Raw genomic sequence first — 56,373 nt, forward strand, 5'->3', positions numbered from 1 at the left:
AATTCGTACTGGCCTACGTCACGGGCGTGGAGATCGGCCGACTGGTCGTGTGCTCGGCAGCCTCGGACACACCGGGGCAGGTAATTCTGACGAACAAGCCGACGATCAGCACCGGGAACTTCGTGCTGCCTCAGTCCGGCGTGAGCTGGGCGGTGGACTGATGACACGGTATGACTTCGGCGCCAGCCTGGCGGACTACGTGGTCACTTCCTCCGACGGCATCTGGACCGTAGCCGCCAACGCGGTGGTCACCTTCTGGTCGGCAGCCACGGAGGGCACCCAGTACACCGACCTTCTCAGCGCGGCGGGCGCCCCGATCACCCAAGTCATCGCGAACGAGCACGGGTTCATCCCCACCTTCAAGGGGCCCGACGAGGTGACCGGGATGTGGGCGGACGCAGGCGGCAGCAGCCGGGCCTGGATCACCGCCCGCAACGCCGGCGGGGGCGGGGGCGGCACGGCCTACACCGCGATCACCCGCATCGTCGCCTCGGCCACCGCGCCCGCTGATGTACGGGCCGCCGCACAGTACGTGTGCGACGGCGTCGCCGACAACGTCCAGATCCTGCAAGCCGTCAACGACGCGCGTGACAACGGCGGCGGCGTGATCCAGCTGACTGTGGGCGATTTCAATCTGACCGAGCCGATCGTCATCGAGGGCACCGACGACGTCGATGTGGAGATCGGTATCTCCCTGCTTGGTCAGGGCGCGCGCGCCACCATGCTGAACACCGTCACGACCATGTCGTCGGCGATCCACCTTTCCAAGGTCGTCCGGGTCCACCTCGAGGATTTCGGCATCACTATCGACGGGCCCACCCATGGCATCACCTCGTCGACGACCAACGGCGCCAGCTCGGGGCACCGCTCCTTCTGGAACAGCACGTTCCGGAACCTACAGATCAACGGTCCGTGGGACGGCGGGCACAGCGGCTGGGCCCTCAACATGGGCAGCCCGTTCCGCAGCGTGTTCGAGAACATCGAGATCGGCGGCATCGGCGACGGGGTTCGCTTCTACAGCGAGCACGCCGACTTCAACCCCGGTGACTGCACGATCGAGCGGGTCTTCGTCGAGTCGGTCGGCAACAACAAGACGCTCTACAAGGTCGAGTCCACCACTGCGACTGGCGTTATGAACCAGCTGGAGTTCGAACTGTGCGAGGGCATCGCGGCGGGCACCGGCTGCACCGGCATCCACATCGCCGGCGTCGGCGGCTGGGGCACCTCCCACACCCACTGGCGCGGCATCAACCTCGAGCAGGTCGACCGACTGGTCAATGTGGAGTACGGCAGCAGCAACACCTTCCGCCTCAACCACGTCAACCTCCGCTCCGGCGCCAGCGGGCTTACCGCGATCACTTTCGGGGCGAACGCCTTCAACAACACCATCGAGCACGGCGGTCTGTTCTACGCGACGGACAGCTGCAAATTTTTCGCCGACGGCAACACGCTCGAGCCCAGCAGCCCGAACCGGCTCCTCAACAGCCGGGTCTACGGGGAGAGCGGCGTCAAGGTCACCAGCTCCGTCAACCCTGCGGGCACAACCGTACGCAGCGGCATCGTCGGCAACACCGCCGCGCGGACGCCGTCCGGTCTCGGCATCTACGTGCCGCCAGGCTGGGGCCGCTTCTGGGCGGCGAAGCGGGATGCGGCCGCGGCCGGGACGGCGCTCGCCCGGATCGTGACCGTGGGCGGCTCCGCAACGCAGGGCTTCTACTCCAGCAACCCCCGCACGAAGAGTTGGCCCGGAGTGGTGGCGTCCACCCTCCAAGGCCTGTACGGGGACGGTGGCTCGGGCTTCCAGCAGACCTCGCTGTCGGCGACGATCCTGGCTGGGGCGGATGCCACGGCGCTCGCCGCCTGGACGACGGCCGGTGCCGTCGTCACTCAGACCGGGACGTGGACGCAGGGCGGCAGTTCGTACGGGCCTGGCACGAACTACATCTACAGCGACGTCACGGGCGCGACGCTGACCTTCAAGGCCAGGGGCACGACCGTCCGGATCTACACGGTCGTCGGCTCAGGCACCCGGCCGAACATGCTGTACTCCATCGACGGCGCCGCCGATGTGTCCGTGGCCCAGCCTTCCGGGACGGCGGCCATCCAGGTCACCACCATCACCGGGCTCTCGAACATCGAGCACACGGTGGTGCTGAAGGTGGGCACAGCCAGCACGGGTCAGTTCCTCAGCGTGTGCGGCGTCTCCGGGGAGAAGGCCTCCGGCGTCATCGTCCACAACTTGGCGCTGGCCGGCGCGAGCAGCAGCCGCTACGCCAACCCCTCCACCACGGCGCTCAACGCCACGTGGAATGGAGGCCCCGACTTCCCATGTGACCTCGCTATTTTCACGGCCGGCCCCAACGATGCGGCAGCGAACGTCACGGGCGACACCTGGGCAGCGAACGTCGCCAAGTGGATCAAGGGGGTCAAGGACACCGGCACCGCGGTGGGCGACATGGACATCATCATCGCCCTGCCCCACCTCGGGAAGCATGACGTCACGAACTTCAAGTACCAGGACTACGCCGAGAGAGGCAGAGCCTTGGCCGACGCGTACGGCTGCGCGTTCGTCAACTGGTGGGCGCTCGGCCGGAACTCCTGGGAGTACTGGAACAGCCAGTCCTACTGGGGCACGAACGCCGGCACCGGCGCGGCCGGCACCGACTCGGTGCACATGAGCGACGCCGGTTTCCAGTTCATGGCCGACGCCCTACTGCCCCTGCTCACCAGCTGAGCACCACCCACCCGTGTCCCGCGCCACCTCCGGCCGGGGCCTTCGTCATGTCTGGAGACACCCATGCCCAGCACGCAGAAGCCGTCCGTCGGGCGCATCGTCCACGTGCCGATGCCACGCTCCGCGAACAACGGCGCCGGCACCGCGCCCGCGATCATCACCCAGGTCGACGAGGAAGCCGAGACGGTCAACGTCCGGATCTTCCCCGACGCACCGCCGTCCCCGCACGACTACCGCCGCGACCTTGCTTACAGCGAGGAAATCGACGACGACCCCACCACCCAGGAGTCTCTGTACTTCTGGACCTGGCCGCCGCGCTCGTGACCAGCGAGCAGCCGACCACGCCCGGCGCGCGGCCGCGGGTCGGGGACACCGTGCACTACGTCTCGCACGGCACCCCGCCCCGCGCCGACGGCAGTCAGGCCTTCACCTCGCAGTGCCGCGCCGCGATCGTCACCGCCGTCCTCGACGGCGCCCTGCCCCTGGCCGACACCGTCCAGACGGAGGCCTGGGACAGCAACGTCCTGGTCGCCGCCCTGGCCGTCCTCAACCCCGAGGGCGCCTTCTTCAACCGCGTCCCCCGGTCCGAGCACGACTACCGCGGCGGCACCTGGCACAGCCGGGACACCTGCCCCAACTGACCCACCCCAGCAACACCTTCAGCCCCGTGCCGTCCGGCACGGGGCCACCCGCATACCGGGAGGATCCATGGCCATACCCATGACCGCCCCCACGTTCGCGGACACACTCCGGGACGAGGGCCTGGTCGTCGTAGAGGTCGGCGACTGGGAGCACCACAACCGCAACCACATGGGCCCCTGGGGTCCCGTGCACGGGGTGATGATCCACCACACGGTCACCCGCGGCGCCGCCGCCACCGTCGACATCTGCCGCAAGGGACACAGCACCCTGCCAGGCCCGCTCTGCCACGGCGTCATCACCAAGGACGGCACCGTCCACCTCGTCGGCTACGGCCGCGCCAACCACGCCGGCCTCGGCGATGACGACGTCCTGCGCGCCGTCATCGCCGATAAGGCCCCACCTGTCGACAACGAGGCCGGCACCGACGGCAACCGCCACTTCTACGGCTTCGAGTGCGAGAACCTCGGAGACGGCCAAGACCCATGGCCCGCCGCGCAGCTGCTCGCCATCGAACGGGTCGCCGCGGGTATCTGCCGCCGCCACGGCTGGACGGAACGGTCCGTCATCGGCCACCTGGAGTGGCAGCCAGGGAAGGTCGACCCACGCGGCTTCACCATGGCGTCGATGCGTGAGCGCATCGCGAAGCGCCTCGGCCTCGAGCCCCAGCCCGCACCCCTGCCGACCCCCTCCAAGCCGAGCGTCAGCCTGTCGAAGCTGATCGCCGCGGCCCGGACCAACCCCGGGATGAAGGGCACGCCGTGCACCTACGCGGGCGTGCGGATCTGGGAGGCCGCCCTCGTCGACGAGGGCCTGCTCGCCAAACCGCGGCTCGATGGGCACTTCGGCTCGGACACCGTGACGGCCACCTCCAAGTGGCAGGAACGCCTGGGCTACCGGGGTCGCAAGCCGGGCCAGCCCGCCGACGGGATCCCCGGCCCCGACTCCGCCCGACGTTTGGGCACGAAGCACGGTTTCACCGTCGTCGCGTAGCCACATCACGGCGGCCGCGGCCGCTTTCCACCCTGCCTGACCTGAAAGGACATGCCATGCGACTCTCCAACATCGCGAAGTCGATCGTCGGCGGCCTGGCCGCCGGCGCCACCGCGGCGGTCACCGCCGTGCAGGACAACGTGCTGACGACGGGCGAGGGAGTGACCATCGTCCTGGCCGTCCTCGGCGCGTGGGGCATCGTCTACGCCGTGCCCAACCGGCCGAAGACGGAAGCCTGATGCGCGCGGCGGCTCGGCGGCTGACCAGGCGGCTGGGCCGCCGCGGCGCCCTGCTCACGTTGAAGGGAACCATCGTTACCCTTTTTGGGTTCGGCCAGCTGGCCGAACCTGCCCAGGACACGCGTGGCTTGAGACTGCTGCTGTCCCTCCGGCCGCTGGAGGTCTGGGGCTGGGCGTGGGTAGCGGCCGGGGTGACCGCGCTGGTCTGCGCGTGGCTGCCGCCGAGGAGGGACTGGCCTGGATTCCTGGCAGTGTGGGCGATCACCGCGCCCTGGTCCATGTCCTACCTGATGGCCTGGTGGCCACTCGAGGATCACCCCAGGGGCTGGGCTGGCGCCTTAATTTTCGGCGCTTTTGGCGCGGTCTGCCTGGTTGCAATCGGCTGGGACGAGCCTCCCGTACGGACGGAGCTACCGCGTGAGAGCTGAGATGCTGACCGCCGTCAGCGCGCTGGCTGTGGCCCTCGTCACGGCGGCCGGTGGCGTCATCACAACCGTTATCGGGCGGCGGCAGCCTCGGCGCCCGCCGGGGGCCGAGAGGCGTGACGACTTCACCGCCGTCACGGACAAGCTGGGCGAGCACATCGCACGCCTCGAGCGGGAGGCCGAGCAGGATCGGCAGCAGGCCGAGCAGGACAGAGCACGGATCGGCGCGCAAGACTTCGCCCTCCGCTACATCGCCGGGTGGGCCCGCTCACTGGTCACCTACATGCGCCAGGCCCAACTCGAGCCGCCCCCTCCGCCGCAGCCCATTCCCGACGAAGTCCGCCCCTACTTGCACGACATCGGATCATGACCTCGGCCCCGCTCTCCTTCGGGAGAGCGGGGCTCTTTGTCGTTCCTGGCCTCAGCCCAACCGAAGGTGCCGCAGCATCAGGAGCGCGGCCACCGCGTTGGCCGAACGGACCTCGCCCCGCGTGATCAACTCCGGCACCTTCTCCAGCGGCACCCACTCGCGGCGAGCCGACTCGAAGCCGTCACGCGGCTCACCGATCCGTTGGGCGCTGTCGGACCAGTACACGCGGTGGTGGCTAGTCGAGATGCCCGGCATGGGATCGACAGCGAGCAGCAGCCGCATAGGACCCGGGCGCCACCCCGTCTCCTCTTCGAACTCGCGCGCTGCCGCAACCGCTGGGGCCTCGCCCTCGCCGGTGCCACCGGAGGGGAGTTCCCATCCCCACGCGTCGGTGATGAACCGATGACGCCACAGCAGGAGCACCTCGTTGGCCTCGTTCACCACAGTCGCGACGGCCACCGGGCGCAGCCGGATGACGGTGTGGTCGAGGTGCCGGCCATCGGGCAGCTCCACGTCGGCCATGTTCACCGTGACCCACCGGTTTTCATACGCAGTGTGCTCGCCCAGATTCCGCCACACAGACACCGTCAGGCCTGCCTCTCGTCGGGTACCGCCCCCATCCCACCACGGCCTGGAGGTCAGAGTGGAATGCGTAGGGTGTCATCGATCCGGGTGACGACGTCGCTCGCCGATCTGCTGCGAGTAGCTGCCAGGTGCCGACGCACTACGGTGAGTCTGTCGTGCAGCCGATGCGACTCCATCCCCTGCACCGTGTCCAGCATCAGCACCGCGGTGCCAGCCGCACGGTCAACCTCACCGGCACGCAGCTCGCAGTCAGCCAGGGTGGCGAGACGATGCACGCGGCCGCGCGCATGGGTCTGCGTGGCGACGGCTTCAGCGGCGTACTCCTGAGCTGGCCCAGTATCGCCGAGCCGCATCAGCGTGTCAGCGAGGGCCGTCTCCAGCAGGCCAGGCTGCACATAGCCGGTCTCGGCCGGCTCCTCCTCGGCGCGGATCAGACCGGACGCGGTCTCGGCGGCGGTCATCGCGCGGTGCGCCGCCTCCTGGTCCCCCATCCGGGCGTACGCCTTGGCCTGCATGGCGTGCAGGTCGCAGGCGAGTGCCGGGCTGATCGCCTTCCCAGCGGTGCGCAAGCCGGCCTCGGCGAACGCGACGGCCTGGCGGTGCTCACCCATGAACAGCGAGTGGTTGACCAGCAGAGCTATGACGTACCCGCCGAACGCCCGGTCGCCGCTGGCCTTCGCGAGGCGGAGCGCCTGGTGGTAGTAGCGCTGCGCGAGGCCCTGGGCGTTCGAGTCGTACGCGCAGATACCCGCGATCGCCACCAGGCCGCCGACGGCGCGATGCAGGTGACGACCGGTCTGATCGGAGTAGCTGCCGCGCATGAGCGGGGCGGTGTCCTCCACCAGGAACCGCAGCACCCTACCTCGAGTCGCGACGCCGCCGGCCTTTCGGTACATCTGCTCGTAGTGGCTGCGCGCGGTACGTAGTTGCTCGACGTCGGGCGGGCCCACCCGGATCGTGCCCCGGCTGCTGACGTCTGCGTCGTCTGGTGGATTCTCCCACTCCCACACAGGGCCCACGGCTTGCAGACCAGTGATCACGGGGGCCTGCTGCACAGCGTCTCGCCGCTGGTGGTCACCCCGCCACAGGGCGGTCGCCTTACCGATGAAGCCGTCAAGCGGCGTGCCTGCGGGCTGTGGCGTGGAGCGGGACCCCATGCCGATGTCGTCGAGCGTGAGCCTCCGGCCGAGCCGGGCGCCGATTACCCCGGCGATGATCTCCGGTGTGCCATTGCGAGGGAGTTGGCCGTTGAGCCAGCGGATGACGGAGCTGTGGTCGTAACGCATAGCCTTCCCCTGTATCGCTCCCGCGGCGTTGACGCGCGCGGCGAGTCCCTTGCGCGACATTCCGGCCTCGTCAAGCAGTGCGTCAAGGAGTGTGTTCGGCTCCATCTGTGCCCCCACTTCACTCAGTGTGTGGAGCGTAATCCGACTCCGTTCACACAGTGTGTGAAGCGGGCAATGCCGCACACCGCCCGTACACACTCCCGCACTGCTGGTCAGGGCGACAGCATCGCCCCATGGAGAACGTGCACACCACACACGGCCCCGATACCGGCGTGCTCGTACACACCAGCGCCGACCGCCGACTGGCCATCGAGCACTGGCTACTCTCTACGCTTCCTGGCCCGGGCCGCGACCGGGCCCGCATGGAATGGCGAGAGCTCGGGGTGGCCATGCTCCCCCTGGGGGGACTCTTCTCCGCCGTCCGCCTCCCTGGCCGCCTCGTCCAAGCTCTAGCCGCGACTGCGGCACCAGCCGCGGTCGACGCATTCCTCGCAGATGCTCTCGACGACGGACCAGTCATCTGCGACCAGCACGGCGGCTCCCGCTACTACGCGCTCGTGCCCGGAAGCGTGCCACGGACGTGGCGCCAGGCATGCGAAGAGTGGCGCGCCCAGGACGTGGACGTGCTGGGACGGGAAACCATTCTCGGCGTACCAGCCATCAACGCCGTGGACCCGACAGCGCCCGAACTCGCGTCGTACTGGTCAGTGCCCATGCCGTCGGCCGCCATGCTGTGTCGACCGCTCCTGGTTGCGCGGCTGATCGCCGCCGGCCAGCACGCGCTGACCGAGGCATCACAGCCGTGAGGACCGTCTACCCGCAAACCTCTACCGCCTTCGGTACTGCTCATACCTGGAGGCCTGAGGCGGCCGCCCCACCCCTGAGGGGCAGTCGGCCCGCCGCCGGTTGGTTGGCACCTTCCCCGGCGGCGGGCTCATCTCACGAGGTCGTCGAGCGGAACTCCGATCGCGTCGGCGATACGGATGAGGGTGTCCAGCTTGGGCGAGGAGTGGCCCTGCTCGATGCGGGAGTACGTGGCGACATCCACGCCGCTGCGGCCGCACACGTCGAGCTGACTCAGGTTGGCCCGCTCGCGCACGTGCCGGATGCGCTCACCCACCTGGCGGCGGCGGGCTAGGACCCGGTCGTCGGGTGGCGTAGGGCGTGGCACGCGTCCACGCTCCCGACAGCATGATCAAAAATGATTAGGGTCGACCCTAATTTGTGTGATCTTGGAGTGGGCAGGGAATCCAAGCGGAGCACCCCCCTCCTTACACGGCCCCCGCTCGGTTCAGCTCCCCAGGCGGACGAGAGGGGCCGCGGCGCCCCCGCCATACGCGGGGGCGCCGTCATGTCTGCACAATCTCGGATAGGCCTTTTGCTACTCACCGCCCCTACGGCACGGCGGGTGCGGCGGGGGGTGTTCCCGTGGGAACAACCTCGGGTATTGATCTACATTGAGTGTCATCGAGCGACATCGAAGGGACATGCTTTGTCCGGGTTTTGGGCATCGCCGCAGGTCACGGTATGTTCAAAAATCTGGTTCGAGTCCCGTCACTCACCCTGAGCAATCAGCCGGTGACCTCGGTACAGAGGTCACCGGCTGATTCGTTTGTCACCGGGATCCGGGAGCCCATGTGCACGCCGAACCGATCCGCACGGCCCGCCTCGACCTCCTCCCCCTGCGCGTGGACCACGCCGAGGAGATGTCGGTCGTCCTGTCCGACCCGGCCCTGCACACGTACATCGGCGGCGCCCCCCTCACGACCGAGGAACTGCGCGCCCGTTACGCCCGCCTGGTGGCCGGCTCCCCCGACCCGGGCGTGTCCTGGCTCAACTGGGTCCTGCGCCTGCACACCGACCCCGCGCTGATCGGCACGGTCCAGGCCACGGTCACGGGGCGCCACCAGGCCGAGATCGCCTGGATCGTCGGCACCCCCTGGCAGGGCCGCGGCCTCGCCTCCGAGGCGGCGCGCTCCCTGGTCGCCTGGCTCGTCCGCCACTACGTCCGCACCGTCACCGCCCACATCCACCCCGCCCACACGGCCTCGGCGGCGGTCGCCACGGCGGCGGGCCTGAGCCCGACGGACGAGGAACACGACGGGGAGAGGGTCTGGCGGTTGTCGTTGAGCGCGTGAGGGCCAACTGCGCGGTCAGGGGGCCGAGTCGGGGCGTACCGGACTCGGGGGACCGCCCGCCGGCCGGCTCAGGAGGACGTTCGCTCCACCAACTCCGTCGCCACCACGACCTGGCGCCGCTCCAGGCCCCGGGACGCCGCCGGACGCCGGTCCGCGATCTCGGTGAGGAGCAGGTCGATCATGTGGCGGCCCATCTCGGCGATGGGCTGGCGGACGCTGGTCAGGGGCGGGTCCATGTGGCGGGCGATGGCGGAGTCGTCGTAGCCGACGAGGGCGACGTCGTCGGGGATGCGGCGGCCCGCCTCGCGCAGCGCCTGGCGGGCGCCGGCCGCCGTGACGTCCGAGGCGGCGAAGACCGCGTCGACGTCGGGCGCGCGGGCGAGCAGCTCCGCCATCGCCCGGGTGCCGCTCTCCTCCGTGAAGTCGCCCGCCTCGATCAGCGCCTCGTCCGCCGGGAGCCCCGCGTCCCGCAGCGCGTCCCGGTAACCGTCGATACGGCGCTGGGCGCCGTACACGTCGAGGCGGCCGGTGATGTGCGCTATGCGGGTGCGACCGCGGGAGAGCAGATGCTCCACCGCCTGGCGGGCCCCGCCGTAGTTGTCCGAGTCCACCGAAGGGAGCGTCTCCCCCGCCGAGCGCGGGCCGCTGATGACCGCCGGTATCTCCAGCTGGGAGAGGAGGTCCGGCAGCGGGTCGTCGGCGTGCACCGAGACCAGCAGCACGCCGTCGACGCGGTGGGCCGCCAGGTACTGGGCCAGTCGCTGCCTTTCCCGGTCGTTGCCCGCGAAAATCAGCAGCAGCTGCATCTCCGTCTCGGAGAGCTCGGCCGCGACCCCCTTGAGCATGTCCGAGAAGTACGGCTCCGAGAAGAAGCGGTCCTCCGGCTCGGGGACCACCAGCGCGATCGCGTCCGTACGGTTCGCCGCGAGGGCCCGCGCCGCCGTGTTCGGGACGTAGCCGAGCTCGGCGACCGCGGCCTCCACCGCCGCGCGCGTGGCGTCGCTGACCCGGGGCGAGCCATTGATCACCCGGGAGACCGTGCCGCGACCGACTCCGGCACGCGCGGCCACCTCTTCGAGGGTCGGTCGGCCACCGCTCCGGCCCCGCGCTCCGTGGCTTGCCATGGGCTCCGCCTTCCCGCCGTCATCTTCACGCTGGCCTGGAATGTAACAGCCCCGACCGGCACACTGGGCACCCCCGGGGACTGCCGGCCCCGGACCCCCGCCCCGGCCCGCGGGACCTGGTCCCGCGTCCTGGAGGGGGCTGAAAGCCATCGGCCGGGTTCCGACCCTCGGAGTTAGTTAACAGCCCGATAACCGAAGACATATCTCCGTGCCGACTCCCTTGACACCCCCGCCCAGACCGGCGAGTCTTCAACTCATCACTGGTGGGAGCGCTCCCACGGTACCTGACACATACACATCCCGCACGTTCCCCGCCCGAGCCGCCGCGAGAACTAACGGGCCCAACCATGCAGTTGGCCGGGGGGTCGGCACGTCAGGGCAACAGGAGGACTCAATGCGAGCACGTACCCGAACCACCCGTCGCAGGGTGGTGGTCCTCGCGGCCGTCGCGTCACTGGGCGCCGGGCTGCTGGCCGGCTGTGCCGACGACGGCAAGAGCGACGAGGGTGGCTCTTCGTCCGAGGGTGGCGGTGGCAAGACCAAGATCACGCTCGGCCTCTTCGGCACCGCCGGCTTCGAGGAGTCCGGCCTGTACAAGGAGTACGAGAAGCTCCACCCGGACATCGACATCCAGCAGACGGTCGTCGAGCGCAACGAGAACTACTACCCCGCGCTGATCAACCACCTCACCACCAACAGTGGTCTGCAGGACATCCAGATGGTCGAGGTCGGCAACATCGCCGAGATCGTCCAGACCCAGTCCGACAAGCTGCTCGACCTGTCGAAGTACGGCAAGAAGAGCGACTACCTGGAATGGAAGTGGGAGCAGGCCACCACCAAGGACGGCCAGACCATCGGCGTCGGCACCGACATCGGCCCGATGGCGATCTGCTACCGCACGGACCTGTTCAAGGCGGCCGGTCTGCCCACCGAGCGCGAGGAAGTCGGCAAGCTGTGGGCCGGCAGCTGGGACAAGTTCGTCGACGTCGGCAAGCAGTTCCAGGAGAAGGCGCCCAAGGGCACCACCTTCCTGGACTCCCCCGGCGGTCTGATCCAGGCGATCCTCAGCGGTGAGAAGGACCGGTTCTACGACTCCTCCGGCAAGGTCATCTACAAGACCAACCCGGCCGTGAAGTCCGCCTTCGACCTCACCGCGCAGGCCGCCGAGGACGGACTGGTCGGCAACCAGACCCAGTTCCAGCCCGCCTGGGACACGACCATCGCCAACAGCAAGTTCGCCGCGATGTCCTGCCCGCCGTGGATGCTCGGCTACATCAAGGGCAAGTCCAAGCCCGACGCGGCCGGCAAGTGGGACATCGCCCAGGCGCCGAAGTCCGGCAACTGGGGCGGCTCCTTCCTGACCGTGCCGAAGTCCGGCAAGAACACCGAGGAGGCCGCGAAGCTGGCCGCCTGGCTGACCGCGCCGGAGCAGCAGGCCAAGCTGTTCGGCGTGCAGGGCAGCTTCCCGAGCACCCCGGCCGCCTACGACTCGGACGCGGTCAAGAGCGCGAAGAACGACATGACCGGTGACGCGCCGATCGGCCCGATCTTCGCCGAGGCCGCCAAGAACATCCCGGTGCAGACGATCGGCCCGAAGGACCAGATCATCCAGCAGGGCCTGACCGACAACGGCGTCATCCTGGTGACCCAGGGCAAGTCCGCCAAGGACGCCTGGAACAACGCCGTGAAGACCATCGACAACAACCTGGACCAGTGACCCGTATGACCACTGGGCACGAAACCGCTGCCGCGCCCCCCACCAAGGAGGGGGGCGCGGCCCCGGCCCGCCCGCCCGCGGGGCCCTCCGACGACGAGCGCCGCCGCGCCCGGCTGTCCCGCCGCTGGCAGCGGGACATGCGCTGGAGCCCGTACGCCTTCGTCTCGCCGTTCTTCCTGCTGTTCCTCGCGTTCGGCCTGTTCCCGCTGATCTACACCGGCTGGGCCTCGCTGCACCAGGTGGAGCTGACCGCGCCCACCGACATGAACTGGGTGGGCTTCCGCAACTACACGCGGATCTTCGACGACGACTTCTTCTGGAACGCGGCGAAGAACACGCTGACCATCGGGATCATCTCGACGGTGCCGCAGCTGCTGATGGCGATGGGCCTCGCGCACATCCTCAACTACAAGCTGCGCGCCTCGACCTTCTACCGGGTCGCGATGCTCGCCCCGTACGCGACGTCGATCGCCGCCGCCTCGCTCGTCTTCGTCCTGCTCTTCGGCCGTGACTACGGCATGATCAACTGGGCGTTGAACTCCGTCGGCATCGACAACATCGACTGGCAGAACGACAAGTGGGCCTCGCAGATCGCCGTCTCGACCATCGTCGTGTGGCGGTGGACCGGATACAACGCGCTGATCTACCTGGCAGCCATGCAGGCGATCCCGCAGGACCTGTACGAGTCCGCGGCGCTGGACGGGGCCAACCGCTGGCGGCAGTTCTTCCATGTGACGCTGCCGTCGCTGCGGCCGACCATCCTGTTCACCGTGGTCGTCTCGACCATCGGCGCCTCCCAGCTCTTCGGTGAGCCCCTGCTGTTCGACGCCAACAAGGGCGCCTCCGGCGGAGCCCAGCACCAGTTCCAGACGCTCGGCCTGTATCTGTACGAGCAGGGCTGGGTCAACCAGCACCTCGGCCGTGCCTCCGCGATCGCCTGGACGATGTTCCTGATCCTCATCGTCATCGGGATCGTCAACTACGTCATCTCGCGCCGGCTGCGCGCCAGCAGTTAGGAGAACCGGCCGTGACGACGACACTGACCCCGCCCTCGGACACTCCCTCGAAGGAGCCGAAGCGGACCCGGCGCCCCAGGGCCGCCCGGGCCGGCGGCACCCTGCACGCCGGGCCGATCGCGTATGTGATCCTCGCCCTGTTCACCATCGGCTCGCTGTTCCCCCTGGTGTGGACGGCGATCGCCGCCTCGCGCGACAACCAGCGGCTCGCGCAGGACCCGCCGCCGTTCTGGTTCGGTTCCGGACTCTTCGACAAGCTCGAGATCGCCTGGACCGACGCCAACCTGGGCGAGGCGTTCATCAACACCACGTTCGTGGCCGGGGTTTCGGCGCTCACCATCGTCTTCCTGTCCACGATCGCCGGGTTCGCCTTCGCCAAGCTGCGCTTCAAGGGCCGCAACGCCATGATGCTGATCGTGATCGGCACGATGATGGTGCCGCCGCAGCTGAGCGTGATCCCTCTGTACATGATGGTCGCCAAGCTCGACTGGTCCGACCAGTTGCAGGCGGTGATCCTGCCCTCGCTGGTCAGCGCGTTCGGCGTGTTCTTCATGCGCCAGTACCTCATCCAGGCGCTGCCCGACGAGATCATCGAGGCGGCCCGGGTGGACGGCGCGAGCAGCTGGCGGGTGATCTGGCACGTGGTGTTCCCGGCCGCGCGCCCCGCGATGGCCGTGCTCGGCATGCTGATGTTCGTGCAGACGTGGAACGACTTCCTGTGGCCGTTCCTGGTCCTGACCCAGAACGGCAACCCGACCGTGCAGGTCGCGGTGGCGGGTCTGGGCCGCGGCTACACCCCCGACCAGTCCCTGATCATGGCCGGCGCGCTGCTCGGCACGCTGCCCCTGCTGATCGTCTTCGCGATCTTCGGCAAGCAGATCGTGGGCGGCATCATGCAGGGCGCCGTCAAGGGCTGATCCCTCTTCCCAGGGGCCGGGTCACCGCCGCCCCGGCCCCTTCCCTCCCCCCATCTACCCGTCGGTCTCCACGACCTCCAATGGGAGCGTTTCCATGCCTGAACCCGCAACGCCGGCGACCCCGGTGACCTTTCCCCCCGCCTTCCTCTGGGGCGCCGCGACCTCGGCGTACCAGATCGAGGGCGCGGTGCGGGAGGGCGGCCGTACGCCCTCGATCTGGGACACCTTCAGCCATACGCCCGGCAAGACCGCGGGCGGCGAGCACGGTGACATCGCTGTCGACCACTACCACCGCTACCGCGACGACGTGGCGATGATGGCCGACCTCGGCCTGAACGCGTACCGCTTCTCGATCTCCTGGTCCCGGGTGCAGCCGACCGGCCGGGGCCCGGCGGTCCAGGTCGGACTGGACTTCTACCGGCGCCTGGTGGACGAGCTCCTCGACAAGGGCATCAAGCCGGCCGTCACCCTCTACCACTGGGACCTGCCGCAGGAGCTGGAGGACGCGGGCGGCTGGCCGGAGCGCGACACGGCCTACCGTTTCGCCGAGTACGCGCAGATCGTCGGCGAGGCGCTCGGCGACCGCGTGGAGCAGTGGATCACGCTCAACGAGCCCTGGTGCAGTGCCTTCCTGGGCTACGCGTCCGGCGTGCACGCACCCGGCCGCACGGACCCGGCGGCCTCCCTGAAGGCCGCGCATCACCTGAACCTCGCCCACGGTCTGGGCACTTCGGCGCTGCGCTCGGCGATGCCGGCCCGCAACTCGGTGGCGCTGAGCCTCAACTCCTCGGTGGTGCGCCCCGTTTCGCAGGACCCGGCGGACCTGGCCGCGGCCCGGAAGATCGACGACCTGGCCAACGGCGTCTTCCACGGCCCGATCCTGCACGGGGCCTACCCGGAGTCGCTGTTCGCGGCGACGGAACTGCTCACCGACTGGTCCTACGTCCAGGACGGCGACCTGCGGGCGATCCACCGGCCGCTGGACGCGCTGGGCCTCAACTACTACACGCCCGCGCTGGTCTCGGCGGCCGACAGCGACGTGGCGGGCCCGCGCGCGGACGGCCACGGGTCGAGCGACTCCTCCCCCTGGCCGGGCGCGGACGACGTGGCGTTCCACCAGACTCCGGGCGAGCGCACCGAGATGGGCTGGACGATCGACCCGACGGGCCTGCACGAGCTGATCATGCGCTACACGCGTGAGGCCCCGGGTCTGCCGCTCTACATCACCGAGAACGGCGCGGCCTACGACGACAAGCCCGACCCCGACGGCAAGGTCCACGACCCGGAGCGCATCGCCTACCTCCACGGCCACCTCGCCGCGGTCCGCCGCGCGGTCGCGGACGGCGCCGACGTCCGCGGCTACTACCTGTGGTCCCTGATGGACAACTTCGAGTGGGCGTACGGCTACGAGAAGCGCTTCGGCGCGGTCTACGTCGACTACGCGACGCTGGAGCGCACGCCGAAGTCCAGTGCCCTCTGGTACGGCCAGGCGGCCCGCACGGGGACTCTGCCTCCCCTGGCCGAGGTCTAGAGCCACGGCGGGACGGGGGGAGGGGCGCGGCATCCGAGGGGGATGCCGCGCCCCGGCCCGTGGGGGGCGCCGGTCGCGGGCGGCTACTTGTAGGCCGCGAACGCCTTCGAGAACGCGTGCGGGGCCTGGACGATCGAGCTGCACGTGGCGTCGGCGTAGTTCTTCGCGCCGCCCGAGCACTGCTTGTCGCGGGTGGCCGACCACATGGACAGCCATCCGAGGCCCTTGGACCGGGCGAAGTCCACCAGCTGGGTGGCGTCCTGGACCGTGAAGACCTCGCTGGTGACGTCGTTGACGCCGATCATCGGGGTGACCGCGACCGCCTTCCAGGCGGCGCCGTCGGACAGGCCGAGCACGCTCTTGACCTGCGCCTGGGTGGCCGTCGCGGCCTGTTCGGCGTAGGTGCCCATGTCGCCGCTGTAGGCCGGCCCGTAGTCCATCGCCATGATGTTGACCGTGGCGATGGAGACCCCGTTCTTCTTGGCGTCGGCGAGCAGGTCGACGCCGGCCTGGGTCAGGCCCTCCGGCATCACCGGGAGGGTGAAGGAGACGTCCAGGCCCGCGTGCCGCTTCTGGAGCTTGGCTATCGCCTGGGCCCGGCGGGTGTTGGCCGCGGTGTCGGGCAGCGCGCCGCCCTCGACGTCGAAGTCGACCTTGGTGAGGTCGTAGGCGGCCACGACCTTCTCGTAGGCCGCCGTCAGCGCGTCCGCCGACGCGCAGGTCGTCGCCAGTTCCGAGCCCGCCGCGCCGCCGAACGACACCCGCACGTCGCCGCCCTTGGCGCGCAGTGCGCCGATCTGTGCGGCCACGGCGTCGCTCGCGAGGTCGCTGACGCCGCCCCACTTGGGGGTGCAGCCGCCGCCGTCGGTGACGAAGGCGAGGTGGTAGTCCTTCACGCCGGTGGCCGCGGCGGCGCCGACCAGGTCGAAGGCCGGGTAGAGGGAGGTGTCGACATACGGGGCGAAGCCGGCGCTGGTCGTGGTGCCGGTGCCCGGGTCGGCGGTGGCGGTCGCGGTCGGGGCGGCGCTGGCCGTCGCGGTGGGGGTGGCCGTGGCCGTCGGGGTCGAGGTCGGCGGGGCGGTGGGTGTGGGGGTGGCGGTCTGGGTCGGGCGGCCGGTCGGTTCGGGCGTGGCCGTGGCGTCGGCGGAGCAGCGGGCGCCGTCGATGAGGCAGCCGCGCGGGTCGCCGCCGCCGTTGACGACGAAGCCGACGGTGACCGACTCCCCGGCGGCGAGGCCGTCGCGGTCCCACTTCGGGGGCGTGACGGTGACGTGCTGCCCGCTGACGGCCGACTCGGCGTTCCACAGGGAGCTGAGTCTCGCGCCCGCGGGCAGGTCGAACTCCAGCTTCCAGTCGGCGTCCCGCGCGCCGCTGTTGTTCGTCACGACGTACTGGGCGGTGTACCCCGTCGACCAGTCGCTGGTCCTGGTGTACGCCGCCGCGATCCCGGCCGCCTGGGCGGTGCCGGTGAGGAGGATCGCGCCCCCGCCGGCCACGGCCGCGGCGACGGCCCCGGCGATCACCTTGTTCCTGCCGCTGACCTTGCGCCGGTGGGTGCTCATCACGTGCCTGCCTTCATGGTTCGGGGTGGGTGCGGCAGCACGCTAGCGAGCCAGAATCGGGCAAATGGCCTGTTCAGGGCGGGGGTTGAGGATCTTAGGGCGGGCTTAAGGATGGGATCGGGGACGGTTAAAGGTCGAGACCAATCTGCCCGTACGGCGGCGGCGCACCCGGTGTCCCCGGCGCTCGGGCGCCCGCCCGTCCAGCTGGATCCAGATCCGCACCTCGGTACCGCCCAGCACCGACGAGCCGATCCGCACGTCCCCGCCGGTCTCCTCCGCCAGCCGGCGCACGATGTCCAGGCCCAGCCCGGTCGACCCGGCGCTGCCGGACCCCCGCCCCCGGGCCATCGCCGCCTCGGGGTCGGGTATGCCTGGCCCCGCGTCCGAGACCAGCACGATCACCGCGTCCTCCCCGTTGTGCACGTCGACCGCGAAGGCGGTGCCCTCCGGGGTGTGCCGGAACACGTTGCCGAGCAGCGCGTCCAGGGCGGCCACGAGGTCGGCGCGGGCCACGGGTATGCGCACCGGCCGCTCCACCCCGGCCACCCGCACCTTGCGGCCCTCGTCCTCGGCGAGCGCCGACCAGAACGCCATCCGCTCCCGGACCACCTCGGCGGCGTCGCACCCGGCGCCGGGCCCGGCGGCCGCGGTCTGCGGCTTGGCCTCCCGCGCGGTACGGATGATGGTGTCGACCTCGCGCTCCAGCTGGGCCACCGCGGCCCGGGTCTGCTCGGCGGCGGGCCCCTCGCCCAGCGAGGCCGCGTTGAGCCGCAGCACGGTCAGCGGGGTGCGCAGCCGGTGGGACAGGTCGGCCGCCAGCTCCCGCTCGTTCGCCAGCAGTTGGACGACCTGGTCGGCCATGGAGTTGAACGCCACCGCCGCCAGCCGGAGTTCGGTCGGCCCCTCCTCCGGCACCCGCGAGCCGAGCTTGCCCTCGCCCAGTTCGTGCGCGCCCTCGACCAGCCGCTGGGCGGGCTGCACCATCCGCACCCCGAGCCGGTCGGCGACCGCGACGGAGCCGACGATCAGCGCGACCCCGACCCCGGCGAGCACCGCCCACGCGGTGGCGACGCCGTTGCTGACCTCGGACTCCGGGACGTAGACCTCGACGACCGCGATCTCCCCGGAGCTCAGGGCGACGGGCTGGAGCAGGGTGGAGCCGCCGCCGACCTCGGAGGTGGAGGCCCGGCCCAGCTTCCGCACGGTCGCGATGTCGGCGCCGGCGGCCCGCTGCCGCCCGATGTCGACGGCCGCGGCGCCCCCGGCCGCCGGTATGTGCACGGCCATCTCCGCCTCCGACCCGGCGGAGGCGACGACCCGCTCCAGTTGGTCCCGGTCGGTGGTGATGGACAGGGCGGGGGCGACGGCGGCGGCCTCCCGTTCGGCGTTGGAGAAGGCGCGGTCCCGGGCCATCTCCTTGATGACGAGACCGAGCGGGATCGCGAAGGCGACCACGACCATGGTGGTGACCGCGAGACAGACCTTGACCAGTGCCCATCTCATCGCGCCGGCTCCGATCCCGGCGAGAGGGGCGGCTCCAGCTTCACGCCGACGCCCCGAAGGGTGTGCAGATAGCGCGGCCGCGCGGCGGTCTCCCCCAGCTTCCTGCGCAGCCAGGACAGATGGACGTCGATGGTCTGGTCGTCGCCGTAGGCCTGCTGCCACACCTCGGCGAGGAGTTCCTTGCGGGCGACGACGACACCCGGGCGGGCGGCGAGGAAGGCGAGCAGGTCGAACTCGCGGCGGGTGAGGTCCAGGCGGACACCGTCCAGTTCGGCCTGGCGGCGCAGCGGGTCGACGGTGAGGCCGCCGACGCGGAGCACGGACTCGGGCGCCGCCTCGCCGACGGCGGCCCGGGACCGTCGTAGGACGGCGGCCATCCGCGCGGAGAGGTGCTCGACCGAGAAGGGCTTGGTCAGGTAGTCGTCGGCGCCCGCGTTCAGCAGCCGGACGACCTCCGCCTCGTCGTCCCGGGCGGTGGCGATGATCACGGGGACGTCGGTGATGCCGCGCAGCATCTTCAGCGCCTCGGAGCCGTCCAGATCGGGCAGTCCGAGGTCGAGGATGACCACGTCGAAACGGAAATGGGCGACCTCGCGCAGCGCCTCCAGCGCCGTGCCCACGCTGCGCACGGTGTGGGCGGCGTCGGTGAGATGCCGGATCAGCGCCGAGCGGACGAACTGGTCGTCCTCGACCACGAGCACACTTGCCATGCGCCGCACCGTACGCCATACGGGTCAGCGCCATCCGGTGCCTGTGGACAACCCGGATCTGTGGACAACGGGTGGGACGGTTGAGGCAGTATGGCCGCGATGCGCAGAGGACTCATACACGTACTGGCGTGGTCGCTCGCCACGGGCGCGGCGGTCACGCTGTCGTGGTGGGGTGTCCACACGGTGATGGCGGGCACGGCCTACGACCCGCCGCGCGCCCTGCCGATCACGGCGGCGGACGCGACCACCCAGGAGTCCAGGCCGCTGGCCTCGTCCACGGCACGGCCCACGCCGTCGAAGAGCCCGACGAGGAAGCCGGAGCCGTCCCCCACGCCCACCCCGTCGAGGACCCCGGCACGGTCCCCTTCCCCCTCCCCCTCTCCCTCCGCGTCGGGCCAGGTCAAGAGCTACGACACCGAGGGCGGCCGGGTGGTCTTCGACCTCGGCAAAAGCTCCGCGACGCTGGTGTCGGCGACGCCGGCGGCGGGCTGGTCGATGCAGGTGTGGAAGACGCAGACGTGGATCCGGGTGGAGTTCGCCTCCGGGGCGGACCGGGTGTCGGTGTTCTGCACCTGGCACGACAGCGCGCCCCGGGTGGAGGTCGGGACGTACTGAGGGCTGCTAGCGGAAGACCGAGGGCGGTGGCGCGGGGGAGGCGACCGCCGCCGCGTCCGTCACCGGTGCCGCTCCGCCGGTGAAGTCGGTGAGGGACCTGCCGTGTTCGACGCGGCCGGGGTGCGGGTCGGAGGCGGCCCGGCGGGTCAGTTCCGCGACCGGCAGCGGGGCGTCGGAGGCGATCAGGACCGCGTTGCCGAAGCGTCTGCCGCGCAGGACCGTCGGATCGGCGATCAGGGCGAGGTGCGCGAAGCGGGCGGCGGCCGTCGCGATCTGGCCGCGCAGGTGGGCGAGCGGGGGGCCGTCGGCGAGGTTGGCGGCGTAGACGGCGGTGGGCCGGAGCGCTCTGCGGACCTCGTCGAGGAACTCCGTCGAGGTCAGGTGGGCGGGGGTGCGGGCCCCGCTGAAGACGTCCGCGACGACCAGGTCGGCCCAGCCGTCGGGCACCTTGGCGAGTCCCGCGCGGGCGTCCGCCGCCCGCACCCGGACACGGGCGCCGGGGTCCAGCGGCAGTGCGCGTCGGACCAGGTGGACGAGGGCCTCGTCGCGCTCGACGACCTGCTGGGTGGAGCGGGGCCGGGTGGCGGCGACGTACCGCGCGAGGGTGAGGGCGCCCCCGCCCAGGTGCACGGCGTGGACGGGCTTGCCGGGCGGGGCGACGAGGTCGATGACGTGCCCGAGCCGCCGCTGGTACTCGAAGGAGAGGTACGCGGGGTCGTCCAGGTCGACGTGCGACTGCGGCGCCCCGTCGATGAGGAGCGTCCAGGCACGCGCGCGGTCCCGGTCGGGTATGAGCTCGGCGAGACCGCCGTCGACAGCCTCCACCACGGCTTCGACGACCGCCTGCCCGCGCCGACCGCTCCTGGACTTTCCCATGGCGCCATTGTCGCAAGCGGCGGGGACGGGCGCCGCCGGGGCCGGGTACGGGCGGGACGGGCTACGGGTGGGACGGGCGCCGCCGCGGCTGGCTGTGTGCGGGACGGGCTGCGGGCGCGACGGGCGCCGCCGGGGCCGGGTGCGGGCGGGACCGGTGGCGGGCGGGACGGGCGCCCGCCGGGACCGGCTGCGGGCGGAACCGGCTGCGGGCGGAACCGGTGGCGGGCGGGACGGCGCCGCCAGGACCGGCTACGGGCGCGACCCACTGCGGGCGGGACCGACGCCGCCGGGGCCGACGGCGGGCGGGGGCAACGGCGGACGGGCCGGGCGCCGCCGGTGCGCGACGGTCCCGCCGGCACCGGCTGCGGGCAGGACCGGCTGCGGGCGGGACCGGCTGCGGGCGGGACGGGCGCCGCCGGGACCGGCTATGGGCGCGACCGCGCGGGACGGCGCCTCCGGGATCGGTTGCGGGCGCGACCCGCTGCGGGCAGGGCCGACGCCGCCAGGACCGGCTACGGGCGCGACCGGCTACGCACAGGACCGGCGCCGCCGGGGCCGACGGCGGGCGGGGGCGGCACCGGGCGGGAAACGACCCCGCCGCCCCGGTGTCAGCGGCAGTTGTCCGCGGCCTCGATCAGCCGCGCGGCCTCGCCCAGCGCCGCCCGCAGCACCGCCGGGTCGGTCGCGAGGTCCGCCTCCCCGGGGGGCAGCAGCCAGTCCGAGCCCGCCACCGGCGGTTCGGGGGTCAGTCGCAGACCGCGTCCGTCGGTCTCCGTACAGGTGCTTCCGGGGACGTCCCAGGCGGCCGCGGTGCCCGGCGGGACGACGAAACCGAGGGTGTTCCCGCCGTCGTCGTGCAGGACGGGGCCCACCGCGTCCGCGGACCCGCCGCGACGCAGGATGTCGACCGCCTCCAGGCCCTGCCGGGTCGGCACCGTGACGAGGTCGCACCCGGCCTGCGTCACCGGTGGCTCGCTGCACTCCGTCAGCGGCACACACGCTTCGATGCTCTGGCTGGTCTCCAACCCGGCCTTCACCACGGAACCCTCCTCGTGTCGAGCGGCTCGGGAGGCGGGGGGCGGCTCCCGGTCCTGCCGGGTTCAACGCGCGAGGGCGTCAACGGCTACGGCACAAGTCAGCCGCAAAGGATGGCAGTTCATGGCGGATGGTGGATGAGATATCCGGTTTGTAGCCAAACATCGCGTGGCGAACCCGGCACAGCGGGTACGTTCTTGCCCGCCGGAAACAGGGTGTCACACGCACAACTCACCTCGAATCCGGCATGGTTCGACGGTTCGCACGAGAGGACCTGGCCATGGCGTCGTCAACGATGACCTCGTCCCAGTACCCCAGGCCGCCGCGGCCGAACCTGGCGTTCCGGGAACTGCGCGGAGCGCGCTCCCCGGCCGAGTTCGCCGCAGCGGTACGACGGGCCGCCCGCGAGATCGGCGAGCGGGTCAGCTGTGACGCGCGCTATGTGGGCCGGGTCGAGGCGGGCGAGATCCGCTGCCCCAACTACGCGTACGAGCGGGTGTTCCTGCACATGTTCCCCGGCCGCACGCTCACCGACCTGGGGTTCGCGCCCCGCGCGTCCGTACGCGGACGCGGGGCGCGCACCCACGAGGTCGCGCCCCCGGCACTCGTCACGAGCCCCGCTCGCGCCGCGGGTGAGACATGGGGGGCGCACGAGCCGTATGACACACAGGACCCCTACGAGCCGTACGACAACGAGGAGAGCGACGTGCTGCGTCGCGCATTCATGACCGGCGGGGGCGCCACGGTGGCCGCCGCCTCACTGAGCCCTCTCGGGCTCGCCTTCGACGCCGCCGCGGCGGAACGCCCGGTACGCCGGGTCGGTACGGGCGAGGCGGCCGCCCTGGAAGAGGCGGTCCGCAGGATCCGGCTGCTGGACGACCGGCACGGCGCGGACGGGCTGTACCGGCGCGCGGCGGCCCCGCTGCGCGCCGCGTACGCGCTGCTGGACGCCGGCGTGACCCGGCAGGCGACCGCCGACCGGTTGCACTCGGGCGCGGGTGAACTCGCCATCTCGGTGGGCTGGCTGGCGCACGACTCGGGGCGCTACGACGACGCGCGCTCCCACTACGCGGAGGCCCTCGCGACCGCCCGGGTGACCGGCGACGCCGCCCTGGAGACGCACGCCTTCTGCAACGCGGCCTTCCTCGCGCGCGACGCGGGACGCCCGCGGGAGGCCCTGCGCGCCGCTCAGGCCGCGCAGCGGGTCGGACGCGGCCTCGGCTCCGCCCGGCTGATGTCGCTGCTCGCGCTGCGCGAGGCGGGCGGCTGGGCCGGGCTCGCCGACCGCACCGCCTGCGAACAGGCGCTGACCCGCGCCCAGGTCCTCTACGAGCGGGGCCCCTCGGACGCGGACCCCGAGTGGATGAGCTTCTACGGCGAGGCCGAGCTGGAGGGCCTGGAGGCGCAGTGCTGGTCGACGCTGGGCGACTGGCCCCGGGCGGCCCGGCACGCGCGGCGGGCGGCGCGGCTCCAGGACCCGCACTTCACCCGGAACATCGCCCTGTACACGGCCGAGCTGGCCAATGACCTGGCGCGCGGCGGGCGGCCCGACGAGGCCGCGGCGGCGGGCCTGCGGGGGCTGGATCTGCTGGGCGAGGTCCAGTCGTCGCGGATCGGGGCGATGCTGGCGGGAACCGCGCGCGTGCTGTCGCCGCACCGGCGGACCGCGGGGGTCTCGGTGTTCCTGGAACGCCACGCGGGCCTGCCGAGATCCGCCTAGCCGGCCAGATGCCCCAGGTCGTTCCAGCTCTCGATCGCCGGCTCCCCGTACGCCCACCCGAGCACCGACAGGGAGGTCGGGTTCAGCCGGACGCGGGCGGCGAAGTCCAGGGGCAGGCCCAGCCAGCGCGCGCCTATGGAGCGCAGGATGTGCCCGTGCGCGAAGACCAGGACGTCCCGGTCCGCGGCGCGGGCCCAGCCGACGACCTCGTCCGCGCGGGCGGTCATCTCGGCGAGGGTCTCCCCCTCGGGGACGCCGTCGCGCCAGATGAGCCAGCCGGGTCGAATGGCCTGGATGTCGTCCGGCGTCATACCCTCGTACGCGCCGTAGTCCCACTCCATGAGCGTGTCCCAGGTGCTCGCGCGCTCGCCGAACCCGGCGAGTTCGCACGTCTCACGCGCGCGTGACAGGGGGCTGGTGCGCACCTCGACACCCGGAAGTCCGTCGAGTGGCGCCCGGTGCAGGCGCTCGCCCAGGAGCTTCGCACCGCGGCGGCCCTCCTCCAGGAGCGGCACATCGGTCCTGCCGGTGTGCTTCCCGGCCAGCGACCACTCGGTCTGTCCGTGCCGGGCCAGCAGGATGCGCGGTGCCATGGGGTGAGCGCCTTTCGAGGAAAACACGGGCGGGCTCCCCCCATCATCCCGCACTCTGTGCGGGGGCAACCCGCCGGGCGATCTCTGCGTCCTAGAGGGCCGGGGGCCGCTCAGCAGGGCGAACACATACACCGTAAAGTGGTAAGACCGGGCAACCGGACGCCGCAACAAGAAGGGGGAGGCGATCGGATGCCGCACGCCGAGACACCAGGCCTCGAGGCAGCCGCGCGCACTCGCCTGCGCTGGTGGACCGAGCTGCCGTTGATCCTCCTGGTGTACGCCTGCTACTCGGCGGGCCGGCTCCTCGCGCGCGGTGACGTCACCCACGCCGTCGACCACGGCCTGGCGATCCTGAAGGTGGAGAAGGCCCTCCACATCAACGCCGAGCACCCGCTCAACCGGCTGTTCACCAACGAGGCCTGGATCGGCGTCCCGGCCGACTTCTGGTACGCGTCGCTGCACTACCTGGTCACCCCGGTGATCCTGGTCTGGCTCTTCCGGTCCCGCGCGGTTCACTACCGCGCGGCCCGGACCTGGCTGATGACGTCGACCTTCATCGGCCTGATCGGCTTCACCCTGCTGCCGACCTGCCCGCCCCGACTGCTGGAGCGGAGCCACGGTTTCGTCGACACGATGGCCCAGTACAGCTCGTACGGCTGGTGGGGCGGCGAGGCCAGCGCGCCGCGGGGCATGGGCGGCATGACCAACCAGTACGCGGCCATGCCGAGTCTGCACGTGGGCTGGGCCCTGTGGTGCGGCGTCATGCTGTGGCGCCACGGCGGAACGCGTACGGCGAAGGCCGCCGGTGTCGCCTACCCGCTGATCACCACGATCGTGGTGATGGGCACCGCCAACCACTACTTCCTCGACGCGGTCGCGGGTGCCGCCGCCATGGGTGTCGGCCTGCTGCTGGCGCCGTACGTGATGCGGGGCGCGGACCGGCTCAGGGCGCGCGCGACGCTGGTCCTCACGCCCGCCGCGGTGGGCACTCCCGGCACCCACGCCTCAATTGTCAGTGCCGGATGCCAGACTTCCGCGGGTGAGCGAATTCCACGGCAGCGCGAGTCACGGCTCGCAGCCGGAGCCGAGCCGAGTGCCTCTCCCACGGACGCGGGGGACGGCGCTCCGGCAACAGCTCGCTGAGCTGCGCGGTCCCGACGTACCGGCCAAGGCGCTGGATGCCCGCGCCCTGGCCGCCCTCGCCGCCAACCCGGGTTGCAGACGGCGCGCCATCCTCGACGGCGCCGGGGTGAACAAGGCGGCGCTGGCGAGCGCGCTCGGCGCGCCGTCGGCGTTCGGTCAGTCGCAGTTCGCGCTCACGCGGGGCAACGCCTTCGAGGCGAAGGTCAAGGCGGACGGCGGCGCCGAGCTGCTGCGACTGGTCCACGAGACGCTGGACCACCGGGCCGAGGCGCCCACCGGCGCGCGCGTGCCCGACCTCACCGCGATCGGCCCCGAGGGGCGCGCGGCACGCACGGCGCTGGCGCTGCGCGAGGCCACCGAGGCGGCCGGCGTCTGGACGCTGCTGGACCACCCCATGCTCGCCCTCGACGTCGCGGGCTCCCCCGCCTTCCTGGAGCCGGACGCGGTGGTGGTGCACCCGGACGGCACCTGGACGGTGGTGGAGATCAAGTCCTTCCCGATGCTGGACGGCTCGGCGGACCCGGCGAAAGTGGGCGCGGCGGCCCGCCAGGCGGCGGTGTACGTGCTGGCCCTGGAGCAGGTCGCCGCCCGGCTCCAGCCCGCGCCCGAGGTGCGCCGGCGGGTGCTCCTGGTCTGCCCCAAGGACTTCTCCAACCTGCCGACCGCGTCCGCCGTCGACATCCGCAAGCAGCGCGCGGTGACCGACCGGCAGCTGACCCGGCTCACCCGCCTCCAGGACATCGCCGACGCCCTCCCCGAGGGCACCTGCTTCGACCCCGCGCGGCCCGCCGAGGAGCTGACGGCGGCCGTCGAGGCGGTCCCGGCGACCTACGCGCCCGAGTGCCTGGCCGCGTGCGAGCTGGCCTTCCACTGCCGGCACCGCTCCCGTGAGGCCGGCGCGGTGACGGCCCTGGGCCGTTCCGTGCGCGCCGAGCTGGGCGGCCTGACCACCGTGGCGGACGTCCTGGCGGCGGCCCGCGGTGAGGCCGGCGACCCTCGGGACCCGGCGGTGGCGGCCCTGCGCAGGGCGACGGAGCTGCGGGCCGAGGCGCTGGAGGCGGCTCGGGAGGCACAGGAGGCGCCGGCATGTCGCTGATCGCCACCCTCGCCCGCCTGGAGGCCGTCAGCACCGGCCGCGCCCAGCCCTGCGCCACCGTCCGGCACCGCCACCTCTCCGAGCGCCCCATGGTCCTCGTGCCGCTCACCACCGCCGGTGAGGCCGGTGCCCCGCTCGGCGCGCTCGTCGGCACCGACCGGGACGCCCCGCGCCTGCTGGTCGTACCGCAGCCGCGCGACCGCGATCTGCGGTTCGCGTTCCTGGCCGAGCTGGCGGACGTCGTCCTGCCCTACGTCGACGCCTGTGCCGAGACCGTCGAGGCCGCCGAGCGCAGCGAGACGGACCCGGAGACCGGCAAGCGGGTCAAGGTCGAGGTCGAGCTGTGCGCGGACGCCCCGCAGCTGATCGTGCCGAGCCGCGCGGGCATCGACCTCGTCCGGCTGCTGGGGCGCTCCATGCGCTTTCGGCGTACGGCCGAGCAGGACCCTGAGTCCCCGCACCCCGCGCCCCCGCGCGTGCCGCTGCTCGGCCGGTGGCTGACCCATTTCGGGGAGCGGGCCCGGGTGCCGGGCTCCTCGTTGCTGCTCGCCGCGACGGAGCTGCTGTCCCGGCACTGGGCGACCGGCCAGTCCACGCTGGAGGACCAGCATCTGGGCGCGCTGCTCGCCTGGATCGACCCCCCGGCGGGCGCGACGGGCGCGCAGGCCGCGCTGGAGGCCGAGCTGGCCCGGGACGCGCACGGCCAGCTGCTGCACCCGCCGGCCGGCCCGGCCACCGACCCGGCGTTCGACAACAAACTGCTCGCGCCCGCCATCGAACGCTACGACCGCGCGCGGACCGCGCTCGCCGCCGCCGAGGACGGTCTGGAGGCGGACGACCGGCTCGGTGACCTCACCGCCGCCGAGCGCGCGATCAGGGAGTTGGTCGAGAGCCGGACCCGGCCCACCTGGGACGCGGTGTGGCGCGGCCTGGACCTGCTGCGGGCGCTGCCGGAGGGGGCGCGCGTCGAGGAGCGCTGGACCCGGGACCGCTGGTCCTTCACCAGCCACCGGGACCGGGTCCTGGCCGGTGAGCCCCCGCAGCCGCGCCGCGACGACGCGGTGACGGCCGCCAACAAGCTCGCCACCCGCGAGCGCGAACAGGCCCGTCTGGAGGCGCAGGAGGCGCTGGACGACCCGCTGGTGATGGCCGGGCGACGGCTGGCCGGGGAGGCGTTCGCGGGCGAGGTCACGGATGTCGTGATGGCGTACAGCGAGGGCAGACGCCCCAGCCCGCGCCCGCTGGTGACGGTCCGCACGGACGACCGCCCGTATCTCGCGGCGCGGGCGAAGGTGTACCGCTCGCTGAACGGCAAGCCGCAGGCGGCCGAGGTCGTGGACCACAGGGACGACGGTGTCGTCCTGCGTGTCCTGGACAGGATGGGTCGTGGCAAGGAGCCCGAGCCGGGTTCCGTGCCGGAGAAGGGCGACCGGCTCTGCTTCACCCTGTTCGAGCACGAGCAGCGGGGTGGCGCGAAGCTGCCCGACCCCGAGGACACGCCCTGGACGCACGGCGGGCCGCCCGGTGAGGCCGTCCAGGAGGCCGCCGACCGCATGACCGAGGAGGACGTCCTGTGACCACGGTCTTCGACCCCGGCGCGGCCGCGACGCAGGCCACCGAGGAGATCCTCCACGACACCCTGCACAGTGACCGGCGGGGTGTCGTCGTCGACTCCCCGCCCGGCGCGGGCAAGTCCACGCTGGTCGTCCGCGCGGCCCTGGAGCTGGCCGCGGCGGGGCGCCCGCTGATGGTGGTCGCGCAGACGAACGCCCAGGTCGACGACCTGGTGCTGCGGCTCGCCGAGAAGAATCCGGACCTGCCGGTGGGCCGGCTGCACAGCAGTGACGCCGACCCGTACGACAAGGCGCTGGACGAGCTGGCGAACGTACGCAAGTCGGCGAAGCCGGCGGATCTGGCCGGACTTCCCGTCACGCTCTCCACCGCCGCGAAGTGGGCGCACGTCAAGGTCGACGAGCCGTGGCGGCACGCGATCGTCGACGAGGCGTACCAGATGCGCTCGGACTCGCTGCTGGCCGTGGCGGGCCTGTTCGAGCGGGCGCTGTTCGTGGGCGACCCGGGGCAGCTGGACCCGTTCGCGATCGTGGGCAGCGAGCAGTGGGCGGGGCTGTCGTACGACCCGTCGGCGTCGGCGGTGACGACCCTGCTGGCGCACAACCCGGAGCTGCCGCAGCACCGCCTGCCGGTGTCCTGGCGCCTCCCGGCGTCGGCGGCGCAGCTGGTGTCGGACGCCTTCTACCCGTTCACGCCGTTCCGCAGCGGCACCGACCACGGGGACCGCGGCCTCGCCTTCGCGGTCCCGTCGGACGGCTCGGGTCCGGACCGGGTGATCGACGAGGCGGCGGTGTCGGGCTGGGGCCTGCTGGAGCTGCCCGCGCGGCACACCCCGCGCACCGACCCGGAGGCGGTGCGGGCGGTGGCGACGGTGGTGCGCCGACTGCTGGACCGGGGCGGCGCGGCGACCTCGGAGCGCTCCCCGGACCCGGTCCCGCTCACCGCCGACCGCATCGCCGTGGGCACGGCCCACCGCGACCAGGCGGCGGCCGTCCGCGCGGCCCTCGCCGAGCTGGGCGTGCCGCAGGTGACGGTCGACACGGCGAACCGGTTGCAGGGCCGCGAGTACGACGTCACGGTCGTCCTCCACCCGCTCTCCGGGCGCCCCGACGCGACCGCCTTCCACCTGGAGACGGGCCGCCTCTGCGTCCTCGCCTCCCGCCATCGCCACGCCTGCATCGTGGTCTGCCGCGCGGGCGTGAGCGACCTGCTGGACGACTACCCGTCGACGGAACCGGTCCAGCTGGGAACGCTGGTGAAGTTCCCGGACGGCTGGGAGGCGAACCACGCGGTCCTGGCCCGACTCGGCGAGCACCGGGTGGCCTGGCGCCCCTGACCACCCGCCCCGGCACCTGCCGGACAGGCGACCACCGCGACCGCCCCACCCGCCGGACGGAGTCCGGCACGCCGCCGGAGGGCGGCCGATGGTCGCAGCCCCGGACGGCTGGGAGGCGAACCACGCGGTCCTGGCCCGACTCGGCGAGCACCGGGTGACGTGGCGCCCCTGACCACCCCGCCCCGGCATCGCCTCCGACGACGATCCGCCGGAGGCGATGTGGGTGGAGGGGCGCTCTTGAGCCAGGCTCTGACGCCTACTTGCGGGGGCGCGGGACAATGGACGACGGCCCGGTCCGCAGAAGGGTCGTCGGTAGCGTACGAGGAGGACGAGACATGGCGGAGCCCACGCCGCGTCGTAATGAACCGCGGCTACGCCCCGCGCCCCTGCTGTTCGAGCCCGCGGAGGTGGCCGCCGATCCGGAGCACTTCTTCGACCTGGAGTCCATCGACGACCCCAGGGCGCTGCTGGCCCGGGCGACGGAGCTGACGCATGCCTTCCGGGCGGCGACGGACCGTGCCGTGGAGTTCCAGGCGATCGCGGCGGCCCAGTTGGCGGACCCGCGGCGGTTCGACCGGCTGACGACCGCGGACATCGCGGAGCGGGCCGAGTGGACCGAGGACTATGCCAAGAAGATGGTGGAGTTCGGCCGGGACCTGATGCGGGGCGCCGAGGGCAGGGGCACCATCGACCCTGCGTAAAGCTCTGGCATATGCCAGCTGGGCAAGATACCCCCCACCCCCCTCTTCTGTCCCGGTTTCCGGCAACCCTCTGAGACGGAGCGCTCACGCCCGGTACACCTGGAGGCATGAGCGACACAGGCAAGGAGCTCTTCCCCGACCGTTCGGACGTCAGCGGGGTCACCGCGGACGGGGCCGACTGGCTCGCCTCGGCAGGAACGTATCCGCGGAGCACGCTGGCCTTCTGGCGGGAGCGCCCGGACGCCCCGGTCGTCCTGCCCTGCGGCAGCGTCTTCGACGTGGTCAGCGTCCCCGCGGTCTTCGGGCGCCGGATGCTGGACCAGCTGTGGGACGAGGGGCCGGGTTCGGGACCGGTCGCGGTGTTCCGGGGCCGGATGCTGCTGTTCGCCGCGCCGGGCACCGCGCACCGGTTGCCCTCGCTGCTGCGGTGGGAGGAGTTCGGCCGCACCGGGGCGGTTCCGCCGCTGCTGTGCCACGGCACCGGCGACGCGGTGACCGTCCCCGCGCCGAGGCCCACGGGCACCTCCTCGACCCCGTTCGACAACCGCTGGCTGGTCGCCCCGGACACCCGTCACCCCTGGCTGCCGGGCCCCGAGATCCTGCTGTGGGCGGCCGTACGGGCGGCCCGCGCGGCCGTGCGGATATCGATTTTTCCCCCAGCCGATCAGGATGCTAAGGTCTACGACGTCAGCAGGCGCCGCTAGCTCAGTTGGTTAGAGCAGCTGACTCTTAATCAGCGGGTCCGGGGTTCGAGTCCCTGGCGGCGCACAGACAACGAAGGCCTCTCGCAAACGCGGGGGGCCTTCGTCGTGAGCGGGCGAGACCTCTCCGGCACGGCAGAGGCGGCCGGGGGTCCGGGGGTTGCCCCCGGGGAATGCAGCATCAGCGGGTCCGGGGTTCGAGTCCCTGGCGGCGCACGACATCGGCACGCAGTGGCCCCGGACCAGAACTCACCCGGTCGACGTGATCCGCACCGTCCACTGCCCCGAGGCCGTCCGACCCTCCGCTTCCACCCGTACGGTCGTCCCCGGCACCGTGAAGCTCTCGCCGAGGGTGACGGGGGCGTCCGCGAGCGGGGGGTAGACCGAGTCCTCCCAGCAGGCCTCGGTGCGGGGGTGGGCGTCGATCACCTGGACCGGGCCGCCGCCCGAGGCGGAGCCGGCGTGGACGCGGTAGACGAGGACGCCCTCACGGCAGGTCGCCGTGTCGTTGCCGACCGCGCCGCGCGCCTCGAAGGCGAGCGCGCTGTCGGGCCCGGTGCGGACGACCGCGAGCTTGGTGCCCCCGCCCAGGCCGAAGGCGGCGCCCCCGGCCGGGGCGCCCGCCCCGAGCGGCTCCAGCGTCAGCCGGGTCGAGCCCGGTACGCACGCCACCTGGCGCGGTTCCAGCCACCCCAGCTTCCACTTGTGCCAGGCGAACAGATCCGGTGCCAGGCCGAACTGGCTGCCCATCAGGTCCCAGTCGCCGACGTAGGTGTCCCAGTCGCCCTTGCCGTCCATCGGGCGGTGGTAGAGGTCCGGCAGGTCGAAGACGTGCCCGGTCTCGTGGGCCAGCACGAGCCGGTCCGGCGGGTGGTTCTCGAAGACCGTGACGACCCGGCGGATGTCCGTGCCGTCCGCGCGCAGCGGGGTGTCCAGGTTGACGACCTTCGTGGCGTCGGAGTCCACGCCGGGCGCGTCCGGGTCGGCCACGAAGTAGACGACGTCGTAGCGGGAGAAGTCCACCTCGGCGTCCGCCGCGGCCAGCGCGTCGCGCAGGTAGGCGGCCCGGTGGTACGCGTTCCAGTCGCGCTGTATGGCGTAGGCCGTGGACGACCGCGGCATCCCGATCCAGTGCCGGAGCGGGTGCGGGCGCAGGGTGAACCTGCCGTAGGAGGCCTGCTCGAAGAAGCGGCTGGTGGCCGGGAAGTGGTCGGCGGCCAGTTCGTCCGGGGTGGTGCGCGGGGTCGCGTCCGGGAAGGACAGGAACACCATCACCGCGTCCAGGTCGCGGGTCGGGCGCGGATAGGCGTGGTTCCAGGTGTCCAGACCCTCCGAGTGGTGCGCCTGGGTGCGGGGCAGGGCACACGGTTCGGCCGAGAAGGGTTCGGCGGCCGAGGGACCGGTGATGAGAGAGGTGGCGGCCAATGCCGACAGGGTGGTGAACACGGCCGCGGTGCTGCGCAGTCGGGGGCGCTGGAAAGGGCGCGGCACAGGGACCTCCGGGTGCGGTTCGCGGGACACCGCACCCAGCTTGTGCGTAATTGTCGTACTGCGTCCTGTTTGTCTGCACCAGACGAGTGAGTACGGCGAAGAAGCGTCAGAAGCGACACCCCGAATCGCTCACGGAACGTCACACCTGGTCGAGCGCCCTCAACAAGCCGTCCAGGTACGGGCAGAAACGATCTGTCAGAAGGGCCGGTCGTTCCGGGACACTGGACGATGGCTGGAAGGGGTGGGGGCCAGCCTCTATGATCGGCACACTTTCCTGCACGGACAGAGATCGAGTGCACTGCGGGAGCGAACGGTGAGCGGAACCTCCGAAGGGCCGGCGCCCGCGGCAGATCTCGACCGGGCGGTCGTCACGGACAGTGACTTCAGTACGTCTCCTCGTACGGAAACCCCGACGTACCGGTCGGCGTTCACGGCCGCGCCGCTGGCCATGGCCGTCGTGGACCGCGACGGTCTGGTCGCCGGTGCCAACGGAACGCTGGGCGAACTCCTCGGCTGCGCGCCCGAGGTGCTGACCGGGAAGTCCGCCGCCGAGCTGGTCGACCTGGCTTCGGACACCCGGACCTGGCACGCCTACCAGGAGGTGCTGCGCGGCCGGCAGGCCAGACTGCGCTGCACGCGCCGGCTCAAGCACCCCGACGGCCGGTCGGTGTGGGTGCAGATCACGGTCGCGCCGCTGGGCACGGGCGAGCCCGGTGTGCTGCTGTCGCTCGTCGACATCAGCTCCCAGCGTGAACTCCAGGCCCGGCTGCGGCACTTGCAGATGCACGACCCGGTGACCCGGCTGCCCAACCGGACCCTGTTCTTCGAGCGGCTGTCGGCCGCGCTGGAGGTGGAGTCGTACGCACAGGGCGGCACCGGAAGGATCGGGCTGTGCTATCTCGACCTCGACGGCTTCAAGGCGATCAACGACACCCTCGGCCACCGCGTCGGCGACCGGCTGCTCGCGGCGGTGGCGGAACGGCTGACGCGCTGCGCCGACGAGGCCGGCCTCACCCGGGGCAGCGTGCCGCTGGTGGCCAGGCTCGGCGGCGACGAATTCGCCCTGCTGGTCGAGGACTCGACCGGCACCGACCAGCTGGCGGACCTCGCCGAGGCCGTCCTGAAGGCGGTCCAGGCGCCCTTCGACATCTCCGGCCGGCGGCTGTCGGTCTCCGCCTCGATCGGCGTCGTGGAGCGGCACGCGGCCGGCACCACCCCCACCGCCCTGGTGCAGGCCGCCGACACGACCCTGTACTGGGCCAAGGCCGACGGCAAGTCCCGCTGGACGCTCTTCGACCCGGAGCGCAACGCCCACCAGATGACCCGCCAGGCCCTCGCCTCCACGCTCCGCCCGGCCATCGAGCGCGGTGAGTTCGTACTCGAGTACCAGCCACTGGTCGGGATGGAGGACGGCCGGCTGCGCGGTGTCGAGGCGCTGGTGCGCTGGAACCATCCGCAGTTCGGCATGCTGACGCCGAATCGGTTCATCGGACTGGCCGAGGAGGACGGCTCGATCGTCCAGCTCGGCCGCTGGGTGCTGGCCACCGCATGCCGTCAGGCACGGCAGTGGCAGCTGGACCACCCCGACGAACCGCCGATCTTCGTCAGCGTCAACGTCGCGGTCCGCCAGGTCTGGGACTCCGACCTGGTCGCCGACGTCGCCGACATCCTCGCGGAGACGGGCCTGGCCCCCGGGCTGCTCCAGCTGGAGCTGACGGAGTCGGCGGTGATGGGCTCGGCGGGCCGGCCGCTCCAGGTGCTCCAGGCGCTGAGCGACATGGGTGTCCACATCGCCATCGACGACTTCGGCACCGGCTACTCCAACCTCGCCTACCTCAGCCGCCTGCCGGTCGCGGTCCTCAAGCTGGACGGCTCCTTCGTGCGCGGCTTCCAGTACGAGGGGACGGACGCGTCGCCCAACCCCGCCGACGAGGTCGTCGTCGAGGCGATGATCCAGCTGGCCCACCGGCTCGGGCTGACCGTCACCGCGGAGTGCGTGGAGACCTCGGCGCAGGCCTCCCGGCTGCGCCGCATCGGCTGCGACACCGGCCAGGGGTGGCTGTACTCGCGGCCGGTGGCGCCGGATCGTATCTCCGAGTTGCTGACCGGTCAGGCGGTCGGCAAGCCGTAGGCGTCCGCGATCAGTTCGTACGACCGCAGGCGCAGCTCCCCGCTGTGGGCGTGGGACGTGATCATGAGCTCGTCGGCGCCGGTGCGCTTGTGCAGGTCGTCGAGGCCGGAGCGGACCTCGTCGGCGGTGCCGTGGACGACGTTGGCGTTCCAGGACGTGATGAACTCGCGTTCCATGGGGCTGAAGTCGTAGGCCTCCGCCTCTTCCGGGGTCGGGACGAGGCCCGGGCGGCCGGTGCGCAGGCGGACCATGTTCAGACTCGCGGCCAGCACCTGGCGGCGGGCCTCCTTCTCGTCGTCCGTGGCGAGGGCGGAGACGCCGATGAGGGCGTACGGCTCCTTCAGGACCGCGCTCGGGCGGAAGGACTCGCGGTAGAGGTCGAGGGCCGGGACGGTGTTCTGCGCCGAGAAGTGGTGGGCGAAGGCGAAGGGCAGACCGAGGGTGGCGGCCAGGCGGGCGCTGAAGCCGGAGGAGCCGAGCAGCCAGATCGGCGGGCGGTGCGGGGACTGGACGCCGCCGGGGGACGTCGACTGGACGGGGCCGGGGACCGCGTGGATACGGCGGTAGGGGTGGCCGTCGGGGAAGTCGTCGTCCAGGAAGCGGGTCAGCTCGGCGAGCTGCTCGGGGAAGTCGTCGGCGCCCTCGTTGAGGCGGTCCGTGCGGCGCAGGGCGGCGGCGGTGGCGCCGTCGGTGCCGGGGGCGCGGCCGAGGCCGAGGTCGACGCGGCCCGGGGCCATCGCCTCCAGGGTGCCGAACTGCTCCGCGATGACCAGCGGGGCGTGGTTGGGCAGCATGACGCCGCCCGAGCCGAGCCGGATGCGGTCGGTGTGGGCGGCGAGGTGGGCGAGGATCACTGCGGGGGACGAGGAGGCGACACCGGGCATGGAGTGGTGCTCGGCGACCCAGTAGCGGTGGAAGCCGCGGGACTCCGTCAGCTTGGCGAGGGCGACGCTGGTGCGCAGGGCGTCGGTGGCGGTGCGGCCGGCGCCGACCGTGACGAGGTCGAGTACGGAGAGGGGGGTGGGGGCGGTGCCGTGGGTCGTTCCCCGAATCTCGTCTGCCGTCACTGGGGTGCCTCCTGTGGTGGGTGCCGTGCGCTGTTCCTCGGCCGATAACAGGAGGGTGGCTCCGTTTTATTCCTCCGGCCCTGAAGGGGCCTGGCCTTTATTGCTCCGGCGCTGAAGGGGCTTCGCCCGGGAACGCCGGACGGGCCGCAGAGGTCCGGCCCGTCCGGCGTTCCCGAGCGAACCGGCTACACCTGCACGATCGGTTCCCTGGTGAACAGCGCGCCCAGGTTCGGCGCGTTCACCCGGCGATCCGCCAGGCGCAGGCCTTCCCAGACCGTGACCAGGTTGGCCGTGAGGACCGGCTTGCCGAGCTCCTTCTCCAGGGCGGCGACGTGCGCGGCCGTGCGCAGGGCCGTGTCCGGGAGCAGCAGGGCGTCGGCCTCCGCCGCGTCCGCCTGCCGCGCCAGGGTGAAGACCTCCTCCTCGCCCCACGCGCCGACCTCGGCGGCGGTGATGACGCCGGCGCCCTTCAGGCCCGTCACCTCCAGGCCGCCCGCCCGTAGGAAGTCCGCGAAGAGCTCCGCCACGTCGTCCGGGTAGGTCGCCGCGATCGCCACCCGCCGCGCCCCGACCTCCTGGGCGGCGTGCACGAAGGCGAAGGAGGTCGAGGAGGCCGGCATGCCCGCGGTGCGGGCGAGGGTGCGGACCTGCTCGTGGGCGCCCTCCCAGCCGTAGACGAAACTGCCGCTCGTGCAGGCCCACACCACCGACTCGGCGCCCGCCAGGCGCAGCTCCTCGACGCCGGCCGCGAGGCGTGCCTCGGAGCCCATGCGGCGCAGGGCGTCGGGGCGGTGGGCTTCCTCGCCGACGTCGGTGTGGACCACGTCCAGGCGGATGTCGCTGCCCAGGAGCTGCTCGATGCGCGGATAGTCGTCCTCGGCGGAGTGGCCCGGGTAGAGAAATCCGAGTGCGGTCATGTCCAGCCTTCCTGCTGCTCTTCGTCCGGCGGTACGGGGCGCACGGGGCCGGTCCTGGCCGCCGGATCGATCAGCGCCCGGTACGGCCCCACCGCTCGGGTACCCAATCGGCGCAACGCCGCCCACCTCGTCACCTGGTTGGCTGAGATCACCGAGGGGGCGCGGTCCGCCGGAAACGGGAGACGCCCTCGCAGCACACCCGACCTCACGCTGAGAGACGGTGCGGCAACGGACCGTGCACCCGCCCGTGTTGACGCCGGTGGGTTCGGGTGCGAGCGTGGTCGATCCGCGCATGTCGGACGCCCGAGGAACGGTTTGCGATGACCGCCCCCACCCTTCTCGTGCTGGACGCCCATCCCCTCCCCCGCCTCGGCAGCCTCACCGGCCGCGCCCGTGTCGAGCACGCGGACGCCTCGACGCTGGCCGAGCGGCTGCCGTACGCCGATGTCCTGCTGGTGTGGGACTTCACCTCGACGGCGGTGCGCGCGGCCTGGCCGGGCGAGGGGCCGCGGCCGCGCTGGGTGCACACGGCGAGTGCGGGCGTGGACCATCTGATGTGCCCCGAACTCGCCGTGTCCGACACGGTGGTGACCAACGCGCGCGGGGTCTTCGACCAGCCGGTCGCGGAGTACGTCGCCGCGCTCGTCCTGGCGATGGCGAAGGATCTGCCGCGGACGCTGGACCTCCAGCGGGAGCGGGTGTGGCGGCACCGGGAGTCGGGGCGGGTGGCCGGGACGCGGGCGGTGGTCGTCGGCTCGGGACCGATCGGCAGGGCGATCGCCCGTACGCTCAAGGCACTTGGGGTCACCACGGCCATCGTCGGCCGTACCCCGCGCACCGGTGTCCACGGTCCCGGGGACCTGGACCGGCTGATCGGCCGGGCGGACTGGGTGATCGCGGCGGCGCCGCTGACCGAGGAGACCCGAGGGATGTTCGACACCCGGCGGTTCGGGGTGATGCAGCCGTCGGCGCGGTTCGTGAACGTCGGGCGGGGGCAGCTGGTCGTCGAGGCGGCGCTGGCGGACGCGCTGCGCAAGCGGTGGATCGCCGGGGCGGCGCTGGATGTGTTCGAGCGCGAACCCCTCGGCCCCGACAGCCCGTTGTGGCAGGTCCCCGATCTGATCGTGTCCCCGCACATGAGCGGCGACACGGTGGGCTGGCGGGACGAACTCGGCACGCAGTTCCTCCAGTTGTACGACCTGTGGGCGGCGGGCAAGCCGCTGCCGAACGTGGTCGACAAGAAGCGCGGGTACGTACCAGGGCACTGACTCGGACGGTCCGGACCGTGGGACGTGGAACGCGGTGGCGAGCTTCGCGCCCGTGAAGGGGAAAGGACCGGTCACGACCTCCTCGGTCAAAATCGGGCTCGAATCGGTCGGCATAAGTCACATCCGGTCGGGTAGCTGCGCCGCCATGGCTCCACCGATACGGAACGACATGCGCAACGCCACCCGAGACGACACAAAACCCTCCGGAACCACCCGCCGGTCGCTGCTCGCGGGGGTGGCGGCGCTCGGTGCGCTGGGGGCCGCCGGCTGCTCGCGGGTGGCCACGGCCTCGACGAAGGACGGCGGTGACCTGCTCGACCGCCTCCGGGCGGCCGGTGTCGTACGGCTGGGAATCGCCGGCGAGATCCCGTTCGGGTACATCGACAAGGACGGCAGGCTGACCGGTGAGGCGCCCGAGCTGGCGAGGGTGATCTTCAAGCGGCTCGGGGTGGACACGGTGCAGCCGGTGCCCACCGAGTTCGGGTCGCTCATCCCGGGGCTGAACTCACAGCAGTTCGATGTCGTGGCCGCCGGGATGTACGTCAACCCCGAGCGCTGCGAGCAGGTGATCTTCTCCGATCCGGACTACCAGATGCTCGATTCCTTCATCGTGCGCAAAGGCAACCCGAAGGGCCTGCACACCTACAGGGACGTCGTGGAGAAAAAGGCCAAGTTCGCCACCGGGACCGGATATGCCGAGATCCAGTACGCCGTCGACGCGGGGTACGCGGAGAGCGACATCCTGATCGTCCCCGACCAGGTCGCCGGACTGAACGCCGTCGAGGCCGGACGGGCCGACGTCTTCGCCGGTACGGCGCTGACCACCCGCGAGGTCGTCAAGAAGTCCGCCAAGGCCGAGGCCACCAAGGCCTTCGCGCCCCTCGTGGACGGCAAGCCGCATGTCGACGGCGGCGCGTTCGCGTTCCGGCCGACCGAGACGCGGCTGCGGGACGCCTTCAACGCGGAGCTGCGGAAGCTGAAGAAGAGCGGGGAGCTGCTCCGGATCCTCAAGCCCTTCGGTTTCACCGAGGCCGAGATGACCGACCTCACCGCGAAGGAGCTGTGCGGCGGATGACCACGGGACTCTGGGAACTCGTACTCAAGGGCGTCTGGACCACCCTCCAACTGCTGGTGTTCAGCGCGCTGGTGGCGACGGCCGTGTCGTTCGTCGTCGGTGTCGCGCGCACCCACCGGCTGTGGATCGTGCGCTTCCTCGCCGGTTTCTACACCGAGGTGTTCCGCGGGACCTCGGCGCTGATCATGATCTTCTGGGTGTACTTCGTGCTGCCGCTCGCCTTCGGCTGGCAGCTGGTGCCGATGTGGGCGGGCACGCTCGCGCTCGGGCTGACGTACGGCGCGTACGGCTCGGAGATCGTGCGCGGCGCGCTGAACGCGGTGGACCCTGCGCAGCAGGAGGGCGGGATCGCGCTCAGCTTCACGCCCTGGCAGCGGTTGCGGCTGATCCTGCTGCCGCAGGCGGTGCCGGAGATGATCCCCTCGTTCTCCAACCTGCTGGTCGAGCTGCTCAAGGGCACCGCGCTGGTGTCGATCATCGGCATGGGTGACCTGGCGTTCAGCGGCAACCTCGTGCGGCTCGCGTTGCAGGAGAGCGCGGAGATCTACACGTACCTGCTGGTCATCTACTTCGTGATCGCCTTCGCCCTGACCCGGGTGATGCGCGGCCTGGAGAAGAGGCTGAAGGCGGGGGTCGGCAAGGCTCCGGAGCGCGGCGCCGCGCGTGAGCTGAAGCGGGCCGAGACCACGGGCGTCGGAGGTGCTGTCTCGTGAAGTGGGACTGGAATGCGGTCGGCGACTTCATGCCGCAGTTCTGGGACGGTCTGCTGGTCACCCTCCAAGCGCTCGCGCTGGGCTCGGTGATCTCGTTCGCGCTGGGCCTGGTGTGGGCGCTGCTGATGCGGTCACCGACCCGCTGGGTGACCTGGCCGGTGGGCGCGGTCACCGAGTTCATCCGGAACACGCCGCTGCTGGTGCAGCTGTTCTTCCTCTTCTACGTGCTGCCCGAGTGGGGCCTGACCTTCTCCGCGCTGACCACCGGGGTCCTCGCGATCGGCCTGCACTACTCGACGTACACGATGCAGGTCTACCGGGCCGGTATCGAGGCGGTGCCCGTCGGCCAGTGGGAGGCCGCGACGGCGCTGAACCTGCCGGTGGCCAGGACGTGGCGGGTGGTGATCCTGCCGCAGGCGATCCGCCGGGTGGTGCCGGCGCTCGGCAACTACGTCATCGCGATGCTCAAGGACACGCCGCTGCTGATGGCGATCACCGTCCTCGACATGCTCGGGCAGGCGCGGCTGTTCTCCCAGGAGCACTTCCAGTTCACCGAGCCGCTGACCGTGATCGGCGTCGCCTTCATCCTCATCGCCTATCTGGCCTCCCTCCTCGTGCGAGCCCTGGAGCGTCGTCTTGTCCACTGACACACAGCACACCCCCGGCATGAACCCCGCCGACAAGAACCCCTCCGACGAGCGACCCGGCGGTGAGCTGATCCGGCTGGAGCAGGTCACCAAGCGGTTCGGGAGCAACACCGTCCTGGACCATCTGGACTTCTCCGTCGACGCCGGCAAGCACGTCACCCTCATCGGGCCGTCCGGTTCGGGCAAGACCACGATCCTGCGGCTGCTGATGACGCTGACCAAGCCCGACGAGGGGGTCATCACCGTCGACGGGCAGCAGCTCTTCCCCGCGCCGGAGAAGCAGGTCCGCGAGGTCCGCAAGCAGATCGGGATGGTGTTCCAGCAGTTCAACCTGTTCCCGAACATGTCGGCGCTCAGGAACATCACCGAGGCCCCGGTCACCGTCCTCGGCATGTCCAAGGACGAGGCGGAGGCGCGCGCCCTCGAACTGCTGGACCTGGTGGGACTGGCCGACAAGCGGGACGCGCGGCCCTCGCAGCTGTCCGGCGGCCAGCAGCAGCGGGTGGCGATCGCGCGGGCGCTGGCGATGCGGCCGAAGGTGCTGCTGCTGGACGAGGTGACCTCGGCGCTGGACCCGGAGCTGGTCGCGGGCGTCCTCGACGTGCTCAGGGACATCGCCCGCAGCACCGACATCACGATGCTGTGCGTGACCCACGAGATGAACTTCGCCCGGGACATCTCGGACAAGGTGCTGATGTTCGACTCGGGGCGGATCATCGAGGCCGGCCCGCCGGAGAAGATCTTCGGCGAGCCGGAGAAGGACCGTACGCGGGAATTCCTCAGCGCGGTGCTCTGACCGCGGGAGGTGGAGGGGCCTGCGGGCGAGGTCCAGCGACTGGGGCATGACGTTGGCATATGCCAGGAGGTCAGCGTCCCAGCTGAGAGGGATGGAATCTCGTCAACAGGCCCCCACTTCAAGCCCTTTGCGGGCTATCGTGGAAAGGATTCGCTGTCCGGATCACGGCCCAGTAGAGCGCAGGGGGAACACCGTGGCGCTGAAGCACGAGCCGACCGCGCCGTACCACTCGGCCCAGGACGCCCTACGCGTCCTGGAGGCCGTGGCACGGCACACCACCGGAGTAACCGACACCGAACTCGCCCGCGAGACCGACATCGACCCGGAGCGCCTGACCACGCTCCTGAGGATGCTGCGCCGCGAGGGCTACGTCGAGCAGGTCACCGACGGCGCGTACGTCACGGGGGACGCGCTGACCCGCCTCGGCTCCGCGCACGACCGTGAGCAGGCGCTGCGCGAGACGCTCCAGCGCACCCTGGACCGACTGCGCGACTCGGTCGGCGCCGCGGTGTACCTCAGCCGGTACGTCGACGGCGAGATCAGGATCGCCCAGTACGCCGACGGGCCCACGACCCCCGTGGTCAACGAGTGGGTCGACTTCCGCTACTCCGCCCATGCCACCGCGATCGGCAAGAGCCTGCTGGGGCAGCTCGACCACAACAGCCGGCGCGACCATCTCTCCCGGCACAAGATGGCCCGCCTCACCTCGCGGACCATCACCAGCGACAAGCTCCTGCTGTCCCGGCTCGAGTCCCAGCCGCCCACGGTCCCCCACCTCGACCTCCAGGAGTACGCGGTGGGCACGGTGTGCGCGGCCGTCCCCGTCACGGCCGGCTCCTCGGTGGGCTGCCTCGCCCTCTCCCTCCCCGTCGAGCACGCCCACCGCCTCCGCAAGGCCGCCGAGGCCCTGAACAGGAACGCGGCGCCCGTCCTGCTCTCCCTGGCCATCTGAGGCCCGCCCGAGCGTGGTCAGAAGCACGCCCTGGGACCGGGTAGTATTTTCTCTGTCGCCAGCCGCGAGACACAGATCCAGCGGAGGGCGTGAGTCATGCGCCGCTAGCTCAGTTGGTTAGAGCAGCTGACTCTTAATCAGCGGGTCCGGGGTTCGAGTCCCTGGCGGCGCACCTCAGAAGGGCCTCTCGTGGGAGCGAGGGGCCCTTCGAGCATTTCGCGGGGCGCGGGGACTCCGGGGGCGCGGGGACTCCGGGGACGCGGGACGCGGGGACTCCGGGGGCCGGGGCGGCTGGGGGCGCGGGGCCCTGGGAGCCGGGAGGGCGGCTGGGGGCGCGGGACCCCGGGAGCCGCGGGGCGGCTGGGGTCAGGATTCCGGGTGCCCGGCGGCGGCTGGGCGCGGGACCTCGGGGTGCCGAGCGGGCGGCTGCGGGCGCGGGACCTCGGGGTGCCGAGCGGGCGGCTGCGGGCGCGGGACCTCGGGGTGCCGAGCGGGCGGCTGGGGGTCTGGGGGTTATCCCCCAGGAGATGCAGCATCAGCGGGTCCGGGGTTCGAGTCCCTGGCGGCGCACCTCAGAAGGGCCTCTCGTGGGAGCGAGGGGCCCTTCGAGCATTTCCCGGGGCGCGGGGACTCCGGGGACGCGGGACGCGGGGACTCCGGGGGCCGGGGCGGCTGGGGGCGCGGGGCCCTGGGAGCCGGGAGGGTGGCTGGGGCGCGAGGCTCCGAGAGCCGCAGGGCGGGGTCGGGATCCCGGGTGCCCCGGCGGCGGCTGGGAGCGGGACCTCGGGGTGCCGAGCCGGCGGGTGGGGACTCAGCGTGCGGTGGGGTCTCCGGGGCTCAGTGTCTCGATGTCCTGTGTCGTCAGGATGCGGTATGTCTGTTCGCCCGGTGGGCGCCACCACAGTGGGTCTGGGCAGTGGAGGGCCTCCCTGCGCAGGAGGGCGCGGTGGATCTTGTTCGTCGCTGTGACCGGCATCCGCTTCACGACCCGGACGAAACGGGGGGCCATCTTCGTGCCGAGGTCGGGCTGGGCCGTGAGGAACGCGGTGAAGGTCTCCGGGTCGAAGGTGCCGGCGAGGGCCGCCATGACCTGGTCGCCGGTCACGGGGTCCGGGACCGCGTACACCGCGACGGCGTGCGCGCCCTCGTAGCGCGCGAGGATGTTCTCGATCATCGCGGCGGCCAGGTTCTCGCCGTCGACGCGCAGCCGGTCGTCGGTGCGGCCCGCGAAGTAGAGGTAGCCGTCCGCGTCCCGGCAGAACAGGTCCCCCGTCCAGTACCAGCCGTCGCGGCGCCGTTCCGCCTCCGCCGCCGGGTTGCGCCAGTACCCCTCGAAGGGGTTCGGCCCCTGGTTGACCAGCTCCCCTATCGCCTCGTCCCCGTTCAGCAGCCGCCCGGCCCCGTCGAACACGGCCGCCGGGCACTCCGCGCGCGTCCGCGGATCGAGGACGACGAGCCCGGGCCCCGCCCGCCCCACCGCCCCGGCCGGCGTCCCCGGCGACCACTGCACGGCCGCCCCGCCCTCCGAGGACCCGTACCCCTCCACCAGCCGCACCCCGAACCGCCGCTCGAAGGCGGCCGCGTCCGCCGCCCCCGCCTCCGTGCCGAAGCCCATCCGCAGGGGGTTGTCCCGGTCGTCGGCGCGCTCCTCGGTGGCGAGGACGTACTGCACGGCCCGGCCCACGTAGGTGAAGTACGTCGCCCCGTACCGGCGTACGTCCGCCAGGAACCCCGCGGCCGAGAACCGCCGCCGCAGCGCGACGCCCGCTCCGGCGGCGAGGGCGGGGGCCCAGTCGGCGATCACCGCGTTGCCGTGGAACATCGGCATGCAGACGTAGTGGACGTCGTCGGGGCGCACCCCGAACTGCCCGGCCAGCGAGCGGCCCGCGGCGGCCAGGCGGCCCTGGGTGCAGATCGCGGCCTTGGGGGCGCCGGTGGAGCCCGAGGTGAAGTAGAGCAGGAGACGGTCGCGCGGGCTGGCCTCGGCGGCGTCCGGCCGGGCGCCCGCGTACGGGGCGAGCAGGGCGTCGTACTCCTCGCCTCCGGTCACCAGCACCCGTACGCCGGGGAGTTCGAGGCCGGCGAGCAGCGGGAGGTGGGCCGGTTCGGTGACCAGGACGCGGCACTCCGTGTGCAGGATGTCCCGGGCGAGTTCGGGGCCTCGGCGGGTGGGGTTGACGCCGGCGACGGCGTTGCGGGCGAGGGCGGCGGCGCTCAACCAGAGCGGGTACTCAGGGGTGTTGTCGAGCAGCACGCCGATGTGGGCGCCCGGTGGCAGCAGGTCTCTCAGCAGGGCCGCCCGGGCCGCGGCGGCGGACGCGACCTGGTGATGGGTGAGCACCCGGTCCTCGCACCACAGCCCCGGCCGGTGGTCGCCCCACCGGGCGGCGACGAGTTCGGCGACCGTGCCCCTGTTGGACTCCATGGCGGCGCACGGTAATTGATGGAGGGTCAGATGTGGAGTGCCGCGGCAGTGGGGGTCACGGGGTCAGCGTCACGCCGTCGACCACGACGACGTCGGTGGAGTCGCCCTGACCGCTCCCGAACTCGTCGTCCGACATCTGGTGGTACGTGACCATGAAGCCGACGCAGAACACGACGGCCACCCCGAGGAACGCCAGGGTGAGGCCGGTGGACACCGCCAGCCTGCCGCGGGTCGGCGCCTTGGCCGTGGCGACGATCTCGTGGCCCTCGGCGTAGTGGATGGTGACGAAGTCGCCCTGGACGATGGTCGCCGGGCCGTCCTCCTCCTCGAAGCGGATCGTGCGGCCGTCACGGGCGGTGAACTCGTAGACGTGGTGCAGCGTGGTGTGCACGGACGTGTCATGGGCGCCGCCGTGCATCGTCGTGAACGTCCGCAGACAGCGCCCCTCGGCGGTCAGCCCGCTGTTCCAGGCGCTGCGCAGCTGCATCGAGCGCCGCAGTACGCGGGAGGCCAGGAAGACGACCACGGCCAGGATGAGGCCGGGTACGGCGTAGAAGATGAGGTCCATGGCGCTTCCCCCGAAGTCGACGTGATGATCGTGAGGGGAACTTACCCACTGGTAGACCCGGGGTTGCTCAAGTCAAGCTCAGAGTTCGGGCACCGTCGCCCGCGCGCGCAGCGCGAGGACCTCGCCGCCGGTGTCACGGCGGCGAGGTCCGTCGCTGTCGTCGAAGCGGATCGCCCCTGCCGGAGTCGATCGGAGGAACCTTCCGGAGTCGATCAGAACGTGACGTCCGAGCAGGCGTAGAACGCGTTGCCGGTGTCGGCGACCGTCCACACCGCGAGGATCACGTGCCGGCCGCTCAGACCCGACGGCAGGGTGCCGCTGTGGGAGAGGGTGGCCGGGGGCTGCTGGCTGTTGTACGGGACCGTGAGGAACGGGGTCAGGTTGAGGTCGGAGCGGGCCAGGTTGTGGTTCTGGTTCCAACCCGCCTTGGTGACGTAGTACTTGAAGTCCGTGGTGGCGTGCCGGGCGGTGAACTGCCAGCGGAAGGTGTAGCTCTGACCGCCCGTCACCCTGGTGGCGGGCCAGGCGCCGCCCGAGGGCGTGCGCGGCGCGCTGAGCTGGCTGAACCGGCTGTTGCCGCCGCTGCATATCGTCCCGTCGGCCGGGCCGGAGCCGGGGAAGCCCTTGGGCCCCTCGACGCTCTGCGGCTCCCACTGGATGTCGCCGCAGCCCGTCACCGTGCCGTTCTGGCAGAGCTTCTGCCGGCTGACGGGGAGGTCGGTGTAGCCGTGTCCGCTGGCGCCGCCGGAGGAGAGCACGAGGGCTCCGGCCGTGCTGAGGCCCAGCACGGCCGCGTACCACTTGGTCTTTTTGCGCATGCTGCCGCTCCCTGGAGAACGTGGGGGAAGTTCAGTGAGCCGTGCAGGTCTAGACCAAGTTCCAGAATATTGCCGTTACTTGAGCATGTCCAGACCAATCACTGGCCCGCCTCACCCCGCCCCGCGCAGAACGCCACCGTCAAGTCCTTGACCAGCGCCTTGCGTTCGTAGTCGTCCAGTTCCACCAGGCCGCGCATGGTCAGCCGGGTCACCGTGTCCTCCACCGAGTCCACGACCGAGGTCAGCACGCTCGCCCGCTGCTGGGCGTCCAGGGCGGCGATCCGGCGGCGGTGCATCGCGGCGGCCACCTCGGGGGCGTACTCGACGCGCACCGGCTGCACCGAGAACACCTCCAGCCCCACCGCCCCCGCGTCCGCCGCGACCAGCCGGGTCAGCGCGTCCGTCGCCGAGTCCATCGACGCCCGCGCCGAACCCGGCAGTTCCACCGGCACCCGCACCAGCGCCGCCTCCACGCACTCGCGCAGATACGTCTCGTGGTCCTCCAAGCCCAGCGTGGCCCGCGCGGTGTCCCGCACCCGCCACACCACCAGGACGACCACCCGCAGCGCGACCCCGTTGCCGTCGGCGGCCGGCATCGGCTCGCTGCGCCAGTGCCGCAGCCGTACGTCGACGCGGCGGCGCAGCAGCAGCGGGTTGACCCACATCAGGCCGGTGCGCCGGACGGTGCCCCGGTAGCGGCCGAAGAGTCCGAGCACCCAGGCCCGCCCGGTCCGCCCGCGCGCCAGCCCGCCGAAGCCGAACAGACTCAGGGCGCCGGCACCGGCGTACGCGACCCACTGGGCGGGGCCCAGGCCGGCCCCGGCGTACTCGGGCAGCCGCAGCGCCTCCACCGCGAGCGGCGGGAGCAGGCCCGCCCACCACGAGGTGGCCACACAGCCGGCCGTCCCGCAGGCCCCGGCGAGCACCCCCGCCGAGCCGGGCAGCACCCGGGCGGGCCGTTCCACCAGCGCCGGGTCGACCTGGGGCGCGGGCCGCGGCGCGGCCTGCGCCGGGCGCCGGAAGCGGGGCTGCTCGCCGGTGCCCTGCCGGCGTCCGACGACGGCGGGGCTCAACGGCACGGACCCGGTCTCCGGGTCGTCGCGGAACAGCAGGTGGACGGGGATCTCGGTGGTCGCCTCGTTCTGGATCAGCCGGGCGGGCCGGGTGCCGGACGTGGTCTCGGCGGGCCCTTCGGACCCGGGGGACTCGGGGGTGGGTGAAGTGGTCGTCGTGCTCATGCGTGCTCCAGCCTCCGCGCCAGATGCGTCATGACAGTGGGTGGGTGGTGCCGGAAGGCGGCCTAGGCGAACAGCCGCCGCCAGGTCTCCGGCCCCGGGTAGCCGTCCGCGGCGCCGCCTCGCCAGCCCTGCGCCCGCTGGAAGGCCTCCACGGCCCGGCGGTCCGCCTCGCCCCAGCGCGGACCCGGGCCGGTCGTGTAGTACCTGCCGAACCCTTTCTTCACCAGCTGCTTCCCGAGCTGGGTGACGTACGTGTTGACGGCCCCGGGCCGCAGCATCGCCCGCCCCGGATAGCCGGGCACCCCGTGCGAGGAGGGTGCCCCCGGTGCGGTGGGGGCGGGCGGGCCGGCCGTCCCGGCGCCGATGTCGTTGCCCTCGCCGCTCACCAGCAGCGCCCAGGTCTGCGGCCCCGGCAGCCCGTCCGCGTCCGCGCCCCGCCAGCCCTGTGCCTGCTGGAAGGCCTGGGTGGCCCGGCGGTCGCTGTCGGTCCAGCGCGGCCCGGGGCCCGAGGAGTAGTAGCGCTGGGCGCCGCGCTCGACGAGCATGCGGCCCAGCTGGGTGACGTACGTGTTGTTGGCGCCGGGGCCGAAGTAGGCGGCTCCGGGATAGGGGGTGCCGGTGGGCTCGCTCGGCTTGTCGCTGCCGGCCGCGCCCGCGATCAGCCCCTTGTAGCGGTACGCGGTGTAGCGGGCCGAGTTGCTCCAGTACGCGTACGGAGTGGCCTGCTTGCGGGCGCGCGGGCGGGTCTCCTCGTAGGCGATGTAGTAGGTGTGTGTGTAGTCCGTCCAGCCGCCGAAGATCACCACGTGCGAGCCGGCCTGCGGGTTCGCCGGGTTGTGGAACAGCAGGATGTCGCCGGGCTGGAGGTCGTCCTTGGGGATCTTGACGCCGTACTGGTCGAGGCTGCCGGTCCATTCGTTGCCGGGCAGGCTCCAGGCCATCGAGACGAAGCCCGAGCAGTCCTGGCGGTAACCGTCCGACCAGTACTCCGTCATGCTGTACGGCACCTGCGCGGCGACCCATTTCTTGGCCCGGTTGATGATCTCGGCGCGGGTGGTGGACGGCGCCTTGACCACGGCCGGCTTGCCACCGGGACCGTGCAGCGGGGCCTTGCCGCCCTGCGGGGTGTCGGGCTCGTCACCTGCGGGAACGCCGGGACGGGCGGGGTGGGTGAGGTGGTCGGGGGTGTGCGGGGCGGCGAGGGCGGGGGCGGTGTGGCCGACGAGAGCCGTGGAGGCCGCCGCCGCGAGGATCACCGCCCGGTGGGCGGCGGGGTGACGGCCGGTGCGGGAGTGCGGCAGGACGCGCCGCCAGTGGACGCATCCGGGGCAGTCGCAGTCGCTCGCGGGATCGAGTTCCTCGAATACCGGAGTCTCCATGCGATGCCCCTCACACTCCAGATGGAAATGTCCGCAGTTGTGCACATTCGTCAGTTTCTCAACTGTCGTCCGGACGCGCATGTTGACGGTCCGAATGATGTACGGCACCCCCTTGCACCCCTGGTGAGGCGTCCGGAGCACCCCCGGAGGTCGGGTAGAGTTCTCCGAGCCAGCAGGCGCCGCTAGCTCAGTTGGTTAGAGCAGCTGACTCTTAATCAGCGGGTCCGGGGTTCGAGTCCCTGGCGGCGCACCTTGGAAGGGCCCCTCGTGAAAGCGAGGGGCCCTTCGGGCGTTTCCGGGGGCGCTGGGGGCCAGAGGGCTCCCGGGGCCGGGAGGGCGGCTGGGGGTCTGGGGGTTACCCCCCAGGGAATGCAGCATCAGCGGGTCCGGGGTTCGAGTCCCTGGCGGCGCACCTTGGAAGGGCCTCTCGTGAGAACGAGGGGCCCTTCAGGCGTTTCCGGGGGCACGGGGGCGCTGGGGGCCAGGGGACTCCGGGGGCCGGGAGGGCGGCTGGGGGTCTGGGGGTTATCCCCCAGGGGATGCGGCATCAGCGGGTCCGGGGTCCGGGTTTACCCGGGGCGGCAAGTGGGTGATCCTTGGGCCGCGTTGGGGTTGAGGGGCAGCCCGGCGGAGTGGGGGGGGATTGTCATGTTCAGGGTGGAGTTGCTGGGGCCGGTGCGGGTGTGCGGCGAGGGCGGGGCCGTCGACGTCGGCGGTGTGCGGCTGCGGATGCTCCTCGCCCGGCTCGCCCTGGAGGGCGGTCGCCCCGTCTTCGTCGACTCCCTCGTGGACGGACTGTGGGGCGAGCAGCCGCCGGCCGACGCGGGCAACGCCTTGCAGGCCCTGGTGTCCCGGCTGCGCAAGGCACTGCGCGGCACCGGCACCGTGGACGCCGTGGCGGGCGGCTACCGGCTCTCCGTCGCCCCGGAGGACGTGGACGCCCACCGCTTCGAGGACCTCGCGGGCCGGGGCCGGCGCGCCCTCGCCGCGGGGCGCGCCGAGGAGGCGGCCCGGACCCTCGCGACCGCGCTCGGGCTGTGGCGGGGCGCGGCCCTCGCCGACGTCCTGGACGCCCCCTTCGCCGGCGCCGCGGCCACGCGCCTCGACGAACTCCGGGCGGCGGCCATGGAGGACCGCTTCGACGCCGAGCTGCGCGTGGGACGGTACGCCGACGTCCTGGCCGACCTCGAGGCGGCGGGCGCCCGGCGTCCGCTGAGCGAGCGTCTCGCGGGGCTGCGGATGCGGGCCCTGGCGGCGGCGGGCCGCCAGTCGGACGCCCTCGCCGTCTACGAGGACCTGCGCGCCGGACTGGGCGACGAACTCGGCGTCGACCCCTCGGCCGAAGTGCGTGACATCCATCTCGCGCTGCTGCGGGGCGAGTTGGAGCGGCCCGCCCGGCCGGCCGACGCCCCGAGCCGGCTGCCGGCCCGGCTGACGAGCTTCGTGGGACGCGACGGCGAACTGGAACGCCTCGCGGATCTGATGGGTTCGGCCCGGCTGGTCACCCTGGTCGGCCCGGGCGGCGCCGGCAAGACCCGGCTCTGCCTGGAGGCCGTGACCCGCGACGGCGCGCACGCCCGGGACCGGGTCCGGTTCGTCCCCCTCGCGGGCGTGAGCGACCCCGAGCGGCTGGCCGACGCGGTGCTCGGCGCCCTCAGTTCCACCGACGGACGCCTGTACGAGGGCGGCGGCGCCCAGCAGACCTCCCCCGTGGAGCGGGTGGCCGCGCTCCTCGGCAGCGGCGACGCCCTGCTGGTGCTGGACAACTGCGAGCACCTCGTCGAGGCGGCCGCCGCACTCGCCGAACAGCTCCTCGTACGCCTTCCCGAACTGCGCGTCCTCGCCACCAGCCGTGAGCCCCTGGCCATCGACGGCGAGTCGCTGTTCCACCTCGGCCCGCTGGAGGTGCCCACGGGATCGCCCGAGCCCGCCGAGGCGCTGGAGACGGCCGCGGTCCGGCTGTTCGTGGACCGGGCCGCCGGCATCCGGCAGGGCTTCACCCTCGACGAGCACACCCTCGACGCCGTCCTGGAGATCTGCCGCCGCCTCGACGGGATGCCGCTCGCCCTGGAGCTGGCCGCGGCAAAAATGCGCTCGATGGGTGTGGAGCAGATCGCGCGCCGCCTCGACGACCGGTTCCGGCTGCTCTCCTCCGGCAGCAGGACCGCCCTGCCGCGCCAGCGCACCTTGCTGGCGATGGTCGAGTGGAGCTGGGACCTGCTCGACGAGCCGGAGAGGATCCTCGCCCGCCGGCTGTCCGCCTTCCCCGGCGGGGCGACGCTCGCCGCTCTGGAGGAGGTCTGCCCGGACCCGGAGCTGCCCGCCGACGACGTGCTCTACGTACTCGGCGCACTGATCGAGAAGTCGCTGGTGCAGGAGGTGCGCGACGCCGGGGGCGAGTCGCGCTACCGGATGCTGGACACCGTCCGCGCGTACGCGGCCCGCCGCCTGGCCGAGTCCGGCGACGACCTCACGGACCGCTTCACCGCGTACTACCTGGACCTGGCCCAGCGGCACGAGCCGCTCCTGCGCACCGGCGAGCAGCTGCGCGCCACCGCCGTCTTCGACGCCGAACACGACAACCTCACCCACGCGTTGCGGCTCGTCCGGGAGAGCGGGGACCGGGAGACGGCGGTGCGGTTCGGCGCCGCGATGTTCTGGTACTGGGGCATTCGGGGGCTGGGGAGCCGGCTGGAGACCCATCTGGCGGAGCTGGGGGACCCGGGCGGCGAGCGGGACGGCCCGGGGCGTGAGCGGGGTGGCCGTGACGGCGAGCCGGCGGGTTCGGGTGGGGATTCGGCCGTGGACCGTGAGTTCCGTCCCGCCGGGCTGCTGCTGCGGATGTCCCAGGTCGCCTTCGCGGACGACGCCCCCGCCCCCGACGACCTCCTGCGCTCGGCCGACCCCTGGGTGCGGGCCAGCGCCCATCTCGCGCGGGACTTCGCCCTCACCGAGCAGGGCGACCTGGAGACCGGCGCGCACTCGCGGGCGGAGGCGCTGCGCGGGTTCGAGGCGGTCGGCGACCGCTGGGGGATCGTGCTCGCGCTGATGCCGATCGGCCGCGACCACTCGCTGCGCGGGGAGCACGCCCCCGCCATCGCGACCTTCGAACGGGCCGTCGCCCTCAGCTCCGAGCTGGGCACCGAGGACCACCTCTACCTCAGCAAGGCCCGGCTCGCCCGGGAACGCCGGCGCAGCGGGGACCTCGACGGCGCCTTCCGCGATCTGCGCGCCGCACACCGCCAGGCCAGGGAGCGCGGTCAGCTGCGGCTGGAGGCGAACATCCTCGTCGGCCTCGCCAACGCGCACCGGATGTCCGGGGACCTGGAGGAGGCGAACCGGACCCTGGACCATCTGGAGGCGCTCTCCCGGCGCCGCCCCGACCTGGCGGAACTCGCGCGTGACCTGGTCGTCAGCACCCGGGTCGAGAACCGCCTCGCCGAGGGCCGCGCCGCCGAGGCCCGGGCCCTGCTGCCCGAGGCGGCCGGTGCCCTGTTCGGCCAGGGTGCCGGGGCGGGCCTCGCCTGGGTCGCCGAACTCCTGGGCGGCCTGCGCACCCTGGAGGGCGACCCCACCGCCGGCGCCACCTCCTTCGGCATCAGCGAGGTCATGCGCGGCGCCTTCGACGCCGGTGAGCCGGAGCTGCGGGGGCATCGGGCGCGGATGGTCGAGGCGCTGGGCGAGGACGGTTACCGGGCGGCGTACGAGAAGGGGTCGTCCATGCGTCGGGCGGAGGCCCGGGACTGGCTGGAGCGGGAGGCGCTGGGGGGTTGAGGACCGGGGCGGCACGGGACCGGGGCCGGGGTCCCGGGCCGCGCGCGTCGGACCGGCCGCCCTGGGGTGGGCGGCCGGTCCGGGCGGGGTGCGGAGGGTCAGGTGTTGTTCCTGCGGTAGGCGCGCAGGGCCAGCGGCAGGAAGACGACGACCATGCCGGCCATCCAGGCGAGGCTGCCGGCCAGCGGCGAGGCGACCGGGCCGCTGTCGAGGAGGCCCCGGGTGGTGTCGGCCATCAGGGAGACGGGATTGACGTCCGACCAGGCGCGAAGCCAGCCCGACATGTCCTCGGCGGGGACGAAGACGTTGCTGGCGAAGGTGAGCGGCAGCACCAGGATGGTCATCAGACCCTGCACGGAGCCCGGGGTCTTCGCCACCATCCCCAGCCACACCGACATCCAGGAGAAGGACATCGCGAAGGCGATGAGCAGTCCGAGCGCGGCGAGCGCGGCCGGCACGGTGGTGTCGGGGCGGTACCCCATCACCAGCGCGAGGACGACCAGGGTGCCCAGGCACACCGCGTAACGGACGAAGTCGGCGAGGACCGCGCCGATCAGCGGCGCCGAGCGGGCGATCGGCATGGACCGGAACCGGTCGAAGATCCCGGTGCTCGCGTCCGCGTTGAGGGCGACGCCGATGCCGATGCTGGCCTGGAACACGGTCATGACCATCACGCCGGGGACGATCAGCTGCACATAGGCGTCCTGGTCGCCGCCGGAGATCGCCTTGCCGAAGAGGTAGACGAACATCAGCAGGGAGATGACCGGGGTGAGGACCACGTCGACCAGCTGGAGCGGCGACCTCACGAACTTGGTCGCGCCCCGCCCGGCCAGCGCCAGGCTGTGCCGGAGCGTCGGTACGAGACCGATCCGGGCGGGTCTGGCGGGGGCGGGTGTCGAGGTGGTGCCGGGGGTGGTGAGGGTGTCGGTGGCCATGACGGTCGGGTCCTTCCGGGACAGCAGGGCGGGGAACGGAGGCGCGGGGATCAGCGGGCGGGGATCAGTCGGCCGCGGGGCGGGCCGGTGTCAGGCCGCCGCGGGTTCCGCCGGGGTCGGTGCCGGTGCGTGGCCGGTCAGGGCGAGGAAGACCTCGTCCAGGCTCGGCAGCCGCAGGCCGAGTTCGTCGGCGGAGATGCCGGCGCCGTCGAGCCGGCGGGCGACCGCGGAGACCAGCAGCGGCTCGTCGGCCGGCACGGTCAGCACGCCCGAGTCCTCGGCGGGAGCGTGTCCGGACAGTTCGGCGAGGATCGCGGCCACCTGCGGGGCGTCGGTCGGCACGGTCGGGCGGACCTGGAGGATCTGACCGCCGACGCGGCGCTTGAGCTCACCGGGGCGCCCCTCGGCGACCTTGCGGCCCTTGTCGAACACCGTGATGGAGTCGGCGAGCTGGTCGGCCTCCTCCAGGTACTGGGTGGTGAGCAGGACCGTGGAGCCGTCCGCGACCAGCCCCCTGACCACGTCCCAGACCTCCTGGCGGGCGTGCGGGTCGAGGCCGGTGGTCGGCTCGTCGAGGAACAGGATGCGGGGCCGGCCCACCAGGCTCGCGGCCAGGTCGAGCCGGCGGCGCATACCGCCGGAGAAGGTGGCGATGGGGCGCTTGGCCGCCTCGGTGAGCGAGAAGTCCTCCAGCAGCCGTGCGGCCCGGGCCCTGGCGTCCCGCCGGGACAGTCCGAGCAGCCGGCCGATCAGGACCAGGTTCTCGGCGCCGGAGAGCGTCTCGTCCACCGAGGCGTACTGGCCCGTCAGTCCGATCAGCTGCCGCACCCGGACCGGGTCCGCGGCGATGTCGTGGCCGCCGATGGTCGCGCGTCCGGCGTCGGGGCGCAGCAGGGTGGCCAGGATGCGCACGGTGGTGGTCTTGCCCGCGCCGTTGGGGCCCAGGACGCCGACCACCTGGCCGGCCGGGACCTCCAGGTCCACCCCGTCCAGGGCGGTGAAGTCGCCGTACTTCTTGACCAGCCCCTCGGCGCGGATCGCGTAGGACATCATCAACTCCTCGTCAGCTGCCTGTCGTTCTCGATGGACAGGACTGTGCCGGTGCGCGCTGACAGGGCGCGGACATCGCGCTGACACGGCTGACGGGCGCGCTGACAGGACGGTCGGGGGCTGTCAGGGCAGGGCGGACGGGCACCTCACCGGAACGGCGGGCGGGGCGGGTGTCTGGCCGGATACCCTCTCGCCATGGCAGCGCGCGACCTCCGCAAGCGGATCGGACGGCTCATCCGCGACGGACCGCGGCCCCTTTCCCGGTCGCGTTGAACTGGACGGGCCCGTGGACCGTATGGAACGGCGGACGGCGACGGGCGGCGTCGGCCCGGGCGGCACCGACCGAGCGTTTTACGCCACCGTGCGCCGGGGTTGGGCGCCGGGGCGCCGGGCGGGGCGCCGGGGCGCCGGGCGGGGCGCCGGGGCGCCTTCCACCGCCTGGGCAGGGGTCCCAGGGGTGTGCCGCGGGTTCCGGCCGTCCGCCGGGGGCGTCCGGCGATCTCGGATGCGGTACGGTCCGAGGATGCGATACGGGCAGAGGAGGCGATACGGGAGCACTTCGGTACCTTCCGTCCTCCCCTGTCCACACCCTCCCCGCAGACCCCTCACAGGGGCCACAATGAACGCGTATGACCGGTAAACACCGCGTTTCGTATCTTGCGATCATGCCTGGCACCGTAGAAACCTGGTTTTCAGGTTGCTGCGGATTCGCGGCACTTGGGGGGTACGGACGCGGTTGCCGGTCCGGCGGGGAGAGGGGCCCCGTTCGATATGTCGATGCCGAGGGGGGCATCATGCAACCGGAAGGTCGCAGTTCCATGTCTAGGGATGTGGAGAATGTGGTGACTGCGACCCACCACTGATACGTCTGTGACGGTCGAGGGGGACTCGAGCAGACGTAAGGAACCGACACAGCACGCGATGACGCGCGTGTGGGGGGATGACTCATGACGTCGACGCCGACGGGCGCCCGGCAAGACTTCGACCCGTCTCAGACCACCCAGCTCAGGGTGGCCTCACAGACCCGGACGGGAGCGTTCCGCCGGATCAAGAAGACGCTGCCGAAGTACGACTACGAGCACTACAGCCGGCTGGCCGGTCCCCTCACGCAGCCCGATCCGTCGAAGCCGTACAAGGTGGAGTACCGATCGCTGATCTCGCAGGAGACGCACCGCATACGGGTCGCCCTGATGCTGGCCGCCGCGCCAGTGCTCTCCCTGGTCCTGCTGTTCTGGCTGCTCCAGCCCGAGCACTGGACCGAGCGCGACTACGTGGACTTCAAGTGGCTGCCCGCGCTCGACATCGTGATGCTCGTCTCGATCGGCCTGATCGAGTTCTTCCGCTGCATGAACGTGCTGTCCAACGCGCACGCCACCCTGGTCGCCCGTGACCCGATCCCGGTGGTGCCCGAGACCGGCACGAGAGTGGCCTTCCTCACCTCCTTCGTGCCCGGCAAGGAGCCGTTGGAGATGGTCACCAAGACCCTGGAGGCGGCCGTCAAGCTGCGCCACCGGGGCCTTCTGCACGTGTGGCTGCTCGACGAGGGCGACGACCCCGAGGTCAAGGAGGTCTGCGCCCGGCTCGGCGTGCACCACTTCTCCCGCAAGGGCATCGCCAAGTGGAACCAGGCCAAGGGCCCGCACCGCGCCAAGACCAAGCACGGCAACTACAACGCCTGGCTGGACGCGCACGGCGACGACTACGACTTCTTCGCCTCGGTCGACACCGACCACGTGCCGCTGCCCAACTACCTGGAGCGGATGCTCGGCTTCTTCCGCGACCCGGACATCGGCTTCGTCATCGGCCCGCAGGTCTACGGCAACTACGACAACTTCGTCACCAAGGCCGCCGAGTCGCAGCAGTTCCTCTTTCACGCCCTCATCCAGCGCGCCGGCAACTACTACGGCGCCCCGATGTTCGTCGGCACCTCCAACGCGGTGCGGATCAGGGCGCTCAAGCAGATCGGCGGCCTGTACGACTCGATCACCGAGGACATGGCCACCGGCTTCGAGATCCACCGCCACAAGAACCCGGCGACGGGCCGCAAGTGGCGCTCGGTGTACACCCCGGACGTGCTCGCGGTCGGCGAGGGCCCGAGCGCCTGGACGGACTTCTTCACCCAGCAGATGCGCTGGTCGCGAGGGACGTACGAGACGATCCTCAAGCAGTACTGGAAGGGCTGGTACTCCCTGCCTCCGGGCAAGCTCTTCAACTACACCATGATGATCATCTTCTACCCGATGTCCGCCCTC

50 protein-coding genes, 3 tRNA genes and 1 pseudogene (1 of these 54 cut by a window edge) are annotated in these 56,373 nt (G+C 72.0%); 33 read left to right on the top strand and 21 right to left on the bottom strand.

The features are described from left to right. Window positions 1–160: 160 nt before the first annotated feature. The 7 genes from ACH41F_RS22900 (at window position 161) to ACH41F_RS22930 (ending at window position 5,400) form a co-directional block, all read left to right on the top strand. On the top strand, window positions 161–2,734 hold the full coding sequence (locus ACH41F_RS22900) for an SGNH/GDSL hydrolase family protein (RefSeq protein WP_398837234.1): 2,574 nt from the start codon (window positions 161–163) through the stop codon (window positions 2,732–2,734). Between the two features lie 63 nt (window positions 2,735–2,797). Then, entirely contained in the window at window positions 2,798–3,058 is a 261-nt protein-coding gene (locus ACH41F_RS22905; RefSeq protein ID WP_398837236.1) for a hypothetical protein, read from the top strand. After that, window positions 3,055–3,375 carry a hypothetical protein gene (locus tag ACH41F_RS22910; protein WP_398837237.1) on the top strand — a complete coding sequence of 107 codons (321 nt, stop codon included), beginning with the start codon at window positions 3,055–3,057 and terminating at the stop codon, window positions 3,373–3,375. The genes ACH41F_RS22905 and ACH41F_RS22910 overlap by 4 nt, the downstream gene beginning before the upstream one ends. Window positions 3,376–3,442: 67 nt before the next feature. After that, a complete protein-coding gene (locus ACH41F_RS22915; RefSeq protein ID WP_398837238.1) occupies window positions 3,443–4,366 on the top strand; it encodes an N-acetylmuramoyl-L-alanine amidase in 924 nt (307 codons plus the stop codon). A gap of 56 nt (window positions 4,367–4,422) precedes the next feature. Next, window positions 4,423–4,605 carry a hypothetical protein gene (locus ACH41F_RS22920; protein ID WP_398837239.1) on the top strand — a complete coding sequence of 61 codons (183 nt, stop codon included), beginning with the start codon at window positions 4,423–4,425 and terminating at the stop codon, window positions 4,603–4,605. Beyond that, complete coding sequence (locus ACH41F_RS22925) at window positions 4,605–5,033, top strand: hypothetical protein (RefSeq protein WP_398837240.1); 429 nt, start codon at window positions 4,605–4,607, stop codon at window positions 5,031–5,033. Before ACH41F_RS22920 ends, ACH41F_RS22925 begins: the two co-directional genes overlap by 1 nt. A gap of 1 nt (window position 5,034) precedes the next feature. Beyond that, on the top strand, window positions 5,035–5,400 hold the full coding sequence (locus tag ACH41F_RS22930) for a hypothetical protein (protein ID WP_398837241.1): 366 nt from the start codon (window positions 5,035–5,037) through the stop codon (window positions 5,398–5,400). Window positions 5,401–5,451: 51 nt separating this feature from the next. Here the strand turns inward: ACH41F_RS22930 and ACH41F_RS22935 are convergent, their stop codons facing one another. Further along, window positions 5,452–5,985 (bottom strand): NUDIX hydrolase, encoded by a 534-nt coding sequence (locus ACH41F_RS22935; protein WP_398837243.1) that lies wholly within the window; start codon window positions 5,983–5,985, stop codon window positions 5,452–5,454. 53 nt (window positions 5,986–6,038) lie between these two features. Then, on the bottom strand, window positions 6,039–7,376 hold the full coding sequence (locus ACH41F_RS22940; protein ID WP_398837439.1) for a transcriptional regulator: 1,338 nt from the start codon (window positions 7,374–7,376) through the stop codon (window positions 6,039–6,041). A 128-nt stretch (window positions 7,377–7,504) separates the two neighbouring features. Between ACH41F_RS22940 and ACH41F_RS22945 the strand changes: the two genes are divergently transcribed. Next, on the top strand, window positions 7,505–8,077 hold the full coding sequence (locus ACH41F_RS22945; RefSeq protein ID WP_398837244.1) for a hypothetical protein: 573 nt from the start codon (window positions 7,505–7,507) through the stop codon (window positions 8,075–8,077). A 128-nt stretch (window positions 8,078–8,205) separates the two neighbouring features. Here the strand turns inward: ACH41F_RS22945 and ACH41F_RS22950 are convergent, their stop codons facing one another. Continuing rightward, window positions 8,206–8,442 (bottom strand): helix-turn-helix domain-containing protein, encoded by a 237-nt coding sequence (locus tag ACH41F_RS22950; RefSeq protein ID WP_398837246.1) that lies wholly within the window; start codon window positions 8,440–8,442, stop codon window positions 8,206–8,208. 466 nt (window positions 8,443–8,908) lie between these two features. Here ACH41F_RS22950 and ACH41F_RS22955 point away from each other — a divergent pair, with 466 nt between their 5' ends. Continuing rightward, a complete protein-coding gene (locus ACH41F_RS22955) occupies window positions 8,909–9,409 on the top strand; it encodes a GNAT family N-acetyltransferase (RefSeq protein ID WP_398837248.1) in 501 nt (166 codons plus the stop codon). Window positions 9,410–9,477: 68 nt separating this feature from the next. Here the strand turns inward: ACH41F_RS22955 and ACH41F_RS22960 are convergent, their stop codons facing one another. Next, entirely contained in the window at window positions 9,478–10,533 is a 1,056-nt protein-coding gene (locus ACH41F_RS22960) for a substrate-binding domain-containing protein (protein WP_391235877.1), read from the bottom strand. A gap of 394 nt (window positions 10,534–10,927) precedes the next feature. Between ACH41F_RS22960 and ACH41F_RS22965 the strand changes: the two genes are divergently transcribed. From ACH41F_RS22965 to ACH41F_RS22980, 4 genes are all read left to right on the top strand, one after another. Further along, the gene (locus ACH41F_RS22965) at window positions 10,928–12,250 is read left to right on the top strand and encodes an extracellular solute-binding protein (protein ID WP_391235879.1); all 1,323 of its coding nucleotides are present in this window, start codon (window positions 10,928–10,930) and stop codon (window positions 12,248–12,250) included. Window positions 12,251–12,255: 5 nt separating this feature from the next. After that, window positions 12,256–13,266, top strand: a complete 1,011-nt coding sequence (locus ACH41F_RS22970; RefSeq protein WP_391235882.1) for an ABC transporter permease subunit — start codon at window positions 12,256–12,258, stop codon at window positions 13,264–13,266. Window positions 13,267–13,277: 11 nt separating this feature from the next. Then, window positions 13,278–14,183 carry an ABC transporter permease subunit gene (locus tag ACH41F_RS22975; protein WP_391235885.1) on the top strand — a complete coding sequence of 302 codons (906 nt, stop codon included), beginning with the start codon at window positions 13,278–13,280 and terminating at the stop codon, window positions 14,181–14,183. Window positions 14,184–14,277: 94 nt separating this feature from the next. After that, window positions 14,278–15,714: a GH1 family beta-glucosidase gene (locus ACH41F_RS22980; protein WP_398837251.1), complete on the top strand. Its 1,437-nt coding sequence runs from the start codon at window positions 14,278–14,280 to the stop codon at window positions 15,712–15,714. Window positions 15,715–15,797: 83 nt separating this feature from the next. Here ACH41F_RS22980 and ACH41F_RS22985 read toward each other — a convergent pair whose 3' ends face one another. From ACH41F_RS22985 to ACH41F_RS22995, 3 genes are all read right to left on the bottom strand, one after another. Continuing rightward, window positions 15,798–17,276, bottom strand: a complete 1,479-nt coding sequence (locus tag ACH41F_RS22985) for a cellulose binding domain-containing protein (protein WP_391235892.1) — start codon at window positions 17,274–17,276, stop codon at window positions 15,798–15,800. A 105-nt stretch (window positions 17,277–17,381) separates the two neighbouring features. Further along, a complete protein-coding gene (locus ACH41F_RS22990; protein ID WP_391235895.1) occupies window positions 17,382–18,779 on the bottom strand; it encodes an ATP-binding protein in 1,398 nt (465 codons plus the stop codon). Beyond that, window positions 18,776–19,489, bottom strand: a complete 714-nt coding sequence (locus ACH41F_RS22995) for a response regulator (RefSeq protein ID WP_391235899.1) — start codon at window positions 19,487–19,489, stop codon at window positions 18,776–18,778. The genes ACH41F_RS22990 and ACH41F_RS22995 overlap by 4 nt, the downstream gene beginning before the upstream one ends. Window positions 19,490–19,588: 99 nt before the next feature. Between ACH41F_RS22995 and ACH41F_RS23000 the strand changes: the two genes are divergently transcribed. Continuing rightward, window positions 19,589–20,104 carry a hypothetical protein gene (locus tag ACH41F_RS23000; RefSeq protein WP_391235904.1) on the top strand — a complete coding sequence of 172 codons (516 nt, stop codon included), beginning with the start codon at window positions 19,589–19,591 and terminating at the stop codon, window positions 20,102–20,104. 6 nt (window positions 20,105–20,110) lie between these two features. Here the strand turns inward: ACH41F_RS23000 and ACH41F_RS23005 are convergent, their stop codons facing one another. Further along, window positions 20,111–20,980 carry a fused MFS/spermidine synthase gene (locus ACH41F_RS23005; RefSeq protein WP_391235907.1) on the bottom strand — a complete coding sequence of 290 codons (870 nt, stop codon included), beginning with the start codon at window positions 20,978–20,980 and terminating at the stop codon, window positions 20,111–20,113. A 608-nt stretch (window positions 20,981–21,588) separates the two neighbouring features. Then, on the bottom strand, window positions 21,589–22,020 hold the full coding sequence (locus ACH41F_RS23010; RefSeq protein WP_391235910.1) for a hypothetical protein: 432 nt from the start codon (window positions 22,018–22,020) through the stop codon (window positions 21,589–21,591). A 275-nt stretch (window positions 22,021–22,295) separates the two neighbouring features. Here ACH41F_RS23010 and ACH41F_RS23015 point away from each other — a divergent pair, with 275 nt between their 5' ends. Continuing rightward, the gene (locus tag ACH41F_RS23015) at window positions 22,296–23,735 is read left to right on the top strand and encodes a hypothetical protein (RefSeq protein WP_398837255.1); all 1,440 of its coding nucleotides are present in this window, start codon (window positions 22,296–22,298) and stop codon (window positions 23,733–23,735) included. Here ACH41F_RS23015 and ACH41F_RS23020 read toward each other — a convergent pair. After that, the gene (locus tag ACH41F_RS23020) at window positions 23,732–24,328 is read right to left on the bottom strand and encodes a histidine phosphatase family protein (RefSeq protein WP_398837257.1); all 597 of its coding nucleotides are present in this window, start codon (window positions 24,326–24,328) and stop codon (window positions 23,732–23,734) included. The two genes, ACH41F_RS23015 and ACH41F_RS23020, sit on opposite strands and share 4 nt — an antisense overlap. A 189-nt stretch (window positions 24,329–24,517) precedes the next feature. Here ACH41F_RS23020 and ACH41F_RS23025 point away from each other — a divergent pair, with 189 nt between their 5' ends. The 7 genes from ACH41F_RS23025 to ACH41F_RS23055 all read left to right on the top strand — a co-directional run bounded on the left by ACH41F_RS23025 (window position 24,518) and on the right by ACH41F_RS23055 (window position 30,944). Continuing rightward, window positions 24,518–25,471, top strand: coding sequence for a phosphatase PAP2 family protein (locus ACH41F_RS23025; protein ID WP_391235920.1), 954 nt, complete (start codon window positions 24,518–24,520; stop codon window positions 25,469–25,471). Continuing rightward, window positions 25,422–26,567 carry a hypothetical protein gene (locus ACH41F_RS23030; RefSeq protein ID WP_398837259.1) on the top strand — a complete coding sequence of 382 codons (1,146 nt, stop codon included), beginning with the start codon at window positions 25,422–25,424 and terminating at the stop codon, window positions 26,565–26,567. Before ACH41F_RS23025 ends, ACH41F_RS23030 begins: the two co-directional genes overlap by 50 nt. Continuing rightward, window positions 26,558–28,144, top strand: coding sequence for a hypothetical protein (locus tag ACH41F_RS23035; RefSeq protein ID WP_398837261.1), 1,587 nt, complete (start codon window positions 26,558–26,560; stop codon window positions 28,142–28,144). Before ACH41F_RS23030 ends, ACH41F_RS23035 begins: the two co-directional genes overlap by 10 nt. Further along, entirely contained in the window at window positions 28,141–29,475 is a 1,335-nt protein-coding gene (locus ACH41F_RS23040; protein WP_398837263.1) for an AAA domain-containing protein, read from the top strand. The genes ACH41F_RS23035 and ACH41F_RS23040 overlap by 4 nt, the downstream gene beginning before the upstream one ends. A 335-nt stretch (window positions 29,476–29,810) precedes the next feature. Continuing rightward, a complete protein-coding gene (locus tag ACH41F_RS23045) occupies window positions 29,811–30,176 on the top strand; it encodes a hypothetical protein (RefSeq protein WP_391235932.1) in 366 nt (121 codons plus the stop codon). A gap of 107 nt (window positions 30,177–30,283) precedes the next feature. Continuing rightward, on the top strand, window positions 30,284–30,880 hold the full coding sequence (locus ACH41F_RS23050; protein WP_391235935.1) for a bifunctional DNA primase/polymerase: 597 nt from the start codon (window positions 30,284–30,286) through the stop codon (window positions 30,878–30,880). Further along, window positions 30,871–30,944: transfer RNA gene (locus ACH41F_RS23055), tRNA-Lys, on the top strand. The genes ACH41F_RS23050 and ACH41F_RS23055 overlap by 10 nt, the downstream gene beginning before the upstream one ends. Window positions 30,945–31,126: 182 nt before the next feature. Here the strand turns inward: ACH41F_RS23055 and ACH41F_RS23060 are convergent. Then, complete coding sequence (locus ACH41F_RS23060) at window positions 31,127–32,398, bottom strand: M6 family metalloprotease domain-containing protein (RefSeq protein ID WP_391235938.1); 1,272 nt, start codon at window positions 32,396–32,398, stop codon at window positions 31,127–31,129. 283 nt (window positions 32,399–32,681) lie between these two features. Here ACH41F_RS23060 and ACH41F_RS23065 point away from each other — a divergent pair, with 283 nt between their 5' ends. Further along, entirely contained in the window at window positions 32,682–34,499 is a 1,818-nt protein-coding gene (locus ACH41F_RS23065) for a putative bifunctional diguanylate cyclase/phosphodiesterase (RefSeq protein WP_398837266.1), read from the top strand. On the opposite strand, the gene ACH41F_RS23070 is transcribed toward ACH41F_RS23065, so the two are convergent. The 3 genes and pseudogenes from ACH41F_RS23070 to ACH41F_RS23080 form a co-directional block, all read right to left on the bottom strand. Beyond that, window positions 34,478–35,566 (bottom strand): MsnO8 family LLM class oxidoreductase, encoded by a 1,089-nt coding sequence (locus ACH41F_RS23070; protein WP_391235944.1) that lies wholly within the window; start codon window positions 35,564–35,566, stop codon window positions 34,478–34,480. The two genes, ACH41F_RS23065 and ACH41F_RS23070, sit on opposite strands and share 22 nt — an antisense overlap. Window positions 35,567–35,751: 185 nt before the next feature. Continuing rightward, on the bottom strand, window positions 35,752–36,483 hold the full coding sequence (locus ACH41F_RS23075) for a decarboxylase (RefSeq protein ID WP_398837268.1): 732 nt from the start codon (window positions 36,481–36,483) through the stop codon (window positions 35,752–35,754). After that, window positions 36,480–36,635: pseudogene (locus ACH41F_RS23080) on the bottom strand (decarboxylase); the annotation flags it as partial. The gene ACH41F_RS23075 and the pseudogene ACH41F_RS23080, both read right to left, overlap by 4 nt. 168 nt (window positions 36,636–36,803) lie before the next feature. Here ACH41F_RS23080 and ACH41F_RS23085 point away from each other — a divergent pair. From ACH41F_RS23085 to ACH41F_RS23115, 7 genes are all read left to right on the top strand, one after another. Continuing rightward, window positions 36,804–37,751, top strand: a complete 948-nt coding sequence (locus tag ACH41F_RS23085) for an NAD(P)-dependent oxidoreductase (protein WP_391235950.1) — start codon at window positions 36,804–36,806, stop codon at window positions 37,749–37,751. Between the two features lie 145 nt (window positions 37,752–37,896). Continuing rightward, window positions 37,897–38,826 (top strand): ectoine/hydroxyectoine ABC transporter substrate-binding protein EhuB, encoded by a 930-nt coding sequence (ehuB, locus tag ACH41F_RS23090; RefSeq protein WP_398837271.1) that lies wholly within the window; start codon window positions 37,897–37,899, stop codon window positions 38,824–38,826. Then, complete coding sequence (gene ehuC, locus ACH41F_RS23095; RefSeq protein ID WP_391235955.1) at window positions 38,823–39,539, top strand: ectoine/hydroxyectoine ABC transporter permease subunit EhuC; 717 nt, start codon at window positions 38,823–38,825, stop codon at window positions 39,537–39,539. Before ehuB ends, ehuC begins: the two co-directional genes overlap by 4 nt. Further along, the gene (gene ehuD / locus ACH41F_RS23100; RefSeq protein WP_391235958.1) at window positions 39,536–40,186 is read left to right on the top strand and encodes an ectoine/hydroxyectoine ABC transporter permease subunit EhuD; all 651 of its coding nucleotides are present in this window, start codon (window positions 39,536–39,538) and stop codon (window positions 40,184–40,186) included. Before ehuC ends, ehuD begins: the two co-directional genes overlap by 4 nt. Further along, window positions 40,176–40,982, top strand: a complete 807-nt coding sequence (gene ehuA, locus ACH41F_RS23105) for an ectoine/hydroxyectoine ABC transporter ATP-binding protein EhuA (RefSeq protein WP_391235961.1) — start codon at window positions 40,176–40,178, stop codon at window positions 40,980–40,982. The genes ehuD and ehuA overlap by 11 nt, the downstream gene beginning before the upstream one ends. Before the next feature lie 193 nt (window positions 40,983–41,175). Beyond that, window positions 41,176–41,934: an IclR family transcriptional regulator gene (locus ACH41F_RS23110; protein WP_398837274.1), complete on the top strand. Its 759-nt coding sequence runs from the start codon at window positions 41,176–41,178 to the stop codon at window positions 41,932–41,934. A 98-nt stretch (window positions 41,935–42,032) separates the two neighbouring features. After that, window positions 42,033–42,106: transfer RNA gene (locus ACH41F_RS23115), tRNA-Lys, on the top strand. Window positions 42,107–42,745: 639 nt separating this feature from the next. Here the strand turns inward: ACH41F_RS23115 and ACH41F_RS23120 are convergent. The 5 genes from ACH41F_RS23120 to ACH41F_RS23140 all read right to left on the bottom strand — a co-directional run bounded on the left by ACH41F_RS23120 (window position 42,746) and on the right by ACH41F_RS23140 (window position 48,362). Next, the gene (locus ACH41F_RS23120; RefSeq protein ID WP_398837276.1) at window positions 42,746–44,359 is read right to left on the bottom strand and encodes an AMP-binding protein; all 1,614 of its coding nucleotides are present in this window, start codon (window positions 44,357–44,359) and stop codon (window positions 42,746–42,748) included. Window positions 44,360–44,414: 55 nt separating this feature from the next. Beyond that, window positions 44,415–44,927, bottom strand: a complete 513-nt coding sequence (locus ACH41F_RS23125) for a hypothetical protein (protein WP_391235971.1) — start codon at window positions 44,925–44,927, stop codon at window positions 44,415–44,417. Between the two features lie 212 nt (window positions 44,928–45,139). Continuing rightward, the gene (locus ACH41F_RS23130) at window positions 45,140–45,745 is read right to left on the bottom strand and encodes a lytic polysaccharide monooxygenase (protein ID WP_398837279.1); all 606 of its coding nucleotides are present in this window, start codon (window positions 45,743–45,745) and stop codon (window positions 45,140–45,142) included. Window positions 45,746–45,843: 98 nt separating this feature from the next. Continuing rightward, window positions 45,844–46,983, bottom strand: coding sequence for an SPFH domain-containing protein (locus ACH41F_RS23135; protein ID WP_391235977.1), 1,140 nt, complete (start codon window positions 46,981–46,983; stop codon window positions 45,844–45,846). A gap of 62 nt (window positions 46,984–47,045) precedes the next feature. Then, window positions 47,046–48,362 carry a peptidoglycan-binding protein gene (locus tag ACH41F_RS23140; protein ID WP_391235980.1) on the bottom strand — a complete coding sequence of 439 codons (1,317 nt, stop codon included), beginning with the start codon at window positions 48,360–48,362 and terminating at the stop codon, window positions 47,046–47,048. Window positions 48,363–48,538: 176 nt separating this feature from the next. On the opposite strand from ACH41F_RS23140, the gene ACH41F_RS23145 reads away from it, so the two are divergent. Together ACH41F_RS23145 and ACH41F_RS23150 are read left to right on the top strand one after the other, a co-directional pair. Further along, window positions 48,539–48,612 (top strand) — tRNA-Lys (locus ACH41F_RS23145). Between the two features lie 398 nt (window positions 48,613–49,010). Then, a complete protein-coding gene (locus ACH41F_RS23150) occupies window positions 49,011–52,136 on the top strand; it encodes a BTAD domain-containing putative transcriptional regulator (protein WP_398837281.1) in 3,126 nt (1,041 codons plus the stop codon). A 98-nt stretch (window positions 52,137–52,234) separates the two neighbouring features. On the opposite strand, the gene ACH41F_RS23155 is transcribed toward ACH41F_RS23150, so the two are convergent. Together ACH41F_RS23155 and ACH41F_RS23160 are read right to left on the bottom strand one after the other, a co-directional pair. Then, entirely contained in the window at window positions 52,235–53,071 is an 837-nt protein-coding gene (locus tag ACH41F_RS23155) for an ABC transporter permease (RefSeq protein WP_398837283.1), read from the bottom strand. A gap of 90 nt (window positions 53,072–53,161) precedes the next feature. Then, window positions 53,162–54,121 (bottom strand): ATP-binding cassette domain-containing protein, encoded by a 960-nt coding sequence (locus ACH41F_RS23160; RefSeq protein WP_391235989.1) that lies wholly within the window; start codon window positions 54,119–54,121, stop codon window positions 53,162–53,164. 947 nt (window positions 54,122–55,068) lie between these two features. Here ACH41F_RS23160 and ACH41F_RS23165 point away from each other — a divergent pair. Continuing rightward, window positions 55,069–56,373 carry the 5' portion of a glycosyltransferase family 2 protein gene (locus ACH41F_RS23165; protein ID WP_391235993.1) on the top strand. It continues 687 nt past the right edge of the window, so the window shows 1,305 of its 1,992 coding nt (coding positions 1–1,305); its start codon is at window positions 55,069–55,071; its stop codon lies off the right edge, out of view.

Origin of the sequence: Streptomyces sp. NPDC020489 (assembly GCF_044386545.1) — a bacterium.
Classification (GTDB): domain Bacteria; phylum Actinomycetota; class Actinomycetes; order Streptomycetales; family Streptomycetaceae; genus Streptomyces.

Excerpts from the sequence above, each read along its gene's own strand:
- ehuC (WP_391235955.1), top strand. The coding sequence starts at position 38,823 with ATGACCACGGGACTCTGGGAACTCGTACTCAAGGGCGTCTGGACCACC.
- ACH41F_RS23020 (WP_398837257.1), bottom strand. The coding sequence starts at position 24,328 with ATGGCACCGCGCATCCTGCTGGCCCGGCACGGACAGACCGAGTGGTCG.
- ACH41F_RS23015 (WP_398837255.1), top strand. The coding sequence starts at position 22,296 with ATGGCGTCGTCAACGATGACCTCGTCCCAGTACCCCAGGCCGCCGCGG.
- ACH41F_RS22915 (WP_398837238.1), top strand. The coding sequence starts at position 3,443 with ATGGCCATACCCATGACCGCCCCCACGTTCGCGGACACACTCCGGGAC.
- ACH41F_RS22980 (WP_398837251.1), top strand. The coding sequence starts at position 14,278 with ATGCCTGAACCCGCAACGCCGGCGACCCCGGTGACCTTTCCCCCCGCC.
- ACH41F_RS23045 (WP_391235932.1), top strand. The coding sequence starts at position 29,811 with ATGGCGGAGCCCACGCCGCGTCGTAATGAACCGCGGCTACGCCCCGCG.
- ACH41F_RS22925 (WP_398837240.1), top strand. The coding sequence starts at position 4,605 with ATGCGCGCGGCGGCTCGGCGGCTGACCAGGCGGCTGGGCCGCCGCGGC.
- ACH41F_RS23025 (WP_391235920.1), top strand. The coding sequence starts at position 24,518 with ATGCCGCACGCCGAGACACCAGGCCTCGAGGCAGCCGCGCGCACTCGC.
- ACH41F_RS22965 (WP_391235879.1), top strand. The coding sequence starts at position 10,928 with ATGCGAGCACGTACCCGAACCACCCGTCGCAGGGTGGTGGTCCTCGCG.
- ACH41F_RS23125 (WP_391235971.1), bottom strand. The coding sequence starts at position 44,927 with ATGGACCTCATCTTCTACGCCGTACCCGGCCTCATCCTGGCCGTGGTC.
- ACH41F_RS23035 (WP_398837261.1), top strand. The coding sequence starts at position 26,558 with ATGTCGCTGATCGCCACCCTCGCCCGCCTGGAGGCCGTCAGCACCGGC.
- ACH41F_RS22905 (WP_398837236.1), top strand. The coding sequence starts at position 2,798 with ATGCCCAGCACGCAGAAGCCGTCCGTCGGGCGCATCGTCCACGTGCCG.
- ACH41F_RS22990 (WP_391235895.1), bottom strand. The coding sequence starts at position 18,779 with ATGAGATGGGCACTGGTCAAGGTCTGTCTCGCGGTCACCACCATGGTC.
- ehuB (WP_398837271.1), top strand. The coding sequence starts at position 37,897 with ATGGCTCCACCGATACGGAACGACATGCGCAACGCCACCCGAGACGAC.
- ACH41F_RS23140 (WP_391235980.1), bottom strand. The coding sequence starts at position 48,362 with ATGGAGACTCCGGTATTCGAGGAACTCGATCCCGCGAGCGACTGCGAC.
- ACH41F_RS22970 (WP_391235882.1), top strand. The coding sequence starts at position 12,256 with ATGACCACTGGGCACGAAACCGCTGCCGCGCCCCCCACCAAGGAGGGG.
- ACH41F_RS22995 (WP_391235899.1), bottom strand. The coding sequence starts at position 19,489 with ATGGCAAGTGTGCTCGTGGTCGAGGACGACCAGTTCGTCCGCTCGGCG.
- ACH41F_RS23155 (WP_398837283.1), bottom strand. The coding sequence starts at position 53,071 with ATGGCCACCGACACCCTCACCACCCCCGGCACCACCTCGACACCCGCC.
- ACH41F_RS22945 (WP_398837244.1), top strand. The coding sequence starts at position 7,505 with ATGGAGAACGTGCACACCACACACGGCCCCGATACCGGCGTGCTCGTA.
- ACH41F_RS22940 (WP_398837439.1), bottom strand. The coding sequence starts at position 7,376 with ATGGAGCCGAACACACTCCTTGACGCACTGCTTGACGAGGCCGGAATG.
- ACH41F_RS23085 (WP_391235950.1), top strand. The coding sequence starts at position 36,804 with ATGACCGCCCCCACCCTTCTCGTGCTGGACGCCCATCCCCTCCCCCGC.
- ACH41F_RS22930 (WP_398837241.1), top strand. The coding sequence starts at position 5,035 with ATGCTGACCGCCGTCAGCGCGCTGGCTGTGGCCCTCGTCACGGCGGCC.
- ACH41F_RS23005 (WP_391235907.1), bottom strand. The coding sequence starts at position 20,980 with ATGGGAAAGTCCAGGAGCGGTCGGCGCGGGCAGGCGGTCGTCGAAGCC.
- ACH41F_RS23075 (WP_398837268.1), bottom strand. The coding sequence starts at position 36,483 with ATGACCGCACTCGGATTTCTCTACCCGGGCCACTCCGCCGAGGACGAC.
- ACH41F_RS23160 (WP_391235989.1), bottom strand. The coding sequence starts at position 54,121 with ATGTCCTACGCGATCCGCGCCGAGGGGCTGGTCAAGAAGTACGGCGAC.
- ACH41F_RS23000 (WP_391235904.1), top strand. The coding sequence starts at position 19,589 with ATGCGCAGAGGACTCATACACGTACTGGCGTGGTCGCTCGCCACGGGC.
- ACH41F_RS23050 (WP_391235935.1), top strand. The coding sequence starts at position 30,284 with ATGAGCGACACAGGCAAGGAGCTCTTCCCCGACCGTTCGGACGTCAGC.
- ACH41F_RS22900 (WP_398837234.1), top strand. The coding sequence starts at position 161 with ATGACACGGTATGACTTCGGCGCCAGCCTGGCGGACTACGTGGTCACT.
- ACH41F_RS23150 (WP_398837281.1), top strand. The coding sequence starts at position 49,011 with ATGTTCAGGGTGGAGTTGCTGGGGCCGGTGCGGGTGTGCGGCGAGGGC.
- ACH41F_RS22985 (WP_391235892.1), bottom strand. The coding sequence starts at position 17,276 with ATGAGCACCCACCGGCGCAAGGTCAGCGGCAGGAACAAGGTGATCGCC.
- ACH41F_RS22920 (WP_398837239.1), top strand. The coding sequence starts at position 4,423 with ATGCGACTCTCCAACATCGCGAAGTCGATCGTCGGCGGCCTGGCCGCC.
- ACH41F_RS23120 (WP_398837276.1), bottom strand. The coding sequence starts at position 44,359 with ATGGAGTCCAACAGGGGCACGGTCGCCGAACTCGTCGCCGCCCGGTGG.
- ACH41F_RS22960 (WP_391235877.1), bottom strand. The coding sequence starts at position 10,533 with ATGGCAAGCCACGGAGCGCGGGGCCGGAGCGGTGGCCGACCGACCCTC.
- ACH41F_RS23130 (WP_398837279.1), bottom strand. The coding sequence starts at position 45,745 with ATGCGCAAAAAGACCAAGTGGTACGCGGCCGTGCTGGGCCTCAGCACG.
- ACH41F_RS23135 (WP_391235977.1), bottom strand. The coding sequence starts at position 46,983 with ATGAGCACGACGACCACTTCACCCACCCCCGAGTCCCCCGGGTCCGAA.